Source organism: Stenotrophomonas sepilia (assembly GCF_003244875.1).
GTDB classification, from domain to species: Bacteria; Pseudomonadota; Gammaproteobacteria; order Xanthomonadales; family Xanthomonadaceae; genus Stenotrophomonas; species Stenotrophomonas sepilia.
In genome coordinates, this window is record NZ_LXXZ01000071.1 from 1 (window position 1) to 52,041 (window position 52,041).

Annotated in this window: 51 protein-coding genes; 33 read left to right on the forward strand and 18 right to left on the reverse strand. The window is 67.4% G+C overall.

Features of this window, described 5'->3' with window-relative positions; all coding sequences use genetic code 11:
• Positions 1-192: 192 nt before the first annotated feature.
• From queF to A7X97_RS14585, 10 genes are all read left to right on the forward strand, one after another.
• The gene (gene queF, locus A7X97_RS14540; protein WP_072169183.1) at positions 193-1,011 is read left to right on the forward strand and encodes an NADPH-dependent 7-cyano-7-deazaguanine reductase QueF; all 819 of its coding nucleotides are present in this window, start codon (positions 193-195) and stop codon (positions 1,009-1,011) included.
• A gap of 283 nt (positions 1,012-1,294) precedes the next feature.
• A complete protein-coding gene (locus A7X97_RS14545; protein WP_049410686.1) occupies positions 1,295-1,588 on the forward strand; it encodes a LysM peptidoglycan-binding domain-containing protein in 294 nt (97 codons plus the stop codon).
• 43 nt (positions 1,589-1,631) lie between these two features.
• Complete coding sequence (locus A7X97_RS14550) at positions 1,632-2,144, forward strand: hypothetical protein (protein ID WP_072169182.1); 513 nt, start codon at positions 1,632-1,634, stop codon at positions 2,142-2,144.
• Between the two features lie 315 nt (positions 2,145-2,459).
• Positions 2,460-4,682 carry an NADP-dependent isocitrate dehydrogenase gene (locus A7X97_RS14555; RefSeq protein WP_072169181.1) on the forward strand — a complete coding sequence of 741 codons (2,223 nt, stop codon included), beginning with the start codon at positions 2,460-2,462 and terminating at the stop codon, positions 4,680-4,682.
• A gap of 315 nt (positions 4,683-4,997) precedes the next feature.
• The gene (locus A7X97_RS14560) at positions 4,998-5,963 is read left to right on the forward strand and encodes a hypothetical protein (protein ID WP_088497440.1); all 966 of its coding nucleotides are present in this window, start codon (positions 4,998-5,000) and stop codon (positions 5,961-5,963) included.
• Complete coding sequence (locus tag A7X97_RS14565) at positions 5,956-6,504, forward strand: GTP-binding protein (RefSeq protein ID WP_111008092.1); 549 nt, start codon at positions 5,956-5,958, stop codon at positions 6,502-6,504. Before A7X97_RS14560 ends, A7X97_RS14565 begins: the two co-directional genes overlap by 8 nt.
• Positions 6,497-6,913 carry a roadblock/LC7 domain-containing protein gene (locus tag A7X97_RS14570; protein WP_061478181.1) on the forward strand — a complete coding sequence of 139 codons (417 nt, stop codon included), beginning with the start codon at positions 6,497-6,499 and terminating at the stop codon, positions 6,911-6,913. The genes A7X97_RS14565 and A7X97_RS14570 overlap by 8 nt, the downstream gene beginning before the upstream one ends.
• Before the next feature lie 53 nt (positions 6,914-6,966).
• Positions 6,967-7,326 carry a hypothetical protein gene (locus A7X97_RS14575; RefSeq protein ID WP_005419760.1) on the forward strand — a complete coding sequence of 120 codons (360 nt, stop codon included), beginning with the start codon at positions 6,967-6,969 and terminating at the stop codon, positions 7,324-7,326.
• Between the two features lie 146 nt (positions 7,327-7,472).
• Positions 7,473-9,203, forward strand: a complete 1,731-nt coding sequence (aceK, locus tag A7X97_RS14580) for a bifunctional isocitrate dehydrogenase kinase/phosphatase (protein WP_072169178.1) — start codon at positions 7,473-7,475, stop codon at positions 9,201-9,203.
• A gap of 80 nt (positions 9,204-9,283) precedes the next feature.
• Positions 9,284-10,186 carry an energy transducer TonB gene (locus A7X97_RS14585; protein ID WP_072169177.1) on the forward strand — a complete coding sequence of 301 codons (903 nt, stop codon included), beginning with the start codon at positions 9,284-9,286 and terminating at the stop codon, positions 10,184-10,186.
• A gap of 39 nt (positions 10,187-10,225) precedes the next feature.
• On the opposite strand, the gene A7X97_RS14590 is transcribed toward A7X97_RS14585, so the two are convergent.
• The 3 genes from A7X97_RS14590 to trxA form a co-directional block, all read right to left on the reverse strand.
• Entirely contained in the window at positions 10,226-11,800 is a 1,575-nt protein-coding gene (locus A7X97_RS14590) for a sensor domain-containing diguanylate cyclase (protein WP_005419756.1), read from the reverse strand.
• A gap of 210 nt (positions 11,801-12,010) precedes the next feature.
• On the reverse strand, positions 12,011-13,759 hold the full coding sequence (gene rho / locus A7X97_RS14595) for a transcription termination factor Rho (protein WP_053498291.1): 1,749 nt from the start codon (positions 13,757-13,759) through the stop codon (positions 12,011-12,013).
• Between the two features lie 228 nt (positions 13,760-13,987).
• Entirely contained in the window at positions 13,988-14,317 is a 330-nt protein-coding gene (gene trxA, locus A7X97_RS14600; protein WP_005411275.1) for a thioredoxin, read from the reverse strand.
• Positions 14,318-14,826: 509 nt separating this feature from the next.
• Here trxA and rhlB point away from each other — a divergent pair.
• The 9 genes from rhlB to A7X97_RS14650 all read left to right on the forward strand — a co-directional run bounded on the left by rhlB (position 14,827) and on the right by A7X97_RS14650 (position 22,551).
• Entirely contained in the window at positions 14,827-16,551 is a 1,725-nt protein-coding gene (gene rhlB, locus A7X97_RS14610; protein WP_072167299.1) for an ATP-dependent RNA helicase RhlB, read from the forward strand.
• Positions 16,552-16,720: 169 nt separating this feature from the next.
• Positions 16,721-17,407 (forward strand): cell division ATP-binding protein FtsE, encoded by a 687-nt coding sequence (gene ftsE / locus A7X97_RS14615; RefSeq protein ID WP_005419728.1) that lies wholly within the window; start codon positions 16,721-16,723, stop codon positions 17,405-17,407.
• Between the two features lie 3 nt (positions 17,408-17,410).
• Positions 17,411-18,358 carry a permease-like cell division protein FtsX gene (gene ftsX, locus A7X97_RS14620; RefSeq protein WP_005419726.1) on the forward strand — a complete coding sequence of 316 codons (948 nt, stop codon included), beginning with the start codon at positions 17,411-17,413 and terminating at the stop codon, positions 18,356-18,358.
• Between the two features lie 7 nt (positions 18,359-18,365).
• A complete protein-coding gene (locus A7X97_RS14625; protein ID WP_005411271.1) occupies positions 18,366-19,208 on the forward strand; it encodes a response regulator in 843 nt (280 codons plus the stop codon).
• Complete coding sequence (gene ung / locus A7X97_RS14630) at positions 19,205-19,918, forward strand: uracil-DNA glycosylase (RefSeq protein WP_088497438.1); 714 nt, start codon at positions 19,205-19,207, stop codon at positions 19,916-19,918. Before A7X97_RS14625 ends, ung begins: the two co-directional genes overlap by 4 nt.
• A 278-nt stretch (positions 19,919-20,196) precedes the next feature.
• Entirely contained in the window at positions 20,197-21,072 is an 876-nt protein-coding gene (gene rpoH / locus A7X97_RS14635) for an RNA polymerase sigma factor RpoH (protein ID WP_005411269.1), read from the forward strand.
• 145 nt (positions 21,073-21,217) lie between these two features.
• Positions 21,218-21,538 (forward strand): hypothetical protein, encoded by a 321-nt coding sequence (locus A7X97_RS14640; protein ID WP_088497437.1) that lies wholly within the window; start codon positions 21,218-21,220, stop codon positions 21,536-21,538.
• A gap of 313 nt (positions 21,539-21,851) precedes the next feature.
• Positions 21,852-22,235, forward strand: a complete 384-nt coding sequence (locus A7X97_RS14645) for a type II toxin-antitoxin system RelE/ParE family toxin (RefSeq protein WP_227836824.1) — start codon at positions 21,852-21,854, stop codon at positions 22,233-22,235.
• Positions 22,219-22,551 carry a helix-turn-helix domain-containing protein gene (locus A7X97_RS14650; RefSeq protein ID WP_111008093.1) on the forward strand — a complete coding sequence of 111 codons (333 nt, stop codon included), beginning with the start codon at positions 22,219-22,221 and terminating at the stop codon, positions 22,549-22,551. The genes A7X97_RS14645 and A7X97_RS14650 overlap by 17 nt, the downstream gene beginning before the upstream one ends.
• Positions 22,552-22,627: 76 nt before the next feature.
• On the opposite strand, the gene purD is transcribed toward A7X97_RS14650, so the two are convergent.
• Both purD and purH read right to left on the reverse strand, forming a co-directional pair.
• Positions 22,628-23,911 (reverse strand): phosphoribosylamine--glycine ligase, encoded by a 1,284-nt coding sequence (gene purD, locus A7X97_RS14655; protein WP_088497435.1) that lies wholly within the window; start codon positions 23,909-23,911, stop codon positions 22,628-22,630.
• Positions 23,912-23,972: 61 nt separating this feature from the next.
• A complete protein-coding gene (purH, locus tag A7X97_RS14660; protein ID WP_072167297.1) occupies positions 23,973-25,556 on the reverse strand; it encodes a bifunctional phosphoribosylaminoimidazolecarboxamide formyltransferase/IMP cyclohydrolase in 1,584 nt (527 codons plus the stop codon).
• A gap of 205 nt (positions 25,557-25,761) precedes the next feature.
• Here purH and A7X97_RS14665 point away from each other — a divergent pair, with 205 nt between their 5' ends.
• Genes A7X97_RS14665 through A7X97_RS14690 form a run of 6 tightly spaced genes read left to right on the forward strand, consistent with a single transcriptional unit; the run spans position 25,762 to position 31,562 of the window.
• Positions 25,762-26,379, forward strand: coding sequence for a CDP-alcohol phosphatidyltransferase family protein (locus A7X97_RS14665; protein WP_111008094.1), 618 nt, complete (start codon positions 25,762-25,764; stop codon positions 26,377-26,379).
• 34 nt (positions 26,380-26,413) lie between these two features.
• On the forward strand, positions 26,414-28,165 hold the full coding sequence (locus A7X97_RS14670) for a bifunctional alpha/beta hydrolase/class I SAM-dependent methyltransferase (protein WP_111008095.1): 1,752 nt from the start codon (positions 26,414-26,416) through the stop codon (positions 28,163-28,165).
• Positions 28,165-29,493, forward strand: a complete 1,329-nt coding sequence (locus tag A7X97_RS14675; protein WP_095378196.1) for a phosphatase PAP2/dual specificity phosphatase family protein — start codon at positions 28,165-28,167, stop codon at positions 29,491-29,493. Before A7X97_RS14670 ends, A7X97_RS14675 begins: the two co-directional genes overlap by 1 nt.
• Positions 29,490-29,927 carry a hypothetical protein gene (locus A7X97_RS14680; RefSeq protein WP_095378195.1) on the forward strand — a complete coding sequence of 146 codons (438 nt, stop codon included), beginning with the start codon at positions 29,490-29,492 and terminating at the stop codon, positions 29,925-29,927. Before A7X97_RS14675 ends, A7X97_RS14680 begins: the two co-directional genes overlap by 4 nt.
• 13 nt (positions 29,928-29,940) lie before the next feature.
• Positions 29,941-30,570 carry a lysophospholipid acyltransferase family protein gene (locus A7X97_RS14685; protein ID WP_005419712.1) on the forward strand — a complete coding sequence of 210 codons (630 nt, stop codon included), beginning with the start codon at positions 29,941-29,943 and terminating at the stop codon, positions 30,568-30,570.
• The gene (locus A7X97_RS14690; protein ID WP_061478167.1) at positions 30,567-31,562 is read left to right on the forward strand and encodes a phosphatidate cytidylyltransferase; all 996 of its coding nucleotides are present in this window, start codon (positions 30,567-30,569) and stop codon (positions 31,560-31,562) included. The genes A7X97_RS14685 and A7X97_RS14690 overlap by 4 nt, the downstream gene beginning before the upstream one ends.
• Positions 31,563-31,657: 95 nt before the next feature.
• Here A7X97_RS14690 and fis read toward each other — a convergent pair whose 3' ends face one another.
• The 3 genes from fis to prmA form a co-directional block, all read right to left on the reverse strand.
• Positions 31,658-31,933, reverse strand: coding sequence for a DNA-binding transcriptional regulator Fis (fis, locus tag A7X97_RS14695; RefSeq protein ID WP_005419706.1), 276 nt, complete (start codon positions 31,931-31,933; stop codon positions 31,658-31,660).
• Positions 31,934-32,048: 115 nt separating this feature from the next.
• On the reverse strand, positions 32,049-32,816 hold the full coding sequence (locus A7X97_RS14700; RefSeq protein ID WP_111008096.1) for a DUF3426 domain-containing protein: 768 nt from the start codon (positions 32,814-32,816) through the stop codon (positions 32,049-32,051).
• Positions 32,817-32,858: 42 nt separating this feature from the next.
• Positions 32,859-33,779, reverse strand: a complete 921-nt coding sequence (prmA, locus tag A7X97_RS14705) for a 50S ribosomal protein L11 methyltransferase (RefSeq protein WP_111008102.1) — start codon at positions 33,777-33,779, stop codon at positions 32,859-32,861.
• Positions 33,780-33,943: 164 nt separating this feature from the next.
• On the opposite strand from prmA, the gene A7X97_RS14710 reads away from it, so the two are divergent.
• Positions 33,944-34,909 (forward strand): hypothetical protein, encoded by a 966-nt coding sequence (locus A7X97_RS14710; RefSeq protein WP_072167289.1) that lies wholly within the window; start codon positions 33,944-33,946, stop codon positions 34,907-34,909.
• Positions 34,906-35,280 (forward strand): hypothetical protein, encoded by a 375-nt coding sequence (locus A7X97_RS14715; protein ID WP_072167288.1) that lies wholly within the window; start codon positions 34,906-34,908, stop codon positions 35,278-35,280. Before A7X97_RS14710 ends, A7X97_RS14715 begins: the two co-directional genes overlap by 4 nt.
• A gap of 133 nt (positions 35,281-35,413) precedes the next feature.
• On the opposite strand, the gene accC is transcribed toward A7X97_RS14715, so the two are convergent.
• The 4 genes from accC to A7X97_RS14735 form a co-directional block, all read right to left on the reverse strand.
• On the reverse strand, positions 35,414-36,781 hold the full coding sequence (gene accC, locus A7X97_RS14720; RefSeq protein ID WP_065178826.1) for an acetyl-CoA carboxylase biotin carboxylase subunit: 1,368 nt from the start codon (positions 36,779-36,781) through the stop codon (positions 35,414-35,416).
• Between the two features lie 10 nt (positions 36,782-36,791).
• Entirely contained in the window at positions 36,792-37,271 is a 480-nt protein-coding gene (accB, locus tag A7X97_RS14725; RefSeq protein ID WP_019660824.1) for an acetyl-CoA carboxylase biotin carboxyl carrier protein, read from the reverse strand.
• Between the two features lie 59 nt (positions 37,272-37,330).
• Complete coding sequence (gene aroQ / locus A7X97_RS14730; RefSeq protein ID WP_053498267.1) at positions 37,331-37,774, reverse strand: type II 3-dehydroquinate dehydratase; 444 nt, start codon at positions 37,772-37,774, stop codon at positions 37,331-37,333.
• Positions 37,775-38,065: 291 nt separating this feature from the next.
• Positions 38,066-38,794, reverse strand: a complete 729-nt coding sequence (locus tag A7X97_RS14735; RefSeq protein WP_111008097.1) for a DOPA 4,5-dioxygenase family protein — start codon at positions 38,792-38,794, stop codon at positions 38,066-38,068.
• A gap of 165 nt (positions 38,795-38,959) precedes the next feature.
• On the opposite strand from A7X97_RS14735, the gene A7X97_RS14740 reads away from it, so the two are divergent.
• Positions 38,960-39,787 (forward strand): isocitrate lyase/PEP mutase family protein, encoded by an 828-nt coding sequence (locus A7X97_RS14740; protein WP_072167287.1) that lies wholly within the window; start codon positions 38,960-38,962, stop codon positions 39,785-39,787.
• A gap of 33 nt (positions 39,788-39,820) precedes the next feature.
• Here the strand turns inward: A7X97_RS14740 and A7X97_RS14745 are convergent, their stop codons facing one another.
• Positions 39,821-40,354, reverse strand: a complete 534-nt coding sequence (locus A7X97_RS14745; RefSeq protein ID WP_005419691.1) for a hypothetical protein — start codon at positions 40,352-40,354, stop codon at positions 39,821-39,823.
• Positions 40,355-40,479: 125 nt separating this feature from the next.
• Here A7X97_RS14745 and A7X97_RS14750 point away from each other — a divergent pair, with 125 nt between their 5' ends.
• Complete coding sequence (locus tag A7X97_RS14750) at positions 40,480-41,076, forward strand: NAD(P)H-dependent oxidoreductase (protein ID WP_072167285.1); 597 nt, start codon at positions 40,480-40,482, stop codon at positions 41,074-41,076.
• Between the two features lie 16 nt (positions 41,077-41,092).
• Positions 41,093-41,686, forward strand: a complete 594-nt coding sequence (locus tag A7X97_RS14755) for a TetR/AcrR family transcriptional regulator (RefSeq protein WP_065178823.1) — start codon at positions 41,093-41,095, stop codon at positions 41,684-41,686.
• Between the two features lie 13 nt (positions 41,687-41,699).
• On the opposite strand, the gene A7X97_RS14760 is transcribed toward A7X97_RS14755, so the two are convergent.
• Positions 41,700-42,482 carry a D-alanyl-D-alanine carboxypeptidase family protein gene (locus A7X97_RS14760; protein ID WP_072167284.1) on the reverse strand — a complete coding sequence of 261 codons (783 nt, stop codon included), beginning with the start codon at positions 42,480-42,482 and terminating at the stop codon, positions 41,700-41,702.
• 133 nt (positions 42,483-42,615) lie between these two features.
• On the opposite strand from A7X97_RS14760, the gene A7X97_RS14765 reads away from it, so the two are divergent.
• Positions 42,616-43,182 (forward strand): GIY-YIG nuclease family protein, encoded by a 567-nt coding sequence (locus A7X97_RS14765; RefSeq protein ID WP_072167283.1) that lies wholly within the window; start codon positions 42,616-42,618, stop codon positions 43,180-43,182.
• Between the two features lie 7 nt (positions 43,183-43,189).
• On the opposite strand, the gene A7X97_RS21925 is transcribed toward A7X97_RS14765, so the two are convergent.
• On the reverse strand, positions 43,190-43,333 hold the full coding sequence (locus A7X97_RS21925; protein ID WP_176698770.1) for a hypothetical protein: 144 nt from the start codon (positions 43,331-43,333) through the stop codon (positions 43,190-43,192).
• 98 nt (positions 43,334-43,431) lie between these two features.
• Between A7X97_RS21925 and A7X97_RS14770 the strand changes: the two genes are divergently transcribed.
• The gene (locus A7X97_RS14770; RefSeq protein WP_032954576.1) at positions 43,432-44,343 is read left to right on the forward strand and encodes a LysR substrate-binding domain-containing protein; all 912 of its coding nucleotides are present in this window, start codon (positions 43,432-43,434) and stop codon (positions 44,341-44,343) included.
• On the opposite strand, the gene A7X97_RS14775 is transcribed toward A7X97_RS14770, so the two are convergent.
• Positions 44,327-45,043: an ABC transporter substrate-binding protein gene (locus A7X97_RS14775; protein WP_111008098.1), complete on the reverse strand. Its 717-nt coding sequence runs from the start codon at positions 45,041-45,043 to the stop codon at positions 44,327-44,329. The genes A7X97_RS14770 and A7X97_RS14775 overlap by 17 nt on opposite strands.
• Before the next feature lie 272 nt (positions 45,044-45,315).
• Complete coding sequence (locus A7X97_RS14785) at positions 45,316-46,155, reverse strand: arylamine N-acetyltransferase family protein (protein ID WP_111008099.1); 840 nt, start codon at positions 46,153-46,155, stop codon at positions 45,316-45,318.
• Positions 46,156-46,357: 202 nt separating this feature from the next.
• On the opposite strand from A7X97_RS14785, the gene A7X97_RS14790 reads away from it, so the two are divergent.
• Positions 46,358-48,946 (forward strand): methyl-accepting chemotaxis protein, encoded by a 2,589-nt coding sequence (locus A7X97_RS14790; protein ID WP_111008100.1) that lies wholly within the window; start codon positions 46,358-46,360, stop codon positions 48,944-48,946.
• Between the two features lie 44 nt (positions 48,947-48,990).
• On the opposite strand, the gene A7X97_RS14795 is transcribed toward A7X97_RS14790, so the two are convergent.
• Positions 48,991-51,513, reverse strand: coding sequence for a PepSY domain-containing protein (locus A7X97_RS14795; protein WP_111008101.1), 2,523 nt, complete (start codon positions 51,511-51,513; stop codon positions 48,991-48,993).
• Between the last annotated feature and the right edge of the window lie 528 nt (positions 51,514-52,041).

A 52,041-nucleotide genomic window follows, 5' to 3' on the forward strand; every position in this document is an offset into this window, starting at 1 on the left:
GGCGGGGTATCCGCGCCATGGATGGCGCGGCTAAACCTCCAGGGACGGATTCACGGCGTCCCCGCCAGCCCCATCCGCCCGGCCCACTCCCGGGAATCCAGGCTTTCGACGACCCAACACCCCACCACGGAGGGGCTCCGCCGTTGGCCGGCCCGGCCGAAGGCCCGCCGTCCGCGCGATACAATGCCCACCATGAACACCCCACAGGATTCCAGCCTCGGTCGCGAGGTCAGTTACCCGTCGCAGTACGACCCCGGCCTGCTGTTTCCCATCCCGCGCAGCGGCGCCCGCGCCGAGATCGGCCTCGATGACGCAGCGCTGCCGTTCGTCGGCCACGACCGCTGGCACGCCTTCGAGCTGAGCTGGCTCGATCCGCGCGGCAAGCCGCAGGCGGCCGTCGCCACCGTGCTGGTGCCGTGCACCTCGCCGCAGTTGATCGAATCGAAGTCGTTCAAGCTGTACCTCAACTCCCTCAACAGCACCCGCATCGACAGCGCCGAGGCGCTGCGCGCGCGCATCGTGGCGGATCTGTCGGCCTGCGCTGGTGCGCCGGTCCAGGTCGAGTTCGGCCTGCCGGAGCTGCGAGAGACGCCGCTCGGCGAATCCATCGACGGGCTGGACGTGGAGATCGACTGCTACGGCCCGCCGCAGGCCGACTTCCTCGCCGCCGATGCGGGCGAGGTGGTGGAGGAGACCCTGGTCTCGGCGCTGCTGAAGTCCAACTGCCCGGTCACCGGCCAGCCGGACTGGGCCACGGTCAGCTTGCGTTACCGCGGGCCGAAGATCGATCGCGCGGGCCTGCTGCGCTATCTGGTCAGCTACCGCGAGCATGCGGAGTTCCACGAGCAGTGCGTTGAGCGGATCTTCAGCGAGGTGTCCGCGCGCTGCCGGCCGCACTGGCTCGAGGTTGAGGCCCGCTACACACGCCGTGGTGGCCTGGACATCAACCCTTGGCGTGCCAGCCCCGGCATCGCCGCCCCGGCTGCGACCTACCGCGAGCTGCGGCAGTAACCGCCGCAGTCGGATACCCGTTGTGCCGGGCCATGCCCGGCGAGCGCCGGCCAGCGGCCGGCACTACCATGGTTCGCAGGCGGTTACGGGTAGTGCCGGCCGCTGGCCGGCAATCGGCCAAGGCCGGATCCCGTGGCACAGCCGGCCAGCGGACGGCACTACCGGGCGTCCATTCCCCCGATTGTTCAGCCGCCCCGGGGGCGGCTTCACATCTGCACCATCCCCATTTAACAACCGCCATGGCACCGTGCCAATCACGTAGTCATGCAGACGGGAGTTGTGGATGAGTACCGAGAAGAAAGCCGATTTCTCCGGCGTCAGCAGCAGCGTCGACAGTACCGCCGAACAGGCACCGAAGGCGGACTTCTCCGGCGTCAGCGCTTCGGTGGACAGCACCGCAGACGTTGTCAGCGGCGGCACCTATACCGTGCAGAAGGGTGACTCGCTGTCGAAGATCGCCAAGCAGCATCTGGGCGACGCCAATGCCTGGAAGAAGATCTTCGAAGCCAACCGCGATGTGCTTGATGACCCGGACAAGATCTTCCCGGGCCAGACCCTGAAACTGCCGCCGAAGTAAGCCGGCCAGAGTGCCGTCCAACAATCCCTGGGAGGAACCCCGAATGATCAAGACCACCCCGCTCCAGACCGCCCTGATCGCCGCCCTGCTGGGCAGCGTCGCCCTGGTCGGTTGCAAGAAGAAAGAAGAGTCGACCGACAACAATGCCGCTCCGGCAGCGACTGCTCCGGCCGAACCGGCAGCACCGGCCCCGATGACCGGCGCGCCGCCGCCGATGGCCGAAGCCGCTGCTGTCAGCGTCTCGTCGGTCACGGTCGGCAAGACCGCAGCCGCCGACAAGTCGGTTGCGACGACGGCTTTGTTCGCGCCGAAGGACGACATCATCGTCTCGGTCAAGACCGACGGTGCTGCCAACAACGTCGCCGTTGGCGCGAAGCTGACCTACCAGGACGGCCAGGTGGCCGGCGAACAGAATGCCACGCTGAACACCAGCGGTGCGGAAACCACCAACGTCACCTTCAAGAATGCAAAGGGCTGGCCGGCCGGCAAGTACCGCGCCGAAGTCACCGTCGATGGCAAGGCGGCCGGAACGCCGCAGGAGTTCGAGGTCAAGTAAGTCCAGCCGACTCTCTCCCGGCAGGGCTCACGATGGACGCAGCCGCGAGGCTGCGTCCTTTTTTGTTGGGCGATGGTTGGCTTCATCCAGGCGTCGATGGATCACAGCGTTGCCGGCATCCAGTACCGCCGCGTATGGCGTGGCTTTGCCCCGCGCGACTGAAAACGCGACAATGCAGGGGTTTCCCCGCCGCGCGCCCACCCTGACGGCGACGGGGGAAAGCGTGGGGCCCCGCCTCGCGCGCGACACGGTTGCACGTGGCCCGGCGCTGGCGCCGGCCTTCCCCTGAGCATTGCTACAGAGTCCAAGTCCCCCATGTCCAAGATCCTCTACACGCTGACCGACGAAGCACCGTTCCTGGCCACCCAGTCGCTGCTGCCGATCGTTGACGCCTACACCGCCACGGCCGGCATCGTGGTGGAAACCCGTGACATCTCGCTGTCCGGCCGCATCCTGTCGCAGTTCCCGGAACTGCTGTCCGACGCGCAGAAGGTCAGCGACGACCTGGCCGAGCTGGGCCAGCTGGCGACCACCCCGGACGCCAACATCATCAAGCTGCCGAACATTTCCGCCTCGGTGCCGCAGCTGAAGGCGGCCATCAAGGAACTGCAGGACCAGGGCTACCCGCTGCCGGATTACCCGGAAACCCCGGCCGACGACCAGCAGCGCGACTACAAGGCGCGCTACGACAAGGTCAAGGGCAGCGCGGTGAACCCGGTGCTGCGCGAAGGCAACTCCGACCGCCGTGCACCGCTGTCGGTGAAGAACTACGCGCGCAAGCACCCGCACCGCATGGGCGCCTGGTCGGCCGATTCGAAGTCGCACGTCGCGCACATGGCCGCCGGCGATTTCTACGGCAGCGAGAAGTCGGCCACCCTGGCCAACGCCGGTTCGCTGAAGATCACCTTCCACGGCAAGGACGGCAGCGCCGTCGTGCTGAAGGAAAAGACCGCGGTCAAGGCCGGCGAGATCGTCGACGCCGCCGTGATGAGCCGCAAGGCACTGGCCGCGTTCCTCGGTGAGCAGATCGCCGATGCCAAGGCCCAGGGCGTGCTGTTCTCGCTGCACCTGAAGGCGACCATGATGAAGGTCTCCGACCCGATCATGTTCGGCGTGGCGGTCAATGAGTTCTACAAGGACGTGCTGGCCAAGCACGCCGACGTACTCAAGCAGGCCGGTTTCGACGCCAACAACGGCATCGGTGACCTGGCTGCGCGCCTGCCGTCGCTGCCGGAAGCCACCCGTGCTGCGATCGAAGCCGACCTGGCTGCCGAGTACGCACAGCGCCCGGGCGTGGCCATGGTCAACTCGGACAAGGGCATCACCAACCTGCACGTGCCGAGCGACGTCATCGTCGACGCCTCGATGCCGGCGATGATCCGCGACTCCGGCAAGATGTGGAACGCCGAAGGCAAGCTGCAGGACACCAAGGCCGTCATTCCGGACCGCTGCTACGCCGGCGTGTACCAGGCCGTCATCGACGACTGCAAGGCGCACGGCGCCTTCGACCCGGCCACCATGGGTTCGGTGCCCAACGTCGGCCTGATGGCACAGAAGGCCGAGGAGTACGGCTCGCACGACAAGACCTTCCAGATCGCTGCCGATGGCGTGGTCAAGGTCACCGACGATGCCGGCACCGTGGTGTTCGAGCACGCCGTGGAAGCCGGTGACATCTGGCGCATGTGCCAGACCAAGGACGCGCCGATCCAGGACTGGGTCAAGCTGGCCGTCGAGCGTGCCCGCCTGAGCAGCACCCCGGCCGTGTTCTGGCTGGATGCCGCCCGCGCCCACGACGCGCAGGTCATCGCCAAGGTCGAGCAGTATCTGAAGGACCACGACACCAACGGCCTGGACATCCGCATCCTGCCGCCGGTGGAAGCGACCGCGTTCTCGCTGGACCGCATCCGCAAGGGCGAGGACACCATCTCGGTGACCGGCAACGTGCTGCGCGACTACCTGACCGACCTGTTCCCGATCATGGAGCTGGGCACCAGCGCCAAGATGCTGTCGATCGTGCCGCTGATGGCCGGTGGTGGCCTGTTCGAGACCGGCGCCGGTGGTTCGGCCCCGAAGCACGTGCAGCAGTTCGTCGAAGAGGACTACCTGCGCTGGGATTCGCTGGGTGAGTTCCTGGCCCTGGCCGCGTCGCTGGAACACCTGGGCAACCGCTATGACAACGCCGCCGCCCGCGTGCTGGCCAAGGCGCTGGACGAAGCCAACGGCCAGTTCCTGGACAACGACAAGTCGCCGTCGCGCAAGCTCGGCGGCATCGACAACCGTGGCAGCCACTTCTACATCGCGTTGTACTGGGCGCAGGCCCTGGCCGCGCAGGACGAGGATGCTGCACTGAAGGCACGCTTCGCCCCGCTGGCCAAGGCGCTGACCGACAACGAGCAGAAGATCGTCGACGAGCTGATCGCGGTGCAGGGCAAGGCCGTGGACATCGGTGGCTACTACCGCCCGGACCTGGCCAAGGCCAGCAAGGCAATGCGCCCGAGCGCGACCTTCAACGCCGCGCTGGAGCAGCTGCGCGGCTGATCCTGCGCCGTTCGCCTGCTGCAACATGGAAACCCGCGCTTCGGCGCGGGTTTTCTTTTTCCGGGGCCGTGGGGGGTCAGATCCCTTTTGCGCGCAAAAGGGATCTGACCCCAGGCGATGAAACCGTGACATCCGTCAGCTGTCGGACTGCCGTCAACGGGGCATGAAACTTGCCCGCGATGGCTGTCGCAGAACCGACAGAAGGGGGCGTGCAACCGCCTTCAATCTGAGTAGTCGATCACGACGGTCTTCGTCGGCTATATCCTAGCCTTGGCGACGCGAGACCACCGGGGAGGTGGTCGCCCGGGGACACGGATGGCACGCGTGCTGGTAGTGGGAACCGATATCCAGGGCGAGCAGGCCCTGCTGCAACGGCTGCGCCTGGCGTCGGCACTGCCGGACGGCCAGGTCCGCCGCAGCCGGGACCTGGACGATTGCGACCTGCTGGTCATCCGCGATACCCCGGCACTGCGCAACGCGGCCCAGCGCATGCGCCAGCAGCGACCGCGCCTGCAATGCTGGATCGAGGACAACGGCGGCCAACTGCGCGACGGCGACGGACACCAGGATGTTCTCGACGACGGTGCCATCGGCCGCGCGCTGCGTCGCATGCAGTTGGCACCGGAGCCCCTGGCCATGCCCGCACCCGCGCTGATACGTCTGGCCGATGGCGCACACGCCATTACCCGCCTGCTGCGCGAGCGGTTGCCGCTGCGCCATGGCCAGGCACTGTTGAGTGATGCGGGCGAGCCTTTGCTGCTGATGGATCTGGAGCACGACCAGGCCGTGCTGTTGCAGGAACCCGCGAGCGCGCTGGTGGAGCGCCTGGCCGATGCTTTCGAACGCCTGCAGCTGGATGCACTGACGCCAATGCGCCTGCAGGCGCTGGCTGGTGAGCGAACACGCCAGCCGCTGCGGCCGCTGTTGTGGCAATGGGCGCAACGCAGCCGCCACTGGCAGGCACTGGACGAACGCCTGCGCGGCGCTTCGGTGAAGCTGCTGCGCTGGCCGGATTTCCGCGTACTGGGACACGACCACGATGGATTCCGCCTTTGCTCGTTGCTGCTCAAGCGCGCGTGCACGGTTGAAGAATGCGCGATGCTGCTTGAGCTGCCGGCGGCGGCCGTTCGCGATTTCATCCACGCGGCCTACCTGTGTGGCTACGCGCAGCTGCAGGCCGCCCCGGCGACGCCGATGATGGCGACCGGTGGCACCCGCACCGACAACGGACTGCTTGCCCGCCTGTGGCGGCACTTGCGCGGGAGTGAGCGCAATGCGTGAGCACAAGGTGGTGGTGCTGGGCGGCATGGGCAGCGGCAAGTCGACGCTGGTGCGCAGCATCGCGGCCGGCGCGGTAGTCGACACCGATGTGGCCAACAGTGATCGCCTCGGTGCCGGCAAGGCCTCCACCACCGTCGCGCTGGACTATGCAGACATCGACCTGCCCAACGGAGAACGCCTGCGTCTGTACGGAACGCCCGGCCAGCAGCGTTTCGATTTCCTGTGGCCGATCCTGCTGCAGGGTGCACGGGGCGCGGTGCTGCTGCTGGACGCACGGCGCGCCGGCATTGCCAGCGAGCTGCAGGACTACCTGCAGGTGCTGCAGCCGTTCGCATCATCCCTGGCACTGGTCGTGGCCGTCAGCCACCTGGACCAGGCACCACAGGCGGCGCTGGATGACTGGGCCACGCACGCCTGCCTTGACGACCAGCCACTGCCGTTGCTGGCCGTCGATGCCCGTGACCGCGAACAGGGACTGCTGCTGATGGATGTACTGATGAGCGAAATGGAAGCGCACGCACTGGTGGCTGCGCATGGGTGACGGGCAGATGGCGGTACTGCCCGACGCGGGCCAGCGTGAGCGCCTGCAGCCGCTGCTGCAGGACCTGCAGCAGCGGGTGGAAGGCGTGCGCACGGTGGTGCTGGCCAGCGTCGATGGCTTTGCCCTGGTCAGCGCCGGTGCCGACGGGCGCGGCGAACGGCTGGCGGCGATGACCAGCGCGATGCTGGCGTTGGCCGCAGCGGTGGGGCGCGAACTGGTGCTGGGCGATCTGCAGACGCTGATGCTGGAAGCGATGGGCGGGAAGGTGCTGATGCTGGCGATCCAGGCCGAAGGGCGTGCGCCGCTGCTGCTGATGGCGGCCTGCGACCAGCGCAGCGTGATCGGGCAGGTGCTGTGGCAGAGCAGGGAATGTGGCCAGGCGATCCTGGCCGAACTCGGCGGATCGTGAGCCCGGCCGCAGGGGAACGAGGGGCTCGAACCAACATCGACAAGGGGTGCGACGTGGCTGGATTGAATGAATCGTTGAACGCACTGATGGGCATCGACGGCGCGCAGGCAGTGGCGCTGGTCGACTACGAAAGCGGCATGCTGCTGGGCGAAGCCGGTGCCGGCATGGACATGGAAGTGGCCGCCGCCGGCAACACCGAAGTGATCCGGGCCAAGATGAAGACCGCTGCCTCGTTGAACCTCAATGACAGCATCGAGGATATCCTGATCTCGCTGGGCAAGGCGTACCACATCATGCGACCGGTCGCGAAGAAGAAGGGCCTGTTCTTCTACATCGTGCTGGACCGGACCAAGTCCAACCTTGCACTGGCCCGACGCAAGGTGCAGGACGTAGAGGCCGAACTGGCGATCTGAGCCGGTAGTGCCGGCCGCTGGCCGGCGTCTGCATCGATCCATCGACGGTCCAGGTGCTGCCGGCCAGCGGCCGGCACTACCTTCGCACTCGACGCCATTGCACACGCCAGCGTATGGTGAAGCCGGTCCTCCCGGCTGAGTCCTGCATGTCCGAGCCTGATATCGATGCCGAGCTGGCGTCGCGCATCGCTGGTGCCATCCACGCTGGCTTCGAGCAGTACCACGCCCGCTTTGCGGCGATCACCGCCCGCGCGCGGCAGCGTTTCGAGCAGCGCGACTGGGCGGGCGCACGCCGGGATGCAGTCGAGCGCATCGCGTTGTACGACCTGTGCATTGCCGAACAGATGGATGCACTGCGGCGCCTTGCCGGCGAAGCGATCGGGGAGCGCGCACTGTGGCTGCAGGTGCATGCACGCTACAGCGAATTGCTGCGGGGGCTGATCGACGCCGAACTGTACAAGACGTTCTACAACACCCTGTCGCGGCGCTTGTTCTCCACCCGTGGCGTGGATCCGGCGCTGGAGTTCATCGCCTTTGACGTCGAGCCGTCCGATGCGATCACCCATCCGGTCGCGCGGCATACCTACGCGGTTTCACCGACGCGGCCGGTGGAGGCCCTGCAGCGCGTGTTGGCCGATTACCGCTTCGACATTCCGTATGCGCACCAGTTGCGCTGCGCGGCGGCCATCGCCGTGCGCCTGCAGGATGATCTGGCCCACTGGGGCGATACGCCGGTGCGCAGCATCGAGCTGCTGGACACCGTGTTCTATCGCGAGCGCCGTGCCTACCTGGTGGGCCGCGTGTTCGGCGAGCACCGCTTCTCACCCTGCGTGATCGCGCTGGTCAACGATGAGCGTGGCTTGCGTGCCGACGCGGTGCTCACCCGGCGCCGCGACGTCGCCCACCTGTTCGGCGTGTCGCGCAGTTATTTCCAGGCCGACCTCGCCACGGTGGGCGATGCGGTGGTGTTCCTGCGCAGCCTGCTGCCAAGCAAGCCCATCGATGAGATCTACACCGTTCTGGGCCGTGCCAAGCAGGGCAAGACCGAGCGCTACCGGACCTTCTTCCGCCACTTCAACGAGCATCCGCAGGAGCGGCTGGTGCCCGCCGAAGGCACACCTGGCATGGTCATGGCAGTGTTCACCCTGCCCAGCTATCCGCTGGTGTTCAAGCTGATCCGCGACCGCTTCGCGTGGCCCAAGGCGATGTCGCGGCAGCAGGTGGAAGAGAAGTACGCGCTGGTGTTCAACCTCGACCGCGTCGGCCGCCTGCTAGATGCGCAGCCGTATCGCCACCTGCGCTTCCCGCGCGACCGCTTCGCACCGGCCTTGCTGGAGGAGCTGCTGCAGCAATGCGCGCAGACCGTGCGGGTCGATGGCGACCATGTGGAAGTCGCACTTTGCTACGTACAGCGTCGCTTCCGTCCATTGAACCTGTACCTGCGCGAGCAGGGGGGCGAGGCGGTGCGCGCAGCGGTACTCGACTACGCGCAGGCGATCACCGACATGGCGCGCAACAACATCTTCCCCGGCGACATGCTGCCGAAGAACTTCGGCGTATCGCGGCATGGCCGGGCCGTGTTCTACGACTACGACGAGCTGTGCCTGGTCAGCGACTGCGTGTTCCGCGCCTGGCCGCAGCCGCGTACGCCGGAGGAAGCCATGGCCGATGAACCCTGGTTCCATGTCGGTCCACGCGACGTGTTTCCCGAGCGCTTCGGCCCGTTCATGGGCCTGCCCGCCAGCGAACTGGCGGCGGTGAGGGAGCACTACCGGCACCTGTTCGATCCGGCGTGGTGGCAGGACCTGCAGGCGCGCTTCGCCGAGGGGAACTATCCGGATACGCCGCCCTACGCGGCGGCCCATCGCCTGGCCTGAACGGCGTGGCGTGAAGCACGTGCCGGTCCGGTCAGGACTGCGGTACGCTCGGTGCTCACTTCATCACCACGGATCCGGCAATGATGCGTTCCCCCCTGTTCCTTGCCCTGGCCCTGGCGTTCTCCGCCGGTGCCCCCCTGCTGCCAGCCGAGGCCGTCGCCCAGAACGCGCGCGCCGTGCGTGCCACCGCCGAGATGAGCATGGCGCTGTCGGGCAGTATCGACGTGGCGGCCGATGGTTCGGTCAGCGCGCTGGTCCTGGACCAGCAGGCGATGCTCGCACCGGGTATCGCCTCATTCGTGGAGGGCACCATCCGTGGCTGGCAGTTCGAGCCGACGCTGCGCGATGGCAAGCCGGTGGCGGTCCACGCACCACTGCGGGTGCGCCTGCGTGGCAAGCAGCAGGAGGACGGCAGCTACCAAGTCAGCATGACCAGTGTCGACTTCAGTGAGTATGACCCGAAGGCTACCGATTCGGTGACCCGGAAGAGCATGCCGCCACCGCGCTACCCCGAGGATGTCTTCCGCAGTGGTGGGCAGGGTGATGTGCTGCTGCTGGTCAAGGTAGCCCGCGATGGGACCGTGGCCGACGTCATTGCCGAACAGGTGAACATGACCGTGGTCGCGCCGGAGCGGACCCTGGCCAAGATGCGTGACCTGCTCGCCAAGGCCAGCATCAGCGGCGCGCGCAAGTGGACCTTCATCCCGCCGACCACCGGCGAGAACAGCACGCGCGACTTCTGGACCGTGCGCGTGCCGGTGAACTTCGCCCTGAACAGCGACACCGGCAGCAACGGCAATGCCCAGCCGGAGCGCTATGGCCGCTGGCGTGCCTACATCCCCGGCCCGCGCCAGGCCGCACCGTGGCGCAGGCCGGATGCCGTCGAACAGGCGGGCAGTGATCTGCTGCCGGCCGGGGGCGTGTACATGGTCGATGGCACCCAGCGCGGCCTGCGCCTGCTGACACCGTTGGCGCAGCGCTGAGCCCGGCGCGGTGAAGCGGTCGGCCAGGCCGGCCGCTTTTCAGTCCGCGTACGGGTAGACCACCACCCGGTTGCGGCCCTGTTCCTTGGCCATGTACAGGGCCTTGTCGGCCAGCCGCAGCGCCTGCTCGGCATCGACATGGAAGCTGGGGAAGTGGGCCACGCCCAGTGACACGGTGATGGTGCCGACCGGCTCGAACGGGTGATCGGCGATGTGCTGGCGCAGGCGCTCGCCAGCTTGGCGCGCCGAGTCGGTGCTGATGCCCGGCAACAGCAGCAGGAATTCCTCGCCGCCGGCGCGGCAGAGGATGTCGCTGTCGCGCGAGTAGCGGCGCATCTGGTCGGCGATATGGACGATGGCGGCGTCACCGACGTCATGGCCGTGGCTGTCGTTGATCGATTTGAAGCGATCGATGTCCAGCGCCAGGATCGCGAACGGAATGCCCTGCACCTGCAGCGCATCCAGCGCCTGCTGCAGGCCGCGGCGATTGAGCAGGCCGGTCAGCGGATCGGTACGGTTGGCGCGGCTGAGCGTGCCGATGCGGTCCTGCAGCGCGTTGAAGCTGTGCAGCACCGCCTGCTTGAGCTGGGCCACCTCGAAGTACCAGGCGCGGATGCCGCTGACGTGGCTGATCGCGTTGCCGGTGTCCTCGCCACCCTGCACGTTTCGCGCCAGCTGCCACAGCGGCATCGAGATGCGACGGGCGAACCACCAGGTGACCAGCAGTGACAGCAGGCCGAGCGGGATCGCATTCCAGATCACCGCGGTCATCAACCGTGACAATGGCTGCAGCGTGGCCTCGGTCGGCCGCTGGGCGATGATGCCCCAGCCGGTGGCCGGCACCGGTGCATAGCCAGCCAGCATCGATACGCCCAGGTTGTTGCGGACCTGCTGCGCACCGCGTTCACCGCGCACGACTGCCTTCACCGCCGGGTTGCCGACCACGTAGTCGCCGACCCGCTTGCCATCGGCGTGGTACAGCAGGCGGCCATTGCGGTCCACCACGTACAGGTACGAGCCGTCGCGGTAGTAGTGCTTGCCCAGCAGCGTGTGCAGCGCACTGCGCTGGCGCAGGTAGAGGGTGCCGCTGACGTAGCCGCGATAGCGGCCCTGGCGATCGAAGATCGGGTGCGACAGCGAGACCAGCAGCTTGCCGGTGGTCGACTGGTAGGGATCGCTGATCATCGGCTGGCGCGCGGCCAGTGCGGCGTTGTTGCCGGCGCTGTGCAGGATCTCGCCCTGCAGCTGCAGGGTCTGCGGCGAGGTGGCGATCACCAGGCCGTCGGCGTCGACCACCAGCGAGGAGTTGAAGCTGTTGGTCTGCAGCTGCAGCCGGCTGGCTTCATCCTGGGCCTGTGCCGGATCGAGATCATTCTGGCCGAGCCGGGTGGCGGCGTAGGCCAGCTCCTGCTGCGCGGCCAGCAGGAAGTTCTGGGTGGTCTCGGCCAGCTTGGTGGCATAGACGCGGTTGGCCTCCAGCGTGTTGCCGACCAGCTGGTCGCGCTGCACGCGGTAACTGGCCAGCAGGGTATTGGCCAGGGCAATGATGGCGCTGAGCAGGGCCAGGGCGAGGATCAGCTTGCCCAGGTTGAGGCGGGGGGACAGCGTTCGCATGCGTCGACGGATCCGGCAGGAGGCTGGACCCGACCGGTTCTCCGGAAGGGGCGACAGCGGGAATCGGTGGCCACGCCCTTGGGGCCGGGCAGGGTATGGGGCGAATTATCGCCAAAAGTCAGCGGCGGCAAAGTGAAGCAGGTCGCCCTGCAGGCAAAAAAAAAACCTGCCGCAGCGGGCGGCAGGTTCTTTTCGATGCAATGGCGCGGATCAGCGCTTCATCGAACCGAAGAACTCGTCGTTGGACTTGGTGTTCTTCATCTTGTCGAGCAGGAATTCCATCGCGGCCATTTCATCCATCGGATGCAGCAGCTTGCGCAGGATCCAGATCTTCTGCAGCAGTTCCGGTTCGATCAGCAGGTCTTCGCGGCGGGTACCGGAACGGTTGATGTCGATGGCCGGGAACACGCGCTTTTCAGCGATACGACGGCTCAGGTGCACTTCGCTGTTGCCGGTGCCCTTGAACTCTTCGTAGATCACCTCGTCCATCTTCGAGCCGGTGTCGACCAGCGCGGTGGCGATGATGGTCAGGCTGCCGCCTTCTTCCACGTTGCGCGCGGCACCGAAGAAGCGCTTCGGGCGGTGCAGGGCGTTGGCGTCCACACCACCGGTCAGCACCTTGCCCGAGCTCGGCACCACGTTGTTGTAGGCGCGGGCCAGGCGGGTGATCGAGTCGAGCAGGATCACCACATCCTTCTTGTGCTCGACCAGGCGCTTGGCGCGCTCGATGACCATTTCGGCCACCTGCACGTGGCGCGCGGCCGGCTCGTCGAAGGTCGAGCTGATGACCTCGCCGCGCACGGTGCGCTGCATTTCGGTCACTTCTTCCGGGCGCTCGTCGATCAGCAGCACGATCAGGTGCACGTCCGGATGGTTGGTGGTGATGGCGGTGGCGACCTGCTGCATCATCATCGTCTTGCCGGCCTTGGGCTGCGACACGATGAGCGAGCGCTGGCCCTTGCCCTGCGGCGCCATCAGGTCGAGGATGCGGCCGGTGATGTCTTCCGACGAACCGTTGCCACGCTCAAGGGTGAAGCGGCGGCGCGGGAACAGTGCGGTCAGGTTCTCGAACAGCACCTTGTTCTTCGACGCTTCGATCGGCTCGCCGTTGATGGTGTCGACGATGTTCAGCGCGAAGTAGCGCTCGCCGTCCTTCGGGAAGCGGATGCGGCCGGAGATGTGGTCGCCGGTGCGCAGGTTGAAGCGGCGGATCTGGCTGGGCGAGATGTAGGTGTCGTCAGGGCCGGCCAGGTAGCTGGCTTCGGCCGCGCGCAGGAAACCGAAGCCATCCGGCAGGATTTCCAGCACACCATCGGCGGCGACGCCGTCACCGTGGCGGGTCAGCACCTTCAGCAGGGCGAAGATCACGTCCTGCTTGCGGGCACGGGCCACGCCTTCGGAGATCTGCAGCTGCTCGGCGATTTCCAGCAGCTTCTGTGCCGGCATGCGCTTGAGGTCGCTCAGCGAGTACACCGGGAAGCCCTCGGGCACGTTGGCGTGCGGGCGCGGCACGAACGGCTGCTGTTCGCCGCCGTCATTGGACATGCCATCGTCGCGGAAGCGGTTGTTGCGGTCACGGTCGCGGCGGTTGCGGAAGCGGTCGCGGCGGTTGCCCTGACCTTGCCCCTGGCCCTGCTGGCCGTTCTGGTTGTACGGGTTCTGGCCCTGGTTCTGGCCACCCCCCTGGTGATTCTGCTGCCGCGGCTGGCCGGATTCGCGGCCCTCGCCACCCTCGCCACCGCCACTGCTGGCAGGGGCCTCGGCGGCGGGCGCGCTCGGCGCAGGTGCTGCGGCCGGCGCCGGTGCTTCGGGCGCGGCGGCCAGCGGCAGGGTCGGCTGCGCCGGAGCGGCGCTGGTTTCTGCGGCTGCCGGGGCGGCGGCCTTGCTCACGCGGGGCTTGCGCACGCGCTTTTCGGCGGGCGCATCAGCGCTGCCGGTTTCGGAAGTGTTATCGGACAAGAGCGTTATTCCTCGCTTGACGGTGCGAGCGCCCGGCTGGGGCGGCGAACGTTGGGAATGGGTCTGGAAGAAACTGCGTCCAGAGGGTGCGGCACGCGAACGCGGCCGGATATGCCGACACTATCATCGGCCTGCGGCGCCATGCAAGGGTCGCCGGGAACAGCATTCATCATGGGCGTGGTGCGCCCGCCGGCAGCCGCGCTCGGCGGCTGCCGGAGACCGGCAGGATCAGGCCAAGGCCTTGTCCAGCAGGCCGGCCAGCTGGGCCTTGCCCACCGCACCGATCTGCTCGCCGACCTTCTCGCCATCCTTGAACACGACCAGGTACGGAATCGAACGCACGTGGTACTTCGCGGCCAGCGCACGGTTGTGGTCAACGTTGACCTTGGCGATCTTGGCGCGGCCCTGGTAGGCATCGGCCAGCTCGTCCAGCGCCGGGGCGATCATCTTGCAGGGGCCACACCACTCGGCCCAGAAATCGACCAGCACCGGTTCCTTGGAATTCAGCACTGCGCTATCAAAGTCGGCGTCGCCGACATGTACAACCTTGTCGCTCATCTTGGTTTCTCGTCTTGGATTGCACCCGGCCATGCCGGAGGTGGGTGAACTGGGCCTTGCCCGGTGGCGCGACCCTCGTCGTTGCCTCGCGGCGCACTGCCGCGGTGCGTTCGGCGGGATGCCTGGACGCTCACGGCCGGCAGTGTACCCCTATCGCGGGGCAGGGACAGGCGCCGTCTGGAACCCAGCGTATCGTGATCGCTTCGATGGCCGGTATGTGTCGGATTTCACTGTCTTCCTGAAGATGGGGCTGGCAGTGGGCGACACCAGCGCCTCCGTGCAGGCCGTTCAAGTCCGGTGTGGCTGGGTGAAGGTCACGTCTCTGGATGCCATGAGACGTCGCATTCCGGTTTGCCTGCCCGAGTGCGTTAAACTGGGACATTGTGCGGCGCACGGACCGAGGGGTCCCGGCCTGCCAACCCGCCGCAGGGGCCGCAGTTTGCGACGGTTCCCCTAGACGCTGAAGTGCCAGCCGCCCCAAGGGCCGGCGGCCATACCAAGACGGACTCATGAGCGACAAACCGCTGACCGATTTGACCTTCTCCTCCTTCGAGCTGCACCCGGCCCTGCAGGCCGGCCTTGAAGGAGCCGGATTCACCCGCTGCACCCCGATCCAGGCGCTGACCCTGCCGGTCGCGCTGCCCGGTGGTGATGTTGCCGGCCAGGCCCAGACCGGTACCGGCAAGACCCTGGCCTTCCTGGTCGCTGTCGTGAACCGCCTGCTGACCCGTCCGGCGCTGGCCGACCGCAAGCCGGAAGACCCCCGCGCCCTGATCCTCGCCCCGACCCGCGAACTGGCCATCCAGATCCACAAGGATGCGGTGAAGTTCGGTTCCGACCTGGGCCTGCGTTTCGCGCTGGTTTACGGTGGCGTGGATTACGACAAGCAGCGCGAGCTGCTGCAGCAGGGCGTGGACGTGATCATCGCCACCCCGGGCCGCCTGATCGACTACGTCAAGCAGCACAAGGTGGTTTCGCTGCATGCCTGCGAGATCTGCGTGCTGGACGAAGCCGACCGCATGTTCGACCTGGGCTTCATCAAGGACATCCGCTTCCTGCTGCGCCGCATGCCGGAACGCACCATCCGCCAGACCCTGCTGTTCAGCGCCACCCTCAGCCATCGCGTGCTGGAGCTGGCCTACGAGCACATGAACGAGCCGCAGAAGCTGGTGGTCGAAGCCGAGACCATCACCGCTGCCCGCGTGCGCCAGCGCATCTACTTCCCGGCCGACGACGAGAAGATCCCGCTGCTGCTGGGCCTGCTGTCGCGCAGCGAAGGCGCGCGGACCATGGTGTTCGTCAACACCAAGGTGTTCGTCGAGCGCGTTGCCCGCTCGCTGGAAAAGGCCGGCTATCGCGTCGGCGTGCTGTCCGGCGACGTGCCGCAGAAGAAGCGCGAGAGCCTGCTCAACCGCTTCCAGAAGGGCCAGCTGGAAATCCTGGTGGCCACCGACGTCGCCGCGCGCGGCCTGCACATCGACGGCATCAAGTACGTCTACAACTACGACCTGCCGTTCGATGCCGAAGACTACGTGCACCGCATCGGCCGTACCGCGCGCCTGGGTGAAGAAGGTGATGCGATCAGCTTCGCCTGCGAACGCTACGCGATGGGCCTGCCGGACATCGAGGCCTACATCGAGCAGAAGATTCCCTCCGAGCCGGTCACCAAGGAACTGCTGACGCCGCTGCCGCGCCCGGAACGCCCGGCCCCGGCTGCAGGCGAGGAAGGCGAGGACAACGAAAGCGTCGGCCAGATCTTCCGTGAAGCGCGCGAAGCCCGCGCCGCCGAGGAAGAGCGTCGGGGCGGCGGCCGCAGTGGCGGTCGCTCCGGCAGTGGTGGTGGTCGTGGTGGCCGTGACGGCGAGCGCAGCGGCGAACGCCGTTCGCGCGGCCCGCGCAAGCCGCGCGTGGAAGGCGAGCAGGGCGCTGCTGCCCCGGTCGCCGGTGCTGAAGGCGCCGCTGCCCAGGCCCCGCGTCCGCCGCGCCCGCCGCGCGCCGAAGGCGCACCGGAAGGTGCCGTGGATGGTGAACACAAGCCGCGCAAGCGCCGTCGTCGTCGCCATGGCCGTCCGGTAGAGGGTGCCGAGGGCGTGCAGGCCAACGCCGGCAACGGCGCGAGCCCGGTGACCCCGGTGCAGGTGGTGGCCAAGCCGGTGCGTACCGCCGCCGATACCGGCGATTCGTTCCTGACCCGCATCGGCCGCAAGATCCGGCGGATGCTGTCGGGCAACTAAGCCGCCGATGGTGCGTGCGGTCCTCAGTCCGCACTGAGCCGAGCATGGGCTCGGCTCTACAGCCCCCATGCCGCCCTGTAGAGCCGAGCCTACGCTCGGCTGCTCCTGCGGCTACCACCAATCGCCCCACCATCTCCACGACGTCGCGCAGGTCCTGCATAATCGGGGCATGAGTGTCCTGCGCTTCGACAATGTCAGCAAACAGTACGCCGGTGGCCACGAGGCACTGACCGATGTCAGCTTCGAGGTCGCGCCGGGCGAGATGCTGTTCGTCACCGGCCATTCCGGTGCGGGTAAAAGTACGCTGCTCAAGTTGATCCACCTCGACGAGCGGCCCAGCCGTGGCGCGGTGGTGTTCGACGAGCGCAACCTGCTGAAGGTGCGCGGCGGCGACGTGCCGCGCCACCGACGCGCGGTGGGGGCGGTCTACCAGGACCACCGCCTGCTGATGGACCGCTCGATTGCCGAGAACGTGGCGCTGCCGCTGATCCTGCGTGGTACCCGCCGTGGCGACATCAACAAGCGCGTGCGTTCAGTGCTCGAGCGCATGGGCCTGGGCCATCGTGAGAAGGCACTGCCCTCGCAGCTGTCGGCCGGCGAGCAGCAGCGCGTCGGCATCGCCCGCGCCATCGTCGGCGAGCCCAAGCTGCTGGTGGCCGATGAGCCGACCGGCAATCTCGACCCGACCCTGGCAGCGGAGATCATGGCCCTGTTCGCCGAGCTGCCCTCGCGCGGCACCAGCGTGCTGGTGGTCAGCCACGACCTGCCGCTGCTGCGCCGCATGCGCAAGCGCGTATTGATCCTCGACCACGGCCGGCTGGTGGATGACATCTCGCCGCAGGACCTGGCGGAGTAACCGATGGCGAAGAACGAAAACAGCGAAGCCGCCGCCCCGTCGCGCGTGGGCGTCTGGTTCCAGCACCACGTGCACAGCGTGGTGTTCAGCCTGGGCCGCGCCTGCCGCAAGCCGTGGGCGACCCTGCTGACCGTGATGGTCATGGCGCTGGCCCTGGCGTTGCCGCTGGGGCTGTCGATCGCGCTGGACAACCTCAAGCAGTTCGCCGGCAGCGTGCAGCAGTCGCGCGACATCAACGTGTTCCTGAAGGGCAACATCGATGGTCCCGGTGCGCTTCGCCTGGCCGGCCAGCTGCGCGACCGCGATGACGTGGCCGAAGTGAATGTGCGCACACCCGAGCAGGGCCTGCAGGAACTGCGTGATGCCGGCCTCGGTGAGGCGATCGATGCGCTCAACGACAATCCGTTGCCCTCGCTGCTGGTGATCACCCCGGGCCAGGGCAAGGACGACGCACGCCTGGCGCGCGCGCTGGAAAGCCTGCCCGAGGCCGATCTGGTGCAGCACGATGCGCTGTGGCGCCAGCGCCTGGACGCCTGGCTGGCGTTCGGTGCACGTCTGGTGCAGGTGCTGTCGGTGCTGCTCGGCGTGGGCGCCGCGCTGGTGGTCGGCAACACCGTGCGCCTTGACATCCAGGCCCGTCGCGAAGAGATCGGCGTGCTGCAGCTGCTCGGCGCGAGCGATGGCTTCATCCGCCGCCCGTTCCTGTACCTGGGCGCGTGGTACGGGCTGGGCGCCGGCGCGGTAGCGCTGGCCCTGATCGGCGCCGCCGGTGCCGCCCTGCGCGTGCCGCTGGCCGAACTCTCGCGCAGCTACGGCAGCCCGTTCGTGCTGCATGGCCTGGACCTGCTGCACGGCGGCCTGGTCCTGGTCGGCACGCTGCTGCTGGGCTGGCTGGGCGCCTGGCTGGTGACCGGCCACTTCCTCCGCCAGACCCGTCCGACCGACACCTGAGACCGGCATGCAACCGCAAGCGCTGAAGCACCTTGAAGGGCCCGCGACGCGGGTGATGGTGGTCGATGGTTCGAAGCTGGTCCGCAAACTGATCGCCGATGTCCTGCAGCGTGACCTGCCGGGCGTGGAGGTGATCGGCTGCGACAGCATCGAGGATGCGCAGCAGGCGCTGGCGCAGGGCCCGGTGGACCTGGTGACGACCTCGCTGACCCTGCGCGATGGCGACGGCCTGGCGCTGGCGCGGATGGTGCGCGAAGCCGCCGGCCAGGCCTATGTGCCGGTGATCGTTGTGTCCGGCGATGCCCAGCAGCACCTGGAGCAGCGACGCTTCACCGAGTACGTCACCGACTATTTCGACAAGGCGCTGGGCCATGAGGCACTGGCGACCTTCATCCGTGGCTATGTGCAGCCGCAGACCATCCCCGGCGCCACCATCCTCTATATCGAAGACAGCCGCGTGGTGGCCGAGGCCACCAAGCGCATGCTCGAGCGCCAGCAGTTGAACGTACTGCACGTGGTCAGCGCCGAAGAGGCATTCACCCTGCTCACTGCCGAGTCGCTGGGCCGCAGCCGCCACCGCATCGACCTGGTGCTGACCGATGTCACCCTGAAGGGCGAACTGAGCGGGCGCGACGTGGTGCAGCGCGTGCGCGTGGACTTCGGTTACGGCAAGCGCCGCCTGCCGGTGCTGGTGATGACCGGTGATGGCAACCCGCACAACCAGACCGGGCTGCTGCAGTCCGGTGCCAATGACCTGGTGCTCAAGCCGATCGAAGAGCGGCTGCTGGTCACCAAGGTGTTGTTCCAGCTGCGCCTGGCCCGATTGAACGATGGACCCCTGATCCGATGATGGATGAAGTAGCCGACACCCCGACGATCCAGCTGGAACCGAGCTGGAAGCAGCATGTCGGCGATTACCTGCTGCAGCCGCAGATGCGCGAGCTGTCCAGCTTCCTGCGCCAGCGCAAGGCCAGTGGCGCGGCGGTGTTCCCGCCCGGCCCGCAGATCTTCGCCGCGTTCGACGCCACGCCGTTCGAGCAGGTGAAGGTGGTGATCCTCGGGCAGGACCCGTACCACGGCCGCGGCCAGGCGCATGGCCTGAGTTTCTCGGTGCCGCCGGGCGTGCCGGTGCCGCCGTCGCTGCTGAACATCTACAAGGAGATCGAGAGCGATCTCGGCATCCCGCGCCCGGACCACGGCTGCCTGATTCCGTGGGCGCAACGTGGGGTGCTGCTGCTCAATGCCGTGCTGACGGTGGAAGAGGGCAAGGCTGGTGCCCACCAGGGGCGTGGCTGGGAGGGCTTCACCGATCACGTGGTGGACGTGCTCAACCGCGAACGCGAAGGCCTGGTGTTCCTGCTGTGGGGCGCCTATGCGCAGCAGAAGGGCAAGGTCATCGACACCCGACGCCATCGCGTGCTGAAGTCGCCGCACCCGTCGCCGCTGTCGGCCCATCGTGGCTTCCTCGGCTGCCGGCATTTCTCGATGGCCAACGAGTACCTGCAGCGTCGCGGCCAGGCCCCGATCGACTGGTCGCTGCCGCCGCGTTCGGCGCTTTGAGCACCGGCGGGCTGCCGGGCCTGAACACCGGGCAACGTCTTCGGCGCTGAATGGGCCTTCAGAACGGCCCGTTCAGCTCCGCTTGACTGAAATCGGCCGGTTTCCGCCGGGTAATTGCTTGAATTCCAAGGGATTGTGAATCCCGAAAAGCGTGCTCGCCACTGTCATCAAATCGCGCTACGGTAGGGCTCTGTTTGGGACCAGTGTTGCATCAATAGGATGCTGGAACTTTTTCCTCCTTTAGCAGTCCAAATCCCGGACTGCTAAGATGGGTGCCTATGAGCCAGAACACCTCTACTGCCCTTGTGGCAAACAATCTCCCGATTCCCAGTGCGCTCGGTTCGCTGGACGCCTATATCGGTGCCGTGCACCAGATCCCGGTGCTGTCGGTCGATGACGAACAGGACCTGGCCCGTCGCTTCCGCGACGGCAACGATCTGGACGCCGCCCGCGAGCTGGTGCATTCGCACCTGCGCTTCGTGGTGCACGTGGCCCGCGGCTACAACGGCTACGGCCTCGCGCTGGGCGACCTGATCCAGGAAGGCAACATCGGCCTGATGAAGGCGGTCAAGCGCTTCGACCCGGACATGGGCGTGCGCCTGGTCTCCTTCGCCGTGCACTGGATCCGTGCCGAAATGCACGAGTTCATCCTGAAGAACTGGCGCATCGTGAAGGTCGCCACCACCAAGGCGCAGCGCAAGCTGTTCTTCAACCTGCGCAAGTCGAAGACGCGCCTGGGCTGGATGAACGCGGCTGAAGTCAGCGCGGTGGCCAAGGACCTGAACGTGTCCGAGCGCGAGGTCATGGAAATGGAGTCGCGCCTGTCCGGTCGCGATATCGGTTTCGATGCGCCGACCGACGAGGACAACGAGCACGCCCCGCCGTCGCCGGCTGCGTTCCTGGTTGCCGATGACGAAGACCCGTCGATGGCCTACGAGCGCGAGGACAGCGAAGACAACCAGATGCAGCTGCTGCGCGAAGGCCTGGCCGAACTGGATGCGCGTTCGCGCGACATCATCCGTCGTCGCTGGCTGGATGCCGACAGCAAGGTGACGCTGCAGGAACTGGCCGACGAGTACGGTGTGTCGGCTGAGCGCATCCGCCAGGTCGAGGCGAACGCGCTGAAGAAGATGAAGGCGCTGTTCACCGCGTAAGCGGGAAGGCGTCGCAATTGTGAAAGGCCCGGCAGCAGTGCCGGGCCTTTCTTGTCTGCGCGGATGCCCCCGCTCTGCTACACACTGCGGTCGGACGTCAAAGGCGGTGGCCTGTCAGCGGCGCAGCCCGTACAAGGAGTCCACGATGAGTTACGAGTACAGACTGGTGTTCGATCACACCTCAGCAGCGAAGCGCGTCATGGACGTACTGGCTGAGGACGCCAGCTGCGTAGGGCGTCAGGGGCCGGATCTCTGGTTGAAGGATCGAGCGCTGCATAATGGCGCGGACTACGATGTGGGGCTGACGTACGAAGGTGACTGCTCGCTGTGGTTGCAGATCCAGACCGGCTCCCCGTATCTGCATGCACGCCTGCAGGACGCGCTGGACGGCGCGTCTGTGGTCTGCCTGGAAGACGGTGATATCAGTGACGCCGTAACGCTGCGCACCGCATTTCGCATCCGGTGACAACGACCCGGCTGTGCCGGGTCGTTCCGTTCGGCCAGTAGATCCACGCCACGCGTGGATGCCTGATCTGCATTCACGCTTCGCGTGTGATCGCGCGCCAGCCGATGTCGGTGCGGTGGTACTCGTTTCACCGCATAAGCAGGAAGGCGTTGGAATGAAGAAAGGCCCGGCAGTGATGCCGGGTCTTTTTGTTTTTGGAGCACATCCACGCATGGCGTGGATCAATCCTGACGCCAGGGCGGCAGCTGCGCCGACCGGAGCATGCGCTGGTTGCTGACTTTCACGCCGTACCACTCGGTGGCACGGTATGATCATGTCACGTGTCTTCCGCACTCGAAGCTTCAACCGCAGTACACGACGTTCTTCACTGACCGATAGAGCCTTGTGCCACGCGGTGGTGGAAATGCGTCAAGGACTGATTGATGCAGATATAGGGGGCGGCCTTCTCAAAAAGCGAGTTGCGCTGCCGGGCCGCGGAAAGCGCGGTAGCGCCCGCGTTATTGTCGCAACTAAGGTGGGGCGCTACTGGTTCTTTCTCTTCTGCTACGAGAAGAACGCGCGCCCGACCATCAGTAGTGCGGAACGGGATGCCCTTCAGCTGTATGCGTCTGAGTTCTTGAGAATGTGCCCTGCACAGTTGGACAGGGCAGTTATCTGCGGAGAACTGCAGGAGATTTGCCATGACAAAGACGGTTGAACATAGACGTGCAAAGAGTGCGATCCTCGATGCGGTGCATGAAGGCGCGGCGGGCCTTTACGCCAGCGGCTTCATCGACAAGCGGCGCATGAGCATGTACGAGGCGCTTTGTCTGGAGCCTGTGCCCGAATACAGCAGCGCCCAGATCCGTGCACTTCGCACGTCGTTGGAACTTAGCCAGCCGTTGTTCGCAGGTGTGCTCAACACCAGCGTTTCGACGGTCCGTAGCTGGGAGCAGGGCGAGAAGAAGCCAAGCGGGCCGTCGCTGAAGCTTTTGAACCTGATCGACCGTAAGGGCCTGGACGCCGTTCTCTAGAGCAAAGGCCCGGCATTGCCGGGCCTCCCTCGTTGGTGAGATTCATCCACGCCACGCGTGGATGCCTGATCCACATTCAGCCCTCGCGTGCGATCGCGCGCCAGCCGATGTCGGTGCGGTGGAACGCGTTGGCCCAGGTCACCTTGGCCACGCCGGCATAGGCATTGGCCTGTGCGTCGCGCACGCTGTCGCCCAGTGCGGCCACGCACAGCACGCGGCCACCGGCACTGACCACCTGGCCCTGCGCATCCAATGCCGTACCGGCATGGAACACCTTGGCGCTGGCCGGCACGTCGCCCAGGCCGGAAATCACGTCACCGGTGATCGGCGCTTCCGGGTAGGGCTTCGCGGCCAGCACCACGCCCAGTGACGGGCGCGCATCCCACTGCGCTTCTACCTGGTCCAGGCGGCCATCAATCGCCGCTTCCACCAGCTCGACCAGGTCCGACTGCAGGCGCAGCATCACCGGCTGGGTTTCCGGATCGCCGAAGCGCACGTTGAATTCAATTACCTTCGGCGCGCCGCTGGCATCGATCATCAGGCCGGCGTAGAGGAAACCGGTGAACGGGATGCCGTCGGCGATCATACCCTGCACGGTCGGGTTCACCACTTCGCGCATCACGCGTGCATGCACCTCCGGCGTCACTACCGGCGCTGGCGAGTACGCGCCCATGCCACCCGTGTTGGGGCCGGTGTCGCCGTCGCCGACGCGCTTGTGGTCCTGCGAGGTGGCCATCGGCAGCGCATGCACGCCGTCCACCATCGAAATGAAGCTGGCTTCCTCGCCATCGAGGAATTCCTCGATCACCACGCGGGCGCCGGCATCGCCGAACGCGTTGCCGGAGAGCATGTCACGCACCGCGTCTTCGGCCTCGGCCAACGTCATTGCGACGATCACGCCCTTGCCGGCGGCCAGGCCATCGGCCTTGACCACGATCGGTGCACCCTTCTCGCGGATGTAGGCCAGGGCAGCGTCCACGTCGGTGTGCACGGCATAGAACGCGGTGGGGATGTTGTGGCGGGCCAGGAAGTCCTTGGCGTAGGCCTTGCTGCCTTCCAGCTGCGCGGCGGCGGCGGTTGGCCCGAAGATGCGCAGGCCGGCGGCGCGGAAGCGGTCGACCACACCGGCCACCAGCGGTACTTCCGGGCCGACCACGGTCAACGCCACGCCTTCAGCCTGGGCCAGCGCCAGCAGGCCGTCGATATCGGTCACCTTCACCGCCACGTTGCGGCACTTGTCTTCGCTGGCGGTACCGGCGTTGCCGGGCGCCACGATCACGTCGGTGACACGGGAGGACTGGGCCAGCTTCCATGCCAGGGCGTGTTCGCGGCCGCCGGAGCCGATGACGAGGATCTTCATGGGACAGGGTTCTCGGATACGGAAAAGAAAAGCCGGGCAGGGCCCGGCTTGGTGATGCGGATCAGTGGCGGAAGTGGCGCACGCCGGTGAACACCATGGCCAGGCCATGTTCGTCGGCGGCGGCGATCACTTCGGCATCGCGCATCGAACCGCCCGGCTGGATAACCGCCTTGATGCCGGCGGCAGCGGCGGCATCGATGCCGTCGCGGAACGGGAAGAACGCATCGGAGGCCATCACCGAACCCTCGACCACCAGGTTCGCGTCGGCGGCCTTGATGCCGGCGATGCGGGCCGAGTACACGCGGCTCATCTGGCCGGCGCCGACACCGATGGTGCGGTTGTCCTTGGCGTAGACGATCGCGTTGGACTTCACGAACTTGGCCACCTTCCAGGCAAACAGCAGGTCGGTGAACTGCTTGTCGGTCGGCGCCAGCTTGCTGACCACCTTCAGCTCGTCGCGGGTCATGCCGCGGTTGTCTGACGACTGCAGCAGCAGGCCCGAGCCGACGCGCTTGCTGTCGAAGTTGTTCAGACCGTCGCCATGCGGGATGCGCAGCACGCGTACGTTGGCCTTCTTCTGCGCGTACTCCAGCGCGGCCGGCTCGTAGTCCGGGGCAATCAGCACCTCCACGAACTGGCGGTCCAGGATCACCTTGGCGGTGGCGGCGTCCAGCGGCGTGTTGAAGGCGATGATGCCGCCGAAGGCGCTGGTCGGGTCGGTGGCGTAGGCCAGCTCGTAGGCATCGCCGTTGCCGGCGCCGACGGCCACGCCGCACGGGTTGGCGTGCTTGACGATGACGCAGGCCGGCGCATCGAACTGGCGCACGCATTCCCACGCCGCATCGGCATCGGCCAGGTTGTTGTAGCTCAGCTCCTTGCCCTGCAGCTGCTGGAAGGTGGCCAGCGTGCCCGGGACCGGGTACAGGTCGCGGTAGAACGCGCCGCTCTGGTGCGGGTTCTCGCCGTAGCGCAGGTCCATCACCTTCACGAAGGTGGAGTTCATCTGCGCCGGGTATTCGGCACGGGCCGGCACGGCGGCGTCGGTGGCGGTGACCGCCGACAGGTAGTTGCTGATCGCCGCATCGTACTGGGCGACGCGGTTGAACGCGGCCACCGAGAACGCGAAGCGGGTGGCAGCCGTCAGCTGGCCGCTGTTGGCCTCCAGCGAGGCCAGCAGCTCGGGGTACTGCGACGGGTCGGTGGCCACTGCCACGCGGGCGAAGTTCTTGGCCGCCGAACGCAGCATGGCCGGGCCGCCGATGTCGATGTTCTCGACCGCGTCGGCCAGGGTGCAGTCGGCCTTGGCGGTGACCGATTCGAACGGATACAGGTTCAGCACCAGCAGGTCGATGGCGCCGATGCCGTGCTCGGCCATCACCGCGTCATCCAGGCCGGAGCGGCCCAGCAGGCCGCCGTGCACCATCGGGTGCAGGGTCTTGACCCGGCCGTCCATCATTTCCGGGAAACCGGTGACCTCGGCCACGTCCTTCACCGCCAGGCCCGCCTCGCGGATCGCCTTGGCGGTGCCGCCGGTGGACAGCAGCTCCACGCCGCGTGCCGCCAGCGCAGTGGCCAGCTCGACCAGACCGGTCTTGTCGGAAACGGAGAGGAGGGCCCGGCGGACGGGCAACAGATCAGCAGTCATGGGACGGAATCGGCAGCGGAGCGGGGCCGATATTGTAGGCGGTGGGGGCCGGTGGCGGGCGCTGGTGGTGGTAATCAACCCGCACCGATGGCCTGTGGCCGCCTTCAGCACCGTCTGGCCGGGGGGCCGCAATCAATTCGATGGGGCGCGCTGCCCCAATCGGGTAGGCTGTGCGGGAACTGCCAAGGATCAGCGGGTTCGGATCGTGTCGATCTATGCATTGAAAGGACGTTTTCAGGACCTCCTGCGTCCGGCCGTACGCGGCCTGTACCGCGTGGGGATCACCGCCAATGCGGTGACCGTGGCCGCTGCCGTGGTCTCGCTGCTGGTGGCCGGCGCCGTCTGGTGCTGCGCGCCGGCCCAGCCATGGCTGTACCTGTTGCTGCCGCTGTGGATGCTGCTGCGCATGGCGCTCAACGCCGTGGACGGCATGCTGGCCCGCGAATTCGGCCAGCAGTCGCGGCTGGGTGCCTATCTGAACGAATTATGCGATGTGATCGCCGATGCGGCGCTGTACCTGAGCCTGCTCAGCGTGCCGGGCGTGCGCCCGGAGGCGCTGTGGCTGCTGGCCTGGACCGCGGCGCTGAGCGAATACGCCGGCGTGCTGGGGCTGATGGTCGGCGCCAGCCGCCGCTATGACGGCCCGATGGGCAAGAGCGACCGCGCCTTCGTGATCGGTGCGCTGGGCCTGCTGCTGGCGTTTGAGTGGGTTGGCGCGTTGACGGTCACGGGCGTGGCCGCGGCCATGGCGGTGCTGTGCGTGCTGACGATGGTCAACCGGGTCCGTCGGGGACTGCGGGAAACCGCAGTTTCGCCAAATTAATCAAGCAGATAGAAAAAGACAATCAGGAGATTGCATGCGTCAGGCGAAGGAACGGGAATTCCACAGCTTCGACCAGGTACCGCTGTTCTACCGGTACTGGGCCGGCACCACCGCCACCCCGGCCACCCGGGCCATCGTGCTGCTGCACCGCGGGCACGAGCACTCCGGGCGTGTTACCCACCTGGTCGATGAGCTGGACCTGCCTGACACCGCCTTCTTCGCCTGGGATGCGCGCGGCAATGGCCGCTCGCCGGGCGCGCGTGGCGATGCACCGGGCTTTCCGGCGCTGGTGCGCGACCTGGACAGCTTCATCGCCCACATCGGCGCCGAGCACGGGATCGCGGTGGAAGACATCGTGGTGATCGCGCAGAGCGTGGGTGCCGTGGTCGCCGCCACCTGGGTGCACGACTACGCGCCACGCCTGCGCGCGCTGGTGATGGCCTCGCCGGCGTTCAAGGTGAAGCTGTACGTGCCGTTCGCGCGGCCGGGCCTGGCCTTGATGCAGAAGCTGCGCGGCAACTTCTTCGTCAACAGTTACGTCAAGCCGCAATGGCTGACCCACGATCCGGCGCGGGTGGAAAGCTACCGCACCGATCCACTGATCACCCGGCCAATCTCGGTGCGGGTGCTGCTGGGCCTGTACGAGGCGGCCGATCGCATCGTCGCCGATGCGCAGGCGATCAGCGTGCCGGTGCAGCTGCTGGTGTCCGGCTCGGACTTCGTCGTGCACCGTGGCCCGCAGGACCGCTTCTACGAGCGCCTGTCCAGCCCGATCAAGGAGCGCGTGCATCTGCCGGGCTTCTTCCACGACACGCTGGGCGAGCGTGATCGGGCACCGGCACTGGCGCGCATCCGCAGCTTCATCCAGGCGCGTTTCGCCGAGCCGTTGCGCGAGCTGTCGCGCCGCGATGCGCACCGCCATGGGCCGACATTTGAAGAGTCTGAAATCCTGGCCTGGCCGCCCGAGCGCAACAGCCTGGCCGATCTTCGCTGGCGCGTGGTGCGCGGTGGCCTGCGCTTTGGCGGCAGACTGTCCGAAGGCATTGCACTGGGCCTGCAGACCGGTTTCGATTCGGGCAGCACGCTGGACTACATCTATCGCGACGAAGCACGCGGCAAGGGCCCGTTGGGTCGCCTGGTCGACCGCAACTACCTGGATGCGATCGGCTGGCGCGGCATCCGCATTCGCGGTCGGCACCTGCAGGAACTGCTGCGCGATGCCGCCCAGCGCCTGCGTGGGCAGGGCATGCCGGTGCGCGTGCTGGACGTGGCCGCTGGCCACGGCCGTTATGTACTGGAAGCGCTGGGCCAGGGCGAGCAACGCGCCGAGCGCATCGTGCTGCGCGACTTCAGCGGTCTGAACGTGACCCAGGGCCAGGCGTTGATCGAGCGCCTCGGTGCGTCCGACATCGCCCGTTTCGAACAGGGCGATGCGTTCGATCCGGTGCAGCTGGCGCAGGTCGACCCGGCGCCGACGCTGGCGGTGGTATCGGGCCTGTACGAACTGTTCCCCGACAACGACGCCGTGCTGCGCTCGCTGCAGGGCATCGCCGCAACGGTGCCGATGGGTGGCTACCTGGCCTACACCGGCCAGCCCTGGCACCCGCAGCTGGAGTTCATCGCCCGCGCGCTGACCAGTCATCGTGGTGGCGCTGCTTGGGTGATGCGCCGCCGCACCCAGCAGGAAATGGATGAACTGGTGCGCCTGGCCGGGTTCGAGAAAGTGACGCAGCGCATCGATGACTTCGGCATCTTCACTGTGTCGCTGGCACGCCGGACCGCGTGATGGCGACGCTGGCTGCAACTCCGCTTGCCACGGCGGGGCGCCCCTGGCGGCGCGCGCTGCTGTGGCTGGCCCTGCTGGGCCCGTTCTTCTTTGCCAGCTACGGCTTCGCCAACTGGATGGCCGGCCGCCACGCCGAACTGCCGGTGATGGCGTTCGGCTGGGAAACGCAGATTCCGTTCGTGCCATGGACGATCGTGCCGTACTGGTCGATCGACCTGTTCTACGCGGTCTCCTTCTTCCTGTGCCGGCAGCGCCTCGAACTGGACCGGCACGCATTGCGGCTGTTCAGTGCACAGCTGATCGCCGTGAGCTGCTTCCTGCTGTGGCCGCTGCGCTTCAGTTTCGAGCGGCCGGAGATCGGCGGTGTGTTCGGCTGGCTGTTCGATGTGCTGCTGGGTTTCGACAAGCCGTTCAACCAGGCGCCATCGCTGCACATCGTGCTGCTGATCGTGCTGTGGGTGAAGTTCGCGCAGTACCTGCACGGTGCCTGGCGCTGGGTACTGCATGTGTGGGCGCTGCTGATCGGCGTCTCGGTGCTGACCACGTTCCAGCATCATTTCATCGACATCCCGACCGGCCTGCTGGCCGGCTGGCTGTGCGTGTGGTTGTGGCCGGAGCAGGGCACGCCACCGCTGCGTGCCTGGCGCATCGTGCGGCATGCCAAGCGGTGGCGATTGGCTGCGCTGTACCTGCTGGGGGCCGCTGTGCTGCTGGTGCCGGTGGTCCTGCTGCGGGGTACGGCGTTGTGGCTGCTGTGGCCGGTGGTGTCGCTGCTGCTGGTGGCGCTGGCCTATGCCGGTCTGGGTACGGCGGTGTTCCAGAAGCGCGCCGATGGTCGCCTGACCATGGCGGCACGCTGGCTGCTGGCACCGTACCTGGGCGCCGCCTGGATCAACTCGCGGCTGTGGACACGGCGTGCGCCGCAGCCGGTGCCGGTGCTGGACGGCGTGTGGCTGGGCCGGATTCCCTGCACGGTATTGCCGGCACCTTTGGTGGGCGTGATCGATGCCTGCGCCGAGCTGTCCTGCCGCGCGCCGGGCGCGGCGTATGCCAGCGTGCCGATGCTGGATCTGGTGGTGCCCACGCCGCACCAGTTGCGCGAGGCCGCCGAGGCCATCGAACGGCTGCGGGTACAGGGACCGCTGCTGGTGTGCTGCGCATTGGGTTACTCACGCAGTGCCGCCAGCGTGGCGACGTGGCTGCTGCGCACGGGCCGTGCCGTGGAAGTCGAGGCGGCGGTCGCCATCGTGCGTGCGGCACGCCCCGGCATCGTGCTGGGCCCGGAGCATCTGCAAGCCATCACCGCAGCGGCTGGAGGGCGCGCATGAGTGCCGTTCCCGATCTGGCGACCATGCAGTTGCTGCTGCGCCAGGGACGCTGGCCCGCACTGCTGTCACTGGGGCTGCTGCTGGTGGCGCTGCTGCTGCTGGGCATCGAACCGGGGCTGGCGATGATCGCCGCCGGGCTGTTGCTGCTCAGTGTGGGCGCTGGGCTCATGCAGGCCTACCATGCATGGCGGGTCGGGCTGGACGCGAGCCTGCTGCAGCTGTTGCGCGATGAAGGCCTGGATGGCGAAGCCGCTGCACGCCGTACCGACCAGCTGCTGCAGGACAGTGGCCTGCGCCGCACACCGGCCGATGCGCCGCTGCGCGGCTGGGACGTGCGTTGGGCCGGCATGCGCCGGCTGCTGCTGCGCCAGTACCTGCTGACAGCAGTGCAGGCCGCACTACTGGTGCTGGCCGTAGTGTGGCCGCAGACGTGAACGGGAGGGGCCGATGTTCGCCGAACTGATTGCACGCGCCTGCAGTGGCGCGATCCACGTGGTGACCGGCGCCCGTGCGCTGTGGATCGGCTGTGCGCCGTCCAGCGAGCGCCGCGTGTACTACGGCAACCACGCCAGCCATGGTGACTTCGTGCTGATCTGGTCGTCGATGCCGCCCGCGCTGCGGCGACAGGTACGCCCGGTGGCCGCCGCCGAATACTGGCAGCGCGACGGCCTGCGCCGCTACCTGATCGATGCGGTATTCAACGGTGTACTGGTAGAGCGTGAGGCCGGGCATCGCCAGCAGGACCCGTTGCAGGTGCTGCGCGATGCGGTCGACGAAGAGTGCTCGCTGATCCTGTTCCCGGAAGGCACGCGCAATGTGGGCGATGAGCCGCTGCTGCCGTTCAAGAGCGGCATCTACCACCTGGCGCGGCAACGACCGGAGCTTGAGTTCGTGCCGGTGTGGATCGACAACCTGAAGCGGGTGATGCCGAAGGGCCGGTTCCTGCCGCTGCCGCTGCTGTGCACGGCCACGTTCGGCACGCCGCTGCGGCTGCAGGCCGACGAGGACAAGGCCGCATTCCTGGCCCGCAGCCGGCAGGCGCTGCTGGACCTGGCGCCGAATGGAGGGCGCGCATGAGCTATCTGATGGACGTGTCCGGTGACCTGGCCGCGCGCAGCGTGGGCCAGCAGACCGGCCTGCTGTTTGCCGGCGTCGGCGCGGTGCTGGTGCTGGCCACGCTGGTGGCCGAGACCCTGCGCTGGCGGCAGCGTGGGCAGCCCAGTGCAGTGATCGCCAACCTGGTGTCGCGCATCCGCGCCTGGTGGGTGATGGCGATCGTGGTCGGGCTGGCGCTGTTCTTTGGTCGCGCGGGGGTGATCGTACTGTTTGCGATCATCTCGCTGTTCGCGCTGCGCGAGTTCATCACTCTGGCACCGACCCGCTCGGGCGACTACTACGCGCTGCTGGCCGCGTTCTACATCGTGCTGCCGTGGCAGTACTACCTGGTGTGGATCGACTGGTACGGCATGTACACGCTGCTGATTCCGGTCTACGCGTTCCTGTTCCTGCCGATCCTGTCCACCATCGGTGGTGACACCACGCACTACCTGGAGCGCACCGCGAAGGTGCAGTGGGGGCTGATGATCTGCGTGTTCTGCATCTCGCACGTGCCGCTGCTGCTCAACCTGCATGTGCCCGGGCATGATCCGGCGCGCAACGTGCTGCTGTTTGCCTTCCTGGTGATCGTGGTGCAGTCCTCGGATGTGCTGCAGTACATCTGGGGCAAGCTGCTGGGCCGGCACCTGATCGCCCCGAAGCTGTCGCCGTCGAAGACGGTGGAGGGCTTCGTGGGCGGCGTGCTGAGTGCCAGCGCGCTGGGAGCGGCGCTGTGGTGGATCACCCCGTTCACGCCGCTGCAGGCGTTCGGCCTGTCGCTGCTGATCAACCTGATGGGGTTCTGGGGCGGCCTGGTGATGTCGGCGATCAAGCGCGACCGTGGCATCAAGGACTGGGGCCACATGATCGAGGGCCATGGCGGCATGCTCGACCGGCTGGATTCGGTGTGCTTCGCCGCGCCCGTGTTCTTCCATGTGGTGAGGTACTACTGGAAGGCGGGCGGAGGCGGTTGATTCTGCCGGGCTTCGATCCACGCATGGCGTGGATCCACCGGTCCTGCCATCGTTCATGGGATTGCCGGCCAGCGGCCGGCACTACCCACGCGCGCTTACGCGCTGATGCCGTATTCCTTCAGCTTCTTGCGCAGGGTGGCGCGGTGGATGCCCAGCATCGCCGCGGCACGGCTCTGGTTGCCTTCGCAGTGGTTGAGCACTTCCACGAACAGCGGGATTTCCATCTCGCGCAGCACGATCTCGTAGACATCGTCCGCGTCGCAGCCATCAAGGTCACGCAGGTAGCGGCGCACGGACTGGGCGACGTGTTCACGCAGCGGTGGCCGGGGAGCGCCACGACTGTTGTCAGGACGAGAGAGGACAGCGTTCAAGGGGATTCCCGATTCGGTTGGCCCGTGCGCGCGGAGCGCGCGGCCGGACGAGGTGGTGGCGGCCAGTCTAGCGCGAGCGTGCCCGACCTGCCACGGCTGGTCGCCTCTATCCTGCTCAGAGGAAGTCGAAGGTGAATGCGACGGTGGATGCGGCGGGTTCCTGCACGCGGAACGCAATGCGTGCACTCTGGCCCGGTTCCAGCACGGCCGCGCCGGGGTTTTCGCCAAGGTACTGCGCCGGTGCGAACACGCCACTGCCGATCACCCGGCCATCGGCATCGGACAGCGACAGGCGCAGATCCGGCCAGGCCTGTGCCCAGCGTGCATCGTTGCGGATGCTGGCCTGCACCTGCAGTACGCCGGCCTGGCCCGGCAGGGGGCGGATCTCGCGGCTGGTCATGGTGAACGCGGTGGGTTCATGCCAGGCCGGCAGGCTGCAGCGCAATACGCCGCACAGTGCGCCCAGCCAGGCGCGGTTGCCGGCGTCGGCGGCCAGTCGCGCTCGATCGGCCAGCACGCTCTGCAGGACCAGCAGCAGTGCCAGTCCGGCGACCAGCCCCCAGTGCCAGCGTGGCGTCGGCAGTGCGCGTGGCCGCGAGGTGCCCAGGAAACTGGGTGCATCCCCAGCCACGGCCTGCGGGGCCGGAACGGCAAGGACGGGTTCGATCACGGCCGCTTCGTCGGGGTTGACGATGTCATCGCTCGGTCGCGTTTCCGCCATCGGTGGCAGCGCCGCTTCGAGGGGGGCGCGGGCTTGGGCTGGCGGGATGTCCTGCATCGCCGGGTCGGGCGTGCGTGAATCGGTCGCAGGTGCAGCCTCGCCTTCCGACGTGGGGCGCAGGAAGGTGGCCAAAGGGCGGCGCGGCGGGTTCGGCTCGGACATGCTCAGGGTGCGGGCTCGGATCCAGCGGTCATTCAATCACGATCAGGCGCGGCGTATGCCGGTGATGCGCATCCAGTCGCCATCCCGGGTCGCCTGCAGGTCGTCGAACCACGCGGCGTAGCGCTGCAGCAGTTCGCCTTCCTGGCCATGCAGGATGCCGGACAGGGCGATGCGGCCGCCGGCAGCGACGCGCGCGGCCAGCAGCTCGGCCAACGCGTCCAGTGCCGAGGCAAGGATGTTGGCGACCACGATCGGGTAGGTGGCGACCGGTTCGTCCTGCGGCAGGTACACGTGCATGCGCGCCTGCTCGCCGTTGCGCTCGGCATTGTCGGCGGTGGCGACCAGCGCCTGTGGATCGTTGTCCACGCCGACCGCTTCGGCGGCACCCAGCTTCAGCGCGGCCAGGGCGAGGATGCCCGAGCCGCAGCCGAAGTCGAGCACGCGCTGGCCCTGCAACTGGCCGTCCACGGCCAGCTGGTCCAGCCAGCGCAGGCACAGGGCGGTGGTCGGGTGGGTGCCCGAGCCGAAGGCCAGGCCCGGGTCCAGCCGCACCACGGCGGCATCGGCGGCCTGCGCGGCGTCCGGCAGTTCATGGTTCCACGGCACGATCCAGGTACGGCTGCCGAAATCCATCGGCTGGAACTGGTCCAGCCAGGCGCGTTCCCAGTCTTCATCCTCGACGGCGCGGAAGCTGCCGTTGCTCCAGTCCAGTTCCGGATCGAATGATTCCAGCGCGGCCAGCAGCAACAGCGCATTGCTGTCGGCGGGGAACAGTGCGCTCAGCACCAGGGTGTCCCACAGCGGCGTTTCACCCACGCCGGGTTCGAGGATGGCCTGTTCGTTGCTGGTGTCGGCTTCGGCATCGAGCAGGGTCACAGCCAGTGCGCCGACGTCCTCCAGCGCATTTTCATAGCGGGGCTGGGTGGCTTCGGTGCAGCGCAGGGTCAGTTCCAGGAACGGCATGGCGGTGGGGGCAATCACGGGAAAGGGGGCCATGCTAGACCATCGGAGCGTCTCCGTATCGCGTGAGATGCCATCTTGAGATGAACGGGGGCAGTTCAGACAGGCCTGCCGGGCCTTGCTAAACTCGACACTTTCCTGTGCGCCGTGAACGCTCACCGCCGCCGATGGCCTTCGCCCCGACCCTGAAAACCTGGTTGCTCGTGCTGCCGGCGGTGGCCGTGCTGGGCGTGGCCGGGTACCGGGCCAGCGGCCATGCGGCGGGCGTGGCATCACCGTCGCCGGACCTGCCGACCGTCGTGCCCAGCCGCGACAGCGGAGCGGCGTTGCCGGTGGTGCCGGAAGCCCTGGCGCGCCGGCTGGCCACCGTCGAGCGCGGCAACACGCTGCCGTCGGGCCTGCCGCTGGACCTCCGCGCCGACATCGAAGACGCCAGCGATCTGTATGCCTTCGCCCAGCGCCTGCGCGTACAGGCCGATACCGGCAACCATGAAGCGCGCTGGATGCTCAGCCGCGTGTATGACTATTGCGCGCAGTACGCGCTCGATCCGGGTGGCTACCGCTTGGACAACAACGTGTTGAGCGGGTTGGGCCTGACCGCGGCGCCGGCGATGATCGAGGCCCGCGAGCGCGTGGCGCAGCGGTGTGGCGGCTTCGTTCCGGGCGACAAGCTGGGCGCTGCGCTGGTGCTGGCCGAACGCCGCAAGGCGGCCGCGCAGGGCAATCTGGCCGCAGAAGCATCGCTGTTCGCCGAGGGTGAGCCGTTGCATGACAGTGCCGAGTACCGCCGCGACCTGGTCGAGCGCGTGCGCACTTCGCGTGATCCGGAGGCCTATATGGCGATCGCGCCGGGCATGGGCGTGCGTGCCGCCGGTGACAGCGCACTCGACGGCCTGGTGGCGGGCGAACAGCTCAGTGAGCTTGCATGGCGGCTTGCGGCCTGCGAACTCGGTCTACCGTGTGGAGCGGACAGCGTGCTGGTCAACAGTTTTTGTGCGAACGGAGGGATCTGTTCGCAGGATGGAGCGCAGGATTTCCGGGATTTCGTGTATGACGCTGCGGTATCGCGGCAAGGTGCTGGGAAAATGAAGGAATGGATCAAGCGATTGATTGGAAAGAGGGACGGGCGATGAATTACCGTCGATTCCTGCATGGGGCCAAGTTCTGGTTCTGGGTGGCGCTGTTCGTGGCCTACTCTGCCGGTGCGGTCGGCCTGCTGATGATCGATACCTACGAGGATCGGTACCGGCATCTGTCGAAGGTGGAACTGACCACGGTGAAGGCGCAGGAAGACGTGCGCCGCGCCGGCGCCAGCCAGGTCGCTGCGGTCTATCGCGCGCAGACGGGCATGCCGTTCGCTTCACTGCCGGCTGGCAGCACCTTCCAGGTAGTGTGGCCGGATGGCTCGACCGAGACCATGGTGATCGTCGATCCAGCCTCGCCCAATGGCGTGCGGCCGCTGGCCAATTCGCAGATTCCGGCGACGGCGGCGGACGCGCGCTGAAGCAGCATCAGTAGAGCCGAGCCATGCTCGGCTGCACTCGCCCGCAAGCCGGGAACGGCTCGGCGCTGCCGGAAGGAAAACAGAAAAGGGCGGGGATATCCCCGCCCTTTCCTTGTCCAGCATCGGCTGACGATCAGGTCAGCGCGATCGGCTTGTTCTTGCGCTCGGCAAGGCGCTTTTCCAGGTAGTGGATGTTCTGTCCACCGGCCTGGAAGCCCTTGTCGCGCATGATCCGCTGCTGCAGGGCGATGTTGGTCTTGATGCCATCGACCACCATCTCGCTCAGCGCCACCCGCATGCGGGCGATGGCGGTTTCGCGGTCCGGGCCGTGCACGATCAGCTTGCCGATCATCGAGTCGTAGTTGGACGGCACGCGATAGCCACTGTAGATATGGGTATCCACGCGCACGCCGGGCCCCCCCGGCGGATGGAAGCCGGTGATGGTGCCCGGGCTCGGCACGAAGGTCTCAGCGTCTTCGGCGTTGATGCGGCATTCGATGGCATGGCCGGTCAGCACCACGTCGCTCTGCTTGATCGACAGCTTCTGGCCAGCGGCGATCTTCAGCTGCTCGGCCACCAGGTCGATGCCGGTGACCATTTCGGTGACCGGATGCTCTACCTGGATGCGGGTGTTCATTTCGATGAAGTAGAAGCGGCCGTCCTCGTACAGGAACTCGAAGGTGCCGGCGCCGCGATAACCGATGCGGATGCAGGCTTCCACGCACACCTTGCCGATCTGCTCGCGCTGTTCGGCGGTGATGCCCGGTGCCGGTGCTTCTTCCACCACCTTCTGGTGGCGGCGCTGCATCGAGCAGTCGCGTTCGCCGAGGTGGATGGCGTTGCCCTGGCCGTCGGCCAGCACCTGGATCTCCACGTGGCGCGGGTTCTCCAGGAACTTCTCCATGTAGACCTCGCCATTGCCGAACGCGGCCTTGGCCTCGCTCTTGGTGGTTTCGATCGAGGTCTTCAGCGAAGCTTCGGCGTGCACGACGCGCATGCCACGGCCACCACCGCCGCCGGCCGCCTTGATGATGACCGGATAACCGATCTCACGGGCGATCTTGGTGTTGGCGACGATGTCGTCGCCCAGCGGGCCGCCCGAGCCGGGCACGCACGGCACGCCAGCGGCCTTCATCGCGCGGATGGCTTCGACCTTGTCACCCATCATGCGGATGGTGTCAGCCTTGGGGCCGATGAAGATGAAGCCCGACTCTTCCACGCGCTCGGCGAAGTCGGCGTTCTCCGACAGGAAGCCGTAGCCCGGGTGGATGGCCTGGGCGTCGGTGACTTCAGCGGCGGCGATCAGTGCCGGGATGTTGAGGTAGCTCTGCGGCGACGGCGCCGGACCGATGCAGACCGACTCGTCGGCCATGGCCACGTGCTTGAGGTTGCGGTCGACCGTGGAATGCACGGCCACCGTGCGGATGCCGAGGGTGTGGCACGCGCGCAGGATGCGCAGCGCGATCTCCCCTCGGTTGGCGATGACGACTTTGTCGAGCATGGCGCGCCCCTCAGCCGATCACGAACAGCGGCTGGTCGAACTCCACCGGCTGGCCGTTCTCGCCGAGGATGGCGACGATGGTGCCGGAGGTGTCGGCTTCGATCGGGTTGAACATCTTCATCGCTTCGATGATGGCCAGGGTTTCGCCTTCCTTGACCTGCTGGCCCACGGTGACGAAGGCCGGCTTGTCCGGGGCGGACGAGGCATAGAACGTGCCGACCATCGGCGAGCGCAGCACATGGCCTTCCGGCAGCGCCGGGCCCGGCTTGGCGGTGCCGCCGGTGGACGCTTCGGTCGGCGACTGCATCGGCATCGCCTGCGCCGCCGGCGCCGCCGGGGCGGCGTACACCGGAGCTGCGACCGGCGCGGCATAACCAGCGACCGGAGCGCGCGACAGGCGCACCGACTCTTCGCCTTCCTTGATTTCGATTTCAGCCAGGTTCGACTCTTCCAGCAGGTCGATCAGCTTCTTGATTTTGCGCAGATCCATGAGGGCCTCTTTGGTTTCTATCTAGGTGAGGAGAGCGCCGTGGGCGCCCGGGTCGACAATCAGGTGGCGGATACGCGCAGCAGCGCCGCGTCCATCGCGTAGCGGTAGCTGTCGGCACCGAAGCCGCACACCACGCCCACCGCCTTGTCACTGAAGTAGCTGTGCTGGCGGAAGGGTTCGCGGGTATGCGGGTTGGACAGATGGATCTCGATGAACGGCACCGCCACCGCTGCCAGCGCATCGCGCAGGGCCACCGAGGTGTGGGTGAAGGCGGCGGGGTTGATCAGGATGAAAGCGGTTCCGTCGTTGCGCACAGCCTGCACGCGGTCGACCAGCACATGCTCGGCATTGGACTGCAGGCTCTCCACGGCGTGCCCGGCAGCGGATGCCTGCGCGGCCAGGGCTTGGTCGATGTCGGCCAGCGTGGTGTGGCCGTACACCTCCGGCTCGCGGGTGCCGAGCAGGTTGAGGTTGGGGCCGTGCAGGACCAGCAGCTTCGCCATGGGATCCGGAAGACGGGAAAGGGCGGCAGTCTGGCGGAACCGGCGGATGCTGTCCAGTTCGGCGAAGTTTGCAGCGTTTCAATCGTCCGTTTGAAATTCGCTGCAGGGCTTGTCGCCGTACGGCGGGCGCTGGATCAAGGCGCGCTGAACGGCGTGCTTGCGGTGGTTGCGAGCACGTAGGCCGACGATCACGCCCGGGCCGCTCATCGGCAGAGCCGCACCTGCGTGGATGAGGAGGCGTAGGGCGCAGCCGCTGTGCCCTTACCAGGGAGTTGCCTGTCAGCTGATCGCTCAGGTCTCCAACGGTACCGTCGGCACCACGTTCGGGAATACCTCCTCCAACGGCTCCTGTTCCCCCGGCTGCGGCGCCGGCCAGTTGTAGGCGTTCACCGGCTGAGCGCGGTTCACCCACAACGCGTAGTACAGGTGATCGGCGCGACCGTCGCCGGTATTGGGGTGGATCAGGATGGTCAGCCCCAGGCTGTTGAGCTGCAGCCAGGGCACCAGCACCGGCAGCAGGTCGTTGGTGAAGCCGAAGTAGAAAGAGGGGGTGACGTGCGGGCCACGCGGCTCCAGGTTCCAGTTGCCCAGCTCCACCGGGAAGCGCTCGGCGGCCCAGCGCCGCAGCAGGGCTGCCTTCTCGAAGCTGTCCTCATCGAAATAGATATGGGCGTGGTAGCTCTTGATGTCGGTGTAGGCGCGCGGGGCGGTGGGCAACGTGGCCTCGCCGGGGCGCACGCTGGCCGGGCGCGGGGTCGGTTCGCTGGCCGTGGCCTGGCCCCAGGGGCTGCGGCCCTTGGACGCTGGCGGAACCATGGCGCGGAAGCCGGGTCGTCCGGGCTCGGTGGTGTTCACGGCGCTGCCGACGCGCGCGGCGGCGGTGGCGGTGGACGCGCTGGCCAGGCCGCCGGCGGCCAGGCCGGCCGACGCGATCAGGCGCCGGCGGGCGGGCGAAAGCACGTCGGCCCAGTGGGCGTCATCGTCGCCCGGGTCGATGAGGGGCTGCGGGTCCGGGTGCATGAGGTGCTCCGTGGCGGCATTGGGGGGGCAGGCGTCCACGCTCGGGCACGGCTGCCGGTGGCGTCCAATAAGCAGCCGGCATCACTTCATGCACGGCTGCCTTCGTCGCCTTGAGCGCGACCGAACGGCGGGCTAGGGTGCAGGTTTGCCGCCCCGGAGCCCGCCATGGCCTCGCCTGATGCCGACACCCTGCGCAAGCGCGCCAGCTTCCGCCAGTTGCATGCAGCAGGATGCTTCGTGCTGCCCAATCCGTGGGACGTCGGCAGTGCGCGCTATCTGCAACGGCAGGGCTTCCAGGCCTTGGCCACGACCAGTGCCGGCTGCGCCTGGAGTGAGGGGCGGCCGGACGGCGCGGTATCGCTGCAGGCCACGCTGGAGCACCTGCGACTGATGGCGGCGGCGACCCCGTTGCCATTGAATGCCGACTTCGGTGATGGTTTCGGCGCTACGCCACAGGCGGTGGAGGAGGCGGTGACCGCGGCGCTCGATACCGGCATCGCGGCGTTGTCGATCGAGGACGCCAGCGGCCTGGCCGATGCACCACTGAGGCCCATCGAGCAGGCGGTCGAGCGATTGCGCGCGGCGCGTGCGGCCATCGACCGCGCGGGCGGCGACGTGCTGCTGGTCGGGCGAGCGGAGAACTTCTTCGTGGGCGTACCGGATCTGCAGGACACCCTGCGGCGCCTGCGTGCCTATGCCGAGGCCGGAGCCGATGTGCTGTATGCACCGGGCATCAGTACGCGCGAGCAGATCAGTGCGGTGGTCGCCGCCGCGGGCTCCAAGCCGGTGAACCTGCTGGTCGCTGGCCCCACAGCACTGAGCCTGCAGGACATCGCCGCACTTGGCGTTCGCCGGGTCAGCCTGGGCGGTGCGCTGGCGCGTGCCGCGTGGGCTGGACTGATGCAGGCGACCCAGCCGATCGTGCAGGACGGACGCTTCGATGGCCTGCAGCAGGCGGCGTCCGGGGCGGCCTTGAACGCGTTGTTCCAGTAGCCCCGCGCCCTGCATGGCGGGAAGGGCCGGCGACTACAACGCCTCGATCTCCCGCTTGGGCAGGATCACGCCGGGTTCCAACGCTGGCAGCAGTTGGCGAAGCAGGCGTGGATTGTCCTGCAGCCCCGTGCCGTCCAGATATGTCCACCCGGAACCGCCAATGCGGCGCACGGCCACCATGAACGTGGTGCTGCGCATCGGGGTTTCACGCACCCGTACCAGGGATTGGCGTGGCACGAAGCAGACTTCTTCCTCCCCAGCCGCATAGGTCCGGGTCGGCACACCGACGTCTTCGCTGATGACCACCACGCCGCCGCTGTGCTGCTTCTTCAACGCATCGCGGGTGATCGCCTGGAAGGCCTCATCGCCGCCGGCCAGCCGCTTGAGGCTGGGATGCGTACGCTCGATGAGGAAGTCCGCGTCGCCGCGGGCGTAGGCAGTCATCAGGGCGCGCACATCTTCGCGCAGGGCCTTCGCGTCACTGGGACTGAGTTCACCCGCGAAGGCGGATGGCAGCAACAGCGACAGCAGCAGCGTCAGTATCGTCAGGGGCAGGCGTCGATCCATCTCCGGGTGTCCCACAGGGCATCGCTGCACTATACGTTGGACGCGAAAACAGCGTCCCACCGGTGGCGCTGGTTTCCCCGGAATCGCTACTTACCATTAGTAAGTATAGATTCCTGGAGATCTCCATGCACAGCCTCATTGTCATCGCCCACCCTGAGCCCGGTTCGCTGACCCACGCGATGGCGCGTCGCATCGGTGATGCCATTGCCGCGGCCGACACCGGCAACACCGTGGCCTATGCCGACCTGATGGCCGAAGGCTTCGATCCGCGCTTCAACCCGCAGGACCAGGCGTTGTTCCGCAGCACCGGCGCGGTACCGGCCGATGTCGCTGCCGAGCACGCGCGGCTGGATGCCACCGATACGCTGGTGCTGGTGTTCCCGTTGTACTGGTGGTCGTTCCCGGCGCTGCTGAAAGGCTGGATCGACCGTGTGTTCACCAACGACTGGGCCTACGCACAGGATGCGCAGGGCAGGCTGGTGAAGAAGCTGCAGCGCCTGAATGTGCATCTGGTCGGCTTGGGCGGCGCCGACGCAGCCATGGTCGAACGTCGTGGCTACGACGCGGCAATGAGGACCCAGATCGACATGGGCATCTTCGACTATTGCGGCGCGCGCGTGCTGTCGTCCCACCTGCTGTTGGACGCCGATACCGGTGCCGCTGAAGCGCATCTGCAGACCGCGCTGGCGATCGGCCGTAAAATTGGTGTTCCGATGCGCTGATCGCCGTGCTCCGCCGATGCCCGCCAACGCCACCCCCACGCGCCGCCGAATGACCCGGGAGCAACGCACCCGCCAGTTGCTGGATGTGGCCTGGGCACTGGTCCGCGAAGAAGGTACCGGAGCGTTGACGCTGGGGCGGCTGGCCGAAGCGGCGGGCGTGACCAAGCCTGTGGCCTATGATCACTTCGTGACCCGCAATGGCTTGCTGGCGGCGCTCTACGATGACTATGACGGACGCCAGACCGTGGTCTTCCACGAGCGTATCGGTCGCGCCCGGGCGCAACTGGTCGATCGGGCGGCGGCTATCGCCTCCGGCTACATCGACTGCGTCCTCAGCCAGGGCAGTGAAGTGCAAGGCATCCTCGCCGCGCTGGTGGGGGCGCCGGAACTGCATGAGGTGCGGCGGCGCTACCAGCAGGATTTCATCGACAACTGCCAGGTCTGGCTGGGCCCGTTCGCGGCCGACGGCACGGTGTCGCTGGCCGGGCGCTGGGCCATCCTCGGTGCGGCTGAAGCCCTTTCAGAGGGTGTGGCTGCCGGCGCGCTGGACAAGGCCGGTGCCGTGGCCGAGCTGCAGCGGCTGATCGTGGCGACGGTCAAGCGGCGCTGAGCCGCACGAGCGGTCAGCCGCCGGCCAGGGCGGCGAATCCCGCGGCCAACTGGTCGCGCACCAGTGCGTCGCGCGCGTCGCGGCTTGCAGAGCCCAACACCACGGTGATCAGCCGTACCGGCTGGTCCCGCCCGGGTACTGGCCGGCACGCGGTGGCGGCCAGGCAGAAGCCTGCGGCCTGGGTGTAGCCGGTCTTCAAGCCGTCCACGCCGTCTTCGCCGAGCAGGGCGTTCTGGTTGCTGCGGTTGAAGCTGCCATGGGCGAACGCGCGCTGCGCGGTGATCGCCAGGATCTGCGGATGATCGTTCAACAGGCGGGCGGCCAGCACCGCCATGTCGCGCGCGCTGGAGACATGGTGCGGTGTGGTGATGCCGGACACGCTGGCAAACCAGGTGCTGCGCAGCCCGAGCTGGCGTGCGTGCCGGTTCATGCGTTCCAGGAATGCGGCCTGCGATCCGTCCAGGTGGCGCGCGATCGCCAATGCAGCGTCATTGCCGGACACCACCATCAACCCTTCCAGCAGGCGCGCCAGGGTGATTGTCTCGCCGGGCGCCAGGCCCATGCGCGTTTCATCATCGGCCACGGCATGCACATCGTCGGCGGCGATGGTGACCGGGTCGTCCCACGAGCGTCCGTTCTCTTCGACGCACGCATAGGCGGCGTAGGCGGTCATCAGCTTGGTCAGCGATGCCGGTTGCCGCGCGGTTTCAGCGTTGTGCTGGTGAATCACCGCAGAGGTTGCCGCTTCCAGGGTGATGGACGAAATCGGTAGGGGGGCGGGCGCAGCAGACGGCATGGCGGGCGGAGATGGCAGCGACAGTCAGCAAGAATAGTTCGTGCCGGCTGCACGAAGCCGCACTGCCGGAGCGCTGCAGCGTGCACGGTAGCGCCCGGTTGCGCCCGGGCTGAGGTGGAGGCAGCCTGCGCACATGCAATCGGATATCCGCATCGACGGTCGTGTCTTTACCTACGTCTTCCCGTGTGCGTGGGAGGACTACGCGAAGATCGGCTTTTCACGTGATCCGCTCGGACGCATCAGCGCATTGCATCGGCGCTGGTTCGAGTTCTTCGACCTCGATGCCGGTGCGCTGGTGGAAGCGGAGGGCGAGCGTGATGCACGTGATCTGGAGCTGCAGCTGCGTTCGCCGTTCAAGGCGCACCGCGCACCGGCACCGATGACGATCCAGCACAAGGCTGGGGGTCGTACTGAATGGGTACGTGGTGCCAACCAGGCCTTGTCGCTCGCAATTGCTGCGTTGGGTGAACAAGGCTATCGCTGTTACCCGCTGAAGGCGTGGCTGCAGGTGGCGATGCGCCTGCGCATGGACCGGCTGCACGACTGGGCTGTGGTGCAGCTTCCGGAAGAGGAAGGACTGCGGATTTCCGGTGGCCCCGGCGAGGGCGTGCTGCGTGACACGCTCGACGGTTGCCGGGCACTGGATATCGATCCAATGCCCTGGCTGCCTGAATACGTCCAACGCTGGTACACAGGTTGAGCCGCGTTCAACGGGTCCCCGGCTGCTGAACCGGCGCGGCCGGTTGCGCCGCGCACGCAGGGGAGTCGGTGGACGGACTGGCCAGCTGGCGTGCCAGCTCGGCGTTGGCCACATGGCCGTGCAGGAACAACAGGCTGCCGAAGATGTTCATGAGCGTGCCTCCACTTGAGTGGATTGCACGATACGGGCAGCATGGGCGGGCAAAAAGCGACATTTCCGCAAGCATGCCTTGAGAGGAATTCAAGCCTGATGTCCCGTCCGCCCCTTCATGCCCTGCAGGGTTTCGTGGCCGCCGCGCGGCTGGGCAACCTGTCACGGGCAGCGGCATCGATGAACCTGACCGTCAGTGCGCTCAGCCATCAGATGCGCCAGCTGGAAGAGCGGCTCGGGCAGCCACTGCTGGTCCGCCAACCGCGTGGCGTCGCCCTCACCCTGGAGGGGCAGCGCCTGCTCGACCAGGTCGGCCCGCATCTGGATGCGATCAACGAAGCCTTCCAGCCCTATGCGGCCCGCGCCGAGCACGTGCTGACGATCAGTGCGGTGCCGTCGATGGCGTCGGCGTGGCTGGTGCCGCGCCTGGGGCATTTCGTGGCTGAGCACCCACAGATCGAGATCAACCTGCAGTCGAGTGAGCGCCTGATTGATTTCGAGCGGCAGCGCCAGTTCGACGCCGCGCTGCGGCTGGGCAGCGGGCAGTGGCCGGGCCTGGTGGTTGAGCCGCTGTTCGACGAGTGGCTGCTGCCAATGGCGAGCCCGGCGCTGATCGAACGCATGGGAGGGATCGACCGGGTGCCACTGAACCAGTGGCCACTGCTGGGGGACCCCGATGGCGCGTGGGGGGCCTGGTTCGCGTTGAGCGGGCAGACCCCGCCGTCGCGCTTCGTAGCGGTGCTGGATGATTCGGAGGCACACCACCGTGCGGCGCTGGACGGGGTGGGCGTGGCGCTGGGGCGGGTGACGCGGGCGCGCTTGTTGCTGGATTCCGGCCAACTGGTTGCGCTGTCCAACCTGCGCCTGAAAACCGCCTGGCCGCATTGGCTGGTCTACCCGCAGCGTTCGGCCCGCCACCGCGGCTTTCTTGCCTTCCGCGACTGGCTGCACGCGCAGGCTGCCGAACACGTGCGGCACATGGCGGACGCTACACTCATCGCACCAGCGTGACCGCCTGCCCGGCGCGCGCGAATGCCTCCTCCAGCAGCGAGCCGGCCTTGATCGCCTCCACTTCTTCGAACAGCGCCTGCAGCGCGTCGGCGGGGCGGGATGCCGGCGCCGCCACCGCCTGCTGGATCGCGGTGAAACGGTCAGCCAGCACGCGGTGGCCGGGATGCGCCCGCGCCCATGCTTGCAGCGGCTGGCGCACGCCGGCGGCGGCATCCAGGCGCTGCAGATCGAACAGGGTGATCGCAGCCGCCGACGTCTCGGCCCGTTCGATCGTGGCGTGGCGCAGTTCGCGGCTGAGAAACAGATCGTAGGCTGCACCGCGGCCCACCGCGATGCGCAGCCCCTCGCGGTCGAGGTCGGTCACCTGCTGCGCGGGACTGTCCTCGCGCACCAGATAGGTGCCTTCGATCTCCACGTACGGAGCACTGAAGGCGATGCGGTCGGCACGTGCCGGATCGATGGCCAAGAAGGCCAGATCCCAGCCGTCTTCGCCTGCCGCAGCGACCACCGAGGCTGCGGCATCGTGACAGGTGAAGCGTGCCTGCACACCCAGGCGCTGCGCCAATATCGCGGCCAGCTCCACCGACGGTCCGCGCGGCGAGTGCGCATCGCCCTGCGCCAGCACCGGGTTGCCCAGGTTGATCGCCACGCGCAGGAAGCCCTGCGGTGACAGCGCACTTTGGTGATCGGCCAGGGACATGCAGGACTCCGCGAGGAAAGGGGCACCCAGCATGCCAGCGCTGCCCTGCAAGGAGTGTCATGCTGCACGACTGCAGGATGGCCTACCTTCCGTTTGCCGACGAGGCCGCAGGTGTGGGCATGGACTTGGAGGTGAGCCTGGAGCGTGGCCGAGATCTGCGAAAGTGAAGGCAACCGGATTGCGTTGCAGGCGCGCACGGTTCCGTAGAGCCGAGCCCATGCTCGGCTGCTGTTGACCCAGCCGCCCAAGCTCAGCCGGGCATGGGCTCGGCTCTACAAGGTCGCGGCGCGTGAGCGCTGCAGCCAGTCGTTGATCGCCGGATCGAGCCGCGGGTCTTCGGGCAACTGCATGCCGAAGCGTTGCTGCAGCACGTCGCGCACGTCGGCAACATCGTGCAGCGGACGCTTGTCCGGTGCCTGGCCGGGGCGGTACTCGGTGTAGTTGCCGCTGCCGATGGTGCGTCGCCAGTCCGGCCCGGTCAGCGACGCGCGCAGTTGGCCAGGGAAGCTGGAGTCGGGATGGGTGCACACGTACCAGTTGCCCACCACGTTGTCGATCGGTGCGGGCACGTGCAGGTCGAAACGGTACATCGCCCGCCAGCCGTCACCGGATTCGGCGTACAGCACGAAATCCCCCTCGCCGGGCAGGCGCTGCAGCAGGTACCGCTCGTGAGGCGTGGCCTGCGGCTGCGGATCATGCAGCCGCAGCGGCACGGTCGGGGTCAGGCTGCCGAAACCGGCATCCACCAGCCAGTCATCGCCGTCCACCTGCACGCGCAGCAGCAGGTGGGTCCGTGCGGTCAGGTCGCCGTCCTGGGCAGCCAGCAGCACGCGCGCGCTCAATGGCTGCGCATCGAAGCCCAGCGCCTGCAGCAGCGCCAGCAGGCCGCCATTGAGTTCGAAGCAGTACCCGCCACGGCGCTCGTCCAGCAGCTTGCGCTGCACGCTGTCCAGGTCGATCGGTACCGCATCGCGCAGCAGGCAGCTGAGGGTCTCGAACGGCAGCACTGCGTTGTGGCGCTGCTGCAGCAGGGTCAGGCCGGCCAGCGTCAGCGGTGGCGGTGCATCCAGCTGCAGGCGCTGCAGGTAGCGGGGGACATCGAGCGTCGTCATGGCGGCACCGGGCGGGAGGGGAGGTCCACTGTGCCCCCCCAACCGGGGTTGAGGTCAAGGGTGCTGGTCGTGTCACGCCAGCGTCGCCTGCACCCGGTACAAAGGCCGCGTCCGCCCGTCACCGCTGGGCCAGGACGACGAAAGTTCTAAAGTTGGCTTGAATCCGGCCGATACAGGTGCGTCCCTTTACCTGGAGCCTGTCATGTCGGCCGTTGTCCCCCACCTCCGGTCCCTGCGCACGCGGCTTGCGGCGCTGCGCCCGGCGTCCTCCGGCCTGCTGCTGTGGCTGCAACCGCATCGGCTGAGCGTAGCCAACAAGCTCAAGGCGACCTTGTGGGTCTGTGGCCTGGGACTGGTCGCAATCGCAGCCGTCTACGCCTGGACCGGGCATGCCAGCACGCAGGCTGCGCGCAGCCAGGCCAGCTACCAGCGCGGCAGTGACCTCGCCGCGCGCCTGGCCACGCGGGTGGCCGAAGCGCGCCGCCTGCAGATCCAGTATGCACGCAGTTTCGATGATGCCGACCGCGCGCAGCTGCTTGCCACGCAAAAGGCGCTGCAGGACGATCTGCGGGCGCTGCGCACGATGCCGATGGATGCAGGCCGGCGCAAGGCCCTGCAGGCGCTGACCGAAGCTGCAGGCGCGTTCTCGCAGGGTGTTGCCGCCCTGTTCGAACGGGTCGACGAGATGGGCCGTGGTGAGGCCGGCCTCGCCGCGCAGCTGCAACAGGCTGCAGACACGCTGCAGGGGCAGGTGGATGCGCAGCAGCGGGATGCGCTGGCGTTGTCCCTGCAGAAGATGCGGCGGCAGGAGGCACTGCTGCTGCTCGACGGTGATTCCACCCACGCCGACCGCGCCAGCGAAGAAAAGCTGCCGTTCGATCTCGCGCTGGCGGGCCTGCCCGCGGATGCGCAGGACACCCTGCGCACCGGAATGGAGGCGTATCAGACCGCATTGCTGGGGTATACCGCTGCCCGTGTCGGCCTGGATGTGGAAGCGCAGTCGCTGCTGGATACCGCTGCGGGCGTAGCGCCTGCGCTGGCCGCATTCCAGCAGGCACAAGCCGCGGCACTGGCCCGTGCCCAGACCCGCCAGCAGGCTGGTGCGCGCACGATGAGCGTGCTGTTTGCATTGACCGTGCTGCTGGTCGCCGGTGTGCTGATCACCAGCCTCGTGCTGGTGCTGCGTGCAGTGCGCCAGCCGATCCAGGACACCCTGCACTTCGCCAGCGACATCGCCGACGACCGCCTGGACACCACCCTGCGCGTCTACAACGCCAACGACGAGATCGGCCAGCTGGCGCAGCGCCTGGTCGACATGCAGCAGCGCCTGCGCGCGCGTATCGAGACCGAGCGTGCCGTGGCGCGCGGCAACACCCGGGTGCGCCAGGCATTGGACAGTGCGCAGACCGGTTTGATGGTGATCGATGCGGAAGGGCAGGTCGCCTACGCCAACCCGGCACTGCTGCAGCTGCTTGACCTGCGGAACGAAGCGCTGGTGGGCAGCGACGCGGTACGCCTGCATCCGGCGTTGGCCAGCCTGGCCGGCGTGCGCCAGCGCGAAGAGCGCGAGATCGGCCATGCTGGCACGCGTTACCAGCTGATTGCCAACCCCGTCATCGATGAAGGGCAATTCCTCGGCGTAGCGGTGGAATGGCGCAGTCGTGCGCTGGAGACCCTGCTGGAAACCGAGGTCGCTGCGCTGGTCGATGCTGCAGCACACGGCGACCTGCACGGTCGCATCGCGCTGGAGGGCAAGCAGGGCTTCGTGCGCACGTTGTCGACCAGCATCAACCGCCTGCTGGCGACGTTTGAAACCAACCTCGGCGACCTGCAGGCATTGCTGGCCGCGCTGGCCCGTGGTGACCTCAGTGTGCGCATGGAGGGTGAGCTGCAGGGCGTGTTCGCGCGCATGCGCGATGATGCCAACGCGACGGTCGCTCAGCTGGGCCGCATCGTCACCCGCATCCAGCACGCCACCTCCAGTATCGATACCGGCGTTGGCGAGATCGTTGCCGGTCATCAAGATCTGTCACAGCGCACCGAGCAGCAGGCCGCGAACCTGGAAGAGACCGCCGCTTCCATGCACGAACTGACCGATACGGTCGGTCGCAATGCTGATGCCGCAGGCCGTGCCGACGCGCTGGTCAAGGGTGCGGCTGCGGTGGCGCAGCGCGGCGGCGAGGCTGTCGGTCAGGTGGTGGCGACCATGCAGGGCATCAGCGAGGCATCACGCCGCATCGGCGACATCACCCAGCTGATCGACGGCATCGCCTTCCAGACCAACATCCTGGCGCTGAATGCTGCGGTGGAAGCGGCGCGTGCCGGTGAGCAGGGCCGCAGTTTCGCCGTGGTGGCCGCGGAAGTGCGCCTGCTTGCACAACGCAGCGCAGAGGCGGCCAAGCAGATCAAGGGCCTGATCGAGGATTCGGTGGCGCGTGTGGGACAGGGCAACCAGCAGGCCGAACAGGCCGGCATCACGATGGGCGAGATCGTCGGCAGCGTGCAGCAGCTGGCCGAGCTGCTGGCGGGTATCCGCAGTGCGTCGCAGGACCAGCATGCCGGCATCGCACAGGTGAACCAGACCATCGTGCAGATGGAAGCCAGTACCCAACGCAACGCCAGCCTGGTGGAAGAGGCCGGTGCCTCCACGGCGCAGATGCAGGTCCAGGTGCGTGCCCTGGCCGACGCGGTGGGCGCGTTCCGGTTGCAGTCGATGCCGCAGGCGCGCGCCGCGGCGGCCTGGTCAGCCGAGCGTAGGCTCGGCGCTACATCGGCTGCAGGAACACTGTAGAGCCGAGCCCATGCTCGGCTCACACCAGCGTTCGGCGGCAGGAATCAATACACGTCGCGGCGGTAGCGCCCGTTTTCCAGCAGCGTTTCCACCGCTTCATCACCCAGCGCGGTTCGCAGCACCTGGTCCACGCCCTCGGCCATGCCCTGCAACGACCCACAGACATGGATCACCGCACCGCGCTGTATCCAGTCGCGCAGCGTTCCGGTGGCCGCCTGCAGGCGATCCTGCACATAACCGCCGTCGCCATCGCGCGAGAACGCCAGGTCCACCCGGGCGAGATGGCCATCGGCCTGCCACGCTTCGATCTCGTCGGCGAACAGGAAATCGTGTGCACGCTGGCGTTCGCCGAACAACAGCCAGTGCCCGTGTTCGCCTGCACGGGCGGCTTCGCGCAACAGGCTGCGCAGCCCGGCGATGCCGGTGCCGTTGCCGATCAGCACCATCGGCGCGCCAATGACGCGATGGAAACCGGGGTTGCGATGCACGCGGGCGACGATGCCGGCATCGATCGGCGCATGCAACGACAGCCAGCCCGAGCCCAACCCGGCTCGACCGGAGGCGTCATGCACCAGCCGCACCACCAGCTCCACCATGCCATCATCCGTGCAGGAGGCGATCGAATACTCGCGACTGGGCAGCAGCGGCAGCTCGGCCAGCCACAGGCAGGCATCCTGCACCGCCAGCGCAGCATCGGCCTCGGGCAGCTCGCGTTCACTGGCCAGCGCCAGCAGCGTGCGCGGATGGCCATCGACCAGCAGGGGCTGCAGCGGATCCAGCCCATGCGCCTTCAACACGGCACCGGCGTGCTGGGCATTGTGGCGGGGCGCGATGTGCAGGATGTCACCCGCCTGCCACTGCACGTCGGCCGGTGCGGCAAGACGGATACGCCAGATGGCTCCGCCGACGCTGCCAGGGTTGAGGCGGTCGCGGCCGAGCAGGCGCCACTCATGCATCTGCGTAGCCGCAGGCAGCACGCTGTCATCGGTGACGATGCCGGTGAGCGCACCCAGCTCCTGCTGCCACCGGCGCAGCGCCGGGACCGAGGCGGCATCGACGTCGACGCGCTCGAACAGTGCACGCGCGCCGTTTCCGATCAACCAGCCATCGACCCGGCGGCCGAAGCCGCAGTAGTGCGGGTACTGGCGGTCACCCAGCGCGAGCAGGCCGAACTGCAGGCCCGAAAGGTCCAGCGCTTGTGCAAGCAACTGCCGCGCTGCGCGCCGGGCGGCATCGGGCGGCTCGCCGTCGCCGAAGGTGCTCAGCACGAACAGCGCGCTCGATGCACGCAGCAGGAGCGCGGCATCGATGCGCGCCAGCGGCAGCACCTGCACCGCATGGCCGGCCGCCTGCAGCTGGGCCGCCGCGCGCCACGCCAGCTGTTCGCCCAGTCCGCTCTGGCTGGCATGCACCACCAGCCACGCTGCGTTGCCGGCGTCGCTGGCCGGCATCGGTAGCGCCTGGCGCAGCCCGCGCGCGGCACGCTGGCTGCGGCGGCGGTCCAGGTACAGCATCCAGCCGGTGATGAAGAACAGGCTCATGCCCAGGCTGCTGAGCATCACCACCACGCGCCCGGGTACACCGAAGTAGCTGCCCGAATGCAGCGCGAACACGCTGGTGGCCAGCTGTCCGCCCGCGCCCTGGCGTGCGTACGGGCGGGCATCGAGAACCGCACCGCTGGCCGGATCGAGCTGCAGCAGGTCATGCGCACGATCGTGGTGGCCGCCGCGCTGCGACGGATCACCGGCCATCACCCGCACGTTCAGCGCCTGCCCGGGCTTCTCCGGCAGGCGCAGGTCAATGAAGCCGGCGCGCACGCCCGGCAGCGCGTACAGCGTGGCTTCAATGCGGTGCAGGTCCAGCGACGCATCGGTGGCAACCTGGTGCTTGGCCGCCGGTGGGACGCCCAGCAGCGTGCTGGCCGCACTGCGATACCCGTCGAACGACCACCACAGGCCGGTCAGCGCACTCATCAGGTAGATCAGCAGCACCCAGGTGCCGACTACCGAGTGCAGGCTCCACAGGAAGCCGCGCCCGCTGCGTTTCCACTCCACTGCCAGCCAGCTGCGCCAGTGCCACCAGCGTCGTGGCCAGCGCAGGTAGAGGCCGGACAGGGTGAAGAACAGCAGGGCGATGGCACAGCTGCCGGTGATCCACTTGCCGCGTTCGCCCGCGGCAAGGTGGCGATGCAGGTCCTCGACGAAGTCGAAGAACGCCTGGCCGCGCAGGGCGCTGAAGCGCTCACCGCTGTACGGGTCGAAGTACACCCAGTGGTCCTTGCCGCCGGCAAAGCGCGCGACCGACGGCCGCTGTCCGGTGGCATCGATACGCAGGCGTTGCAGGGGGCGTTCGCTGCCGGCCTGGAGCAGCGGCACCAGTTCACTGAGTGCAAGGGGATGCTGTCCGTCGGCATGGTGCTCGGCGATCTCGGCAAAGCCGGGATTGGCGGCGCGCAGCAGCTCGTCCTCGAAGGACAGCACGGCGCCGCTGAGGCCCATCACGGCCAGGACGGCACCGGCGGTAATGCCCAGCAGCCAATGCAGTTGGAACAGGACGTTCTTGAACATCGAAGGAGAGGGGCCCGGGAGGCTGCCGCCCGCATCCTGCGCAACAGCAAATGAGAATTAGTCGCGTAATTCTCCGTGGCGCCCCGGCTGCGGTCAAGCTGGAGGTACCGGCCGGGCGGCACCCGGCACCCGCGGTAGTGCCGGCCGCTGGCCGGCAACCTCAGAAGCAACAGCCGAAGCAACAGCGGGTTTCCTGTGAGGAGGCGGGGGGGGCGGTTGCGGGGGACGGCGCAAGTACGTCCCTGTAGCCTTGGTCACGGCATCCATGCCGCGGACACCCCCTCAACCGGAGCCACCCCGCCTTCGACAGTTTCCTGCGATCTGTCGGAACGGCGTTCTGCTTTGGTGGGTGCCGACCGTTGGTCGGCACGGGGTCTGATTCCGTTCTGAATATCGATATCTGACAGATGTGTCGACCAAGGTCGACACCTACCAACAGCCGCGAAGATCTGTCAGAGGTGGGGCGGTGTCGGAGTGCGGGGTGTCAGCCGCATGGATGCGGCTGCCAAGCTTACAGGGACGTACTTG

Bases quoted from the DNA above. Each gene is read 5' to 3' on its own strand.
- queF (WP_072169183.1), top strand. From the start codon at position 193: ATGAACACCCCACAGGATTCCAGCCTCGGTCGCGAGGTCAGTTACCCG.
- A7X97_RS14545 (WP_049410686.1), top strand. From the start codon at position 1,295: ATGAGTACCGAGAAGAAAGCCGATTTCTCCGGCGTCAGCAGCAGCGTC.
- A7X97_RS14550 (WP_072169182.1), top strand. From the start codon at position 1,632: ATGATCAAGACCACCCCGCTCCAGACCGCCCTGATCGCCGCCCTGCTG.
- A7X97_RS14555 (WP_072169181.1), top strand. From the start codon at position 2,460: ATGTCCAAGATCCTCTACACGCTGACCGACGAAGCACCGTTCCTGGCC.
- A7X97_RS14560 (WP_088497440.1), top strand. From the start codon at position 4,998: ATGGCACGCGTGCTGGTAGTGGGAACCGATATCCAGGGCGAGCAGGCC.
- A7X97_RS14565 (WP_111008092.1), top strand. From the start codon at position 5,956: ATGCGTGAGCACAAGGTGGTGGTGCTGGGCGGCATGGGCAGCGGCAAG.
- A7X97_RS14570 (WP_061478181.1), top strand. From the start codon at position 6,497: ATGGGTGACGGGCAGATGGCGGTACTGCCCGACGCGGGCCAGCGTGAG.
- aceK (WP_072169178.1), top strand. From the start codon at position 7,473: ATGTCCGAGCCTGATATCGATGCCGAGCTGGCGTCGCGCATCGCTGGT.
- A7X97_RS14585 (WP_072169177.1), top strand. From the start codon at position 9,284: ATGATGCGTTCCCCCCTGTTCCTTGCCCTGGCCCTGGCGTTCTCCGCC.
- A7X97_RS14590 (WP_005419756.1), bottom strand. From the start codon at position 11,800: ATGCGAACGCTGTCCCCCCGCCTCAACCTGGGCAAGCTGATCCTCGCC.
- trxA (WP_005411275.1), bottom strand. From the start codon at position 14,317: ATGAGCGACAAGGTTGTACATGTCGGCGACGCCGACTTTGATAGCGCA.
- rhlB (WP_072167299.1), top strand. From the start codon at position 14,827: ATGAGCGACAAACCGCTGACCGATTTGACCTTCTCCTCCTTCGAGCTG.
- ftsE (WP_005419728.1), top strand. From the start codon at position 16,721: ATGAGTGTCCTGCGCTTCGACAATGTCAGCAAACAGTACGCCGGTGGC.
- ftsX (WP_005419726.1), top strand. From the start codon at position 17,411: ATGGCGAAGAACGAAAACAGCGAAGCCGCCGCCCCGTCGCGCGTGGGC.
- A7X97_RS14625 (WP_005411271.1), top strand. From the start codon at position 18,366: ATGCAACCGCAAGCGCTGAAGCACCTTGAAGGGCCCGCGACGCGGGTG.
- ung (WP_088497438.1), top strand. From the start codon at position 19,205: ATGATGGATGAAGTAGCCGACACCCCGACGATCCAGCTGGAACCGAGC.
- rpoH (WP_005411269.1), top strand. From the start codon at position 20,197: ATGAGCCAGAACACCTCTACTGCCCTTGTGGCAAACAATCTCCCGATT.
- A7X97_RS14640 (WP_088497437.1), top strand. From the start codon at position 21,218: ATGAGTTACGAGTACAGACTGGTGTTCGATCACACCTCAGCAGCGAAG.
- A7X97_RS14645 (WP_227836824.1), top strand. From the start codon at position 21,852: ATGTCACGTGTCTTCCGCACTCGAAGCTTCAACCGCAGTACACGACGT.
- A7X97_RS14650 (WP_111008093.1), top strand. From the start codon at position 22,219: ATGACAAAGACGGTTGAACATAGACGTGCAAAGAGTGCGATCCTCGAT.
- purD (WP_088497435.1), bottom strand. From the start codon at position 23,911: ATGAAGATCCTCGTCATCGGCTCCGGCGGCCGCGAACACGCCCTGGCA.
- purH (WP_072167297.1), bottom strand. From the start codon at position 25,556: ATGACTGCTGATCTGTTGCCCGTCCGCCGGGCCCTCCTCTCCGTTTCC.
- A7X97_RS14670 (WP_111008095.1), top strand. From the start codon at position 26,414: ATGCGTCAGGCGAAGGAACGGGAATTCCACAGCTTCGACCAGGTACCG.
- A7X97_RS14675 (WP_095378196.1), top strand. From the start codon at position 28,165: ATGGCGACGCTGGCTGCAACTCCGCTTGCCACGGCGGGGCGCCCCTGG.
- A7X97_RS14680 (WP_095378195.1), top strand. From the start codon at position 29,490: ATGAGTGCCGTTCCCGATCTGGCGACCATGCAGTTGCTGCTGCGCCAG.
- A7X97_RS14685 (WP_005419712.1), top strand. From the start codon at position 29,941: ATGTTCGCCGAACTGATTGCACGCGCCTGCAGTGGCGCGATCCACGTG.
- A7X97_RS14690 (WP_061478167.1), top strand. From the start codon at position 30,567: ATGAGCTATCTGATGGACGTGTCCGGTGACCTGGCCGCGCGCAGCGTG.
- A7X97_RS14700 (WP_111008096.1), bottom strand. From the start codon at position 32,816: ATGTCCGAGCCGAACCCGCCGCGCCGCCCTTTGGCCACCTTCCTGCGC.
- prmA (WP_111008102.1), bottom strand. From the start codon at position 33,779: ATGCCGTTCCTGGAACTGACCCTGCGCTGCACCGAAGCCACCCAGCCC.
- A7X97_RS14710 (WP_072167289.1), top strand. From the start codon at position 33,944: ATGGCCTTCGCCCCGACCCTGAAAACCTGGTTGCTCGTGCTGCCGGCG.
- A7X97_RS14715 (WP_072167288.1), top strand. From the start codon at position 34,906: ATGAATTACCGTCGATTCCTGCATGGGGCCAAGTTCTGGTTCTGGGTG.
- accC (WP_065178826.1), bottom strand. From the start codon at position 36,781: ATGCTCGACAAAGTCGTCATCGCCAACCGAGGGGAGATCGCGCTGCGC.
- accB (WP_019660824.1), bottom strand. From the start codon at position 37,271: ATGGATCTGCGCAAAATCAAGAAGCTGATCGACCTGCTGGAAGAGTCG.
- aroQ (WP_053498267.1), bottom strand. From the start codon at position 37,774: ATGGCGAAGCTGCTGGTCCTGCACGGCCCCAACCTCAACCTGCTCGGC.
- A7X97_RS14735 (WP_111008097.1), bottom strand. From the start codon at position 38,794: ATGCACCCGGACCCGCAGCCCCTCATCGACCCGGGCGACGATGACGCC.
- A7X97_RS14740 (WP_072167287.1), top strand. From the start codon at position 38,960: ATGGCCTCGCCTGATGCCGACACCCTGCGCAAGCGCGCCAGCTTCCGC.
- A7X97_RS14745 (WP_005419691.1), bottom strand. From the start codon at position 40,354: ATGGATCGACGCCTGCCCCTGACGATACTGACGCTGCTGCTGTCGCTG.
- A7X97_RS14750 (WP_072167285.1), top strand. From the start codon at position 40,480: ATGCACAGCCTCATTGTCATCGCCCACCCTGAGCCCGGTTCGCTGACC.
- A7X97_RS14755 (WP_065178823.1), top strand. From the start codon at position 41,093: ATGCCCGCCAACGCCACCCCCACGCGCCGCCGAATGACCCGGGAGCAA.
- A7X97_RS14760 (WP_072167284.1), bottom strand. From the start codon at position 42,482: ATGCCGTCTGCTGCGCCCGCCCCCCTACCGATTTCGTCCATCACCCTG.
- A7X97_RS14765 (WP_072167283.1), top strand. From the start codon at position 42,616: ATGCAATCGGATATCCGCATCGACGGTCGTGTCTTTACCTACGTCTTC.
- A7X97_RS21925 (WP_176698770.1), bottom strand. From the start codon at position 43,333: ATGAACATCTTCGGCAGCCTGTTGTTCCTGCACGGCCATGTGGCCAAC.
- A7X97_RS14770 (WP_032954576.1), top strand. From the start codon at position 43,432: ATGTCCCGTCCGCCCCTTCATGCCCTGCAGGGTTTCGTGGCCGCCGCG.
- A7X97_RS14775 (WP_111008098.1), bottom strand. From the start codon at position 45,043: ATGTCCCTGGCCGATCACCAAAGTGCGCTGTCACCGCAGGGCTTCCTG.
- A7X97_RS14785 (WP_111008099.1), bottom strand. From the start codon at position 46,155: ATGACGACGCTCGATGTCCCCCGCTACCTGCAGCGCCTGCAGCTGGAT.
- A7X97_RS14790 (WP_111008100.1), top strand. From the start codon at position 46,358: ATGTCGGCCGTTGTCCCCCACCTCCGGTCCCTGCGCACGCGGCTTGCG.
- A7X97_RS14795 (WP_111008101.1), bottom strand. From the start codon at position 51,513: ATGTTCAAGAACGTCCTGTTCCAACTGCATTGGCTGCTGGGCATTACC.